The organism is Anaerolineae bacterium, assembly GCA_016931895.1.
Taxonomy (GTDB): Bacteria; Chloroflexota; Anaerolineae; order 4572-78; family J111; genus JAFGNV01.
Window position 1 is genome coordinate 1 of the sequence record JAFGDY010000188.1, and the last position, 55,287, is coordinate 55,287.

Consider the following 55,287-nt stretch of genomic DNA (forward strand, 5'->3'; position numbering starts at 1 on the left):
CGGGTGGGCCCCTAGCTCAACTGGCAGAGCAGCTGACTCTTAATCAGCGGGTTCAGGGTTCGAGTCCCTGGGGGCTCATTGGCCGAACCTGCTATAAAAAAATCCTGCTGAAACCCGGCAGGATTTTTTGTTGGGTGGGTGACGGTGTTCTCCAATAAATTATTTGACGATCTGGGCCATTTGCTACAGTCGTCAAACCCCTTGCTTTTGGGGAAATTTTTATTGTTAAAGCGCCAAACTGCCTGCCATCATCACCGAATGAAACAAATGGGCTTAATTATTATTTTGGGTATTGTTTTGTATATCAGCCTGGTCGCCTTTTTCTTTTTTATCCAGGAGCGTTTGATCTATTTCCCTACCCGCAGAATTACGGCCACTCCGGCTGACATTGGGTTGGCCTACGAAGCCGTGTGGTTAGAGACAACAGACGGGGTAAAACTCTCCGGCTGGTTCATCCCGGCTGAAGAGGCCAGAGGGGTAGTTTTATTCTTGCACGGGAATGCGGGCAATATTTCTCACCGTCTGGATTCGCTTGAAATTTTCCATCGCCTGGGTTTGAGCGTTCTGATCATTGATTACCGGGGTTACGGCCAAAGTGAGGGCCAACCTTCGGAACAGGGCACTTATCTGGATGCCGAGGCGGCCTGGCATTATCTGGTTAAAGAACGACAAATTCCCCCCGGCCAGATCATCCTCTTTGGCCGGTCATTGGGCGGGGCGGTGGCTGCGCGGCTGGCCCAACAAAATAATCCCGGCGCGCTGATTTTGGAATCAACCTTTACCTCGGTGCCGGATGTGGCGGCCAAGTATTATCCCTTTTTGCCGGTCCGGCTGCTGGCCCGTTTTAAATACAATACCCTGGCGCGTCTGCCCCAAATAAATTGCCCGGTGCTGGTGGTGCACAGCCCAGACGACGACATCATTCCCTACAGTCATGGAAAGCAGTTATTGGCCGCTGCGCCGGAGCCAAAGGAATTTTTGGCCCTCAAGGGTGGGCACAATGAAGGGATTTTCATTTCGGGCAAACAGTACGAGGCAGGCCTGGATGCTTTTATAAGCAAATACCTTGGGCAATAAAACTCCTTAAATCACAAATTTTGTTTCCAACGCTCAATGACCAATGAGTGATCAATTTGGTCTTTCGTCTTTGGTCGTTCGTCGTTATCGTTCATCTTTTTAACCATTTATCACCCGCAAAACTTCCGGCAGAAGCGTGTGGGTGGTAGCCAGGGCTTCATGGCCGTAAATGGTGGGATTCCCCTGCCAATCGCCAAAATGCCCCCCCGCTTCTTGCACAATGGGTAACAACGCCCCGCAATCCCAAACATTCATTACCGGGTCAAGCATCAGCTCGGCCCGGCCGGTAGCAACCAATAAGTAACCATAAGCATCACACCAACCGGCCCGATAACCGGCCAACTGCTGTAACCGCTGCCAGGCTCCAGCCCGGCCATGTTTGGCAAAGGCCGCCGCATCATAATGAACCACCAGGGCTTCTTTTAAATGTTTCACTTGAGAAACTTGAGCGCGCCGGCCATTCCACCAACAACCTTCTCCGGTGGCCGCCGCAATCATTTCGTTCAGGGCCGGGAAATGGGCCACGCCCACCTGGCTTTGGCCTTCAATTTCCAGAGCGATGAGAATAGCATAAAGCGGCACTCCCCGCACAAAAGAGCGCGTGCCGTCTATGGGATCAATAATCCAACGGTGAGAAGCGCCTGCTGCTTCCATCAATAGTTCTTCGCCGCCAAATTCCTCCCCAATGACAACGTGATGGGGGTAGCGTTCTTCAATACGCCTACGGATAAGTTGTTCGGCCTGGCGGTCGGCTACCGTTACCGGAGACTCGTCGGCTTTGAAGTCGGGCCGGAGACCGGTTTGAAAATAGCCCAGGGTAAGTTGTCCGGCCTGCCATGCCATTTCAACGGCAAAATCAAGATAATCGCGTAAGGTGTCAGCCATAAAAACCTGTCTTTAATAGGGATAAACCCCGTATTTGTCATTGGCCGCGGTTTGGTTCTCGGCCCATGCTTTGAGATAGGCTTCCGCCTGCGTTTTAGCCAGGGCTTCGGCCTCGGCCTTGCCGGCGGCTTTTACTGTCATTTCCCATTCCTGCCCGTTCCATTCAAAAAATGCCTGGGCTACATACTCTCCGGCCACTTCGTTATCATTAACATAAATTTCAACCAATTTCATTATTTAACCTCTTGTGACACATGTTTATCAATGGGTTGTCATTTTAACATTTCGAGGCGAAATTTTACCATATCTTGACCAGGGGAGCAACGTTTAGCGACCAACCCATGTATCCCCAGTCCCCAACCCATTCTTGCCTGGGCAGATGTCATCCATCGGCTTGTGTATGTTAGCAGAGAGGTGTAGAATCGGCTGAACCATAAATTTAAGCTCACTCAAAGAGGAGGCAACATCCAACAATGAAAACTGTACCCCAACTGACCGCAGCAGAAGCAGCCGCCCTGGTGCCCCATGGGGCCACGATAATGGTTGGTGGTTTTGGCATGACGGGCAATCCGGTGCATATTTTACATGCCCTGGCCGAACGTGAGGTTAAGAATTTTACCATTATTTCCAACAATGTCGGCGAGCCGGGACTGGGCGGCGGGCGTTTGTTGCGTCAGGGACAAATCAGCAAGGCCATTGGCTCTTTTTTCACTTCTAACCCGGAAGCCTTACAAGCGGTGCATGCTAAACAAATGGTGGTCGAGTTGATCCCCCAGGGCACACTGGCTGAAGCCATCCGCGCCGGCGGGGCCGGCATTGGCGGTTTTTATACACCCACGGCCGCCGGCACCATTTTAACCGAACAACACGAAAAGAAAATCATCAATGGAGTGGAACACGTTTTTGTTCCGGCTTTGCGGGCGGATGTAGCCCTGATTCGAGCCTATCGCGCGGATACCGCCGGCAATTTGGTATATCGGTTGACCGAACGCAACTTTAACGTGGCTATGGCCACTGCCGCCGACATGGTGATTGCCGAAGCGGAAGAGATTGTGCCGGTTGGGGCGCTGTCGCCCGACGAGATTGTTACTCCCGGCCTTTATGTGGATTATTTGGTCCAGGCTCACACCACTCTGGCAGATTTGGGCAGTTCTGCCGCGGTGAGCAGTAACAACAAAGATACCGACCCGGCCCGCTTGAATATGGCCCAACGCGCCTTTGCCGAGTTAAAGCGCGGCGATGTGGTCAACCTGGGCATCGGCATCCCTACCCTGGTAGCCGATTTTATTTCTCCCCAAGATGGAATTATTTTGCATACCGAGAACGGCATGCTGGGGGTTGGCCCCACGCCTGAAAGCGGCGGGGCAATGGAATATCCGGTTAATGCGGGCAAGCAGCCGGTTACGGCTTTGCCCGGCGCTTCTTATTTTGATAGCGCCGCCTCGTTTGCTATGATTCGGGGGGGGCACATAGATGTAGCCATTATGGGGGCGCTGCAAGTTGACCAGATGGCCAACCTGGCCAACTGGGCTGTGCCGGGCAAACCTCTCCTGGGCGTAGGGGGGGCGATGGACCTGGCTTCCGGGGCCAAACGATTGATTATTACCATGACCCATACCAGCCGCCAGAATGAACCCAAAATTGTGCCCCAGGTCACCTTGCCGTTAACGGCTGTGGGGGCGGTTGATCTCATCATCACCGAACTGGCCGTTTTTGAATTTATAGAAGGTCAGCTCACCCTGATAGAATTAATGCCCGGCGCCAGCCTGGAGCAAGTCCGTGCCCTGACCAGCGCAAGCTTTGTAGAACGGTTATAAATTGTTTAAGGTTTACAATGCTTTTCTATTGTATTTAGTTGTGGTATACTCCTAATGATAAAAAAATCACACCTCAAAGCAGTAACATCCTGACCTTTTTGTTCACCTACCCTGGCGGAGGTTTTGGGTAACCTTCGCCAGGGTTTATAAGCTAACTCATTACTCGAAAATCAAAGTTTAAGGTGAGACGCCAAAGTGGCTGGTGATCAAAAAAAATTTCAAGCAGCAATGGCCCAGGCCGAACAATTTAGCGCCCAAAAAAATTGGGCAGAAGCGAGCAAGGCCTATCGGTTTGCCCTGGCCGAATTTCCCAACAATGAGGCCGCCGTGCTGGGTTTTGGTCTGGCATCTCTTTCTGCCGGGCAAACCGACATAGCCAGGAAGGCTTTTCAACACGCCCTCAAAATTAACCCTACCAACCAGCAGGCCCTCAGTTACATTGCCGACCTGCAAGAGCGAACCGGACAGTTAGACGCCGCCGCCGAAACCTATCTGCGGGTGGGTAATATTGCTGCCTCTAAAAACAACCTTGACACGGCCATTGACTTTTGGCAACGCGCCACCAAGTTAGTGCCCGATCAAACAGACGCCCAGGCCAAACTGGCCGAGGGGCTGGCCCAACAGGGCCATCCGCGACGGGCGGCGCGCGAGTGGTTAAGGTTGGCAGCCATTTTTCAGCGCCGAAATGATCGTAACCAGGCCGTACAGCAAATTGAAAAGGCCGAACAACTGTTGCCCGACGACCCCGGTATTACCGCCGCCTACGAAGCCCTGCAAAACAACACTCCCATCCGGCCCGACGAAATCAGCGAAACCCCGCCCCCGCCTCCACCCGCCCCAATGATGGATCTGCCCGATGAAAATTTGTATGAGGATGAAGATTTTTTTGGAGAAGATCCCTTTGCCATAGAGGAGACTGAATCACGTCCAACTCGCACGGGCGGCCTGGTTAAAACAGCGCAACAAAACGCTTTGGCCGAGTTGGCAAATGTTGTTTTTGAAGATGCAAACAATCCCAATACCATGCTCATTATGCAGGCCATTGATTTACAAGGTCGCAAACAGTTGGCTGAAGCAGCCCAAAATTGCCAACAAGCGCTTAAAGGGGGATTGGCCCGGCCGGCCTTATACTTTAACCTGGGACTTTTATATAAAGAATTAGAACAATTAGAGGCAGCCGCTAAAATGCTGAAACAGGCGGCCCAGGACCGCCAGTACAATCTGAGTTCTCAGTTTGCCCTGGGCGAAGTTTATCATGCCGCCAACAAACTTGATTCAGCCCTCAAGTACTTTATTGAAGTGGTTAAAACAGTGGACTTGCAAACCCTCAGTGGCGACCAGGCCCAACACCTAAACCAGTATTACAAAACGCTGGCCGACAAATATCTGGCCGCAGGCGATGTCAACAAAATCAATGATTTTATTACCACCCTCAAAACCTTCTTTGCCCACCCTGAATGGGAAAAGAAGGCCTACCTGGCTCGCCAACGTATGCAAAATGTCACTGAAAATGGTGTCATGAGCCTGGCCGAATACCTGGAAAGCCCCGAAACTGAGGTGACAATTACGGCCATGGCCCTGACCACGGAACATCTAAAAAGAAATATGGTCATGACTGCCTCCGAAGAATGTTTGTTGGCCATTCAGAAAGCGCCTTTTTATTTGCCCCTGCATATCCGGCTGGCCGATATTTTGCTCAAACAAGAAAAAACCGACCAGGCGATTTCAAAGTACCTCTACGTGGCCAAGGTCTATGAAATGCGCAACTTACCCGATCAGGTTAGCAATATTTATCAAAAAATATTGCGTTTGGCTCCCATGGACGTAACGGTACGTTCCAAATTAATAGACCTTTATATCTCTCTCAACAATGTAGAACAGGCCCTTGACCAATATCTCATCCTGGCCGACTCTTATTATCAATTGGCCCAGGTGGATAGAGCGCTTGAAAAATATAGTGAAGCTTCACGCCTGGCGGCTTCTGCTCAAAATGCTGATACCTGGCGCATAGAAATTCTCAAACGTATGGGCGACATCTATAACCAGCGTTTTGACTGGGCCAGGGCCACAGCCGCTTATGAAGAGCTGGTAAAAATCAAACCCAACGATGAGCGCACGCAACGAGAATTAGTTGACCTTTATTATAAACAAAACAAAATTAACCAAGCTATTGCCGGCCTGGATAATCTCTTATCCATGTATCAACGCCAAAATCCACCCAAAGCCCTGGAATTACTTAGAGAATTGGTTTCAGTTCATCCCGACGACATGTCGCTACGCCAACGCCTGGCCGTGGCCTACGCCCAGAATGGGATGAATCGGGAGGCAATTGCTGAATACGACGCCCTGGGGGAAATGCAACTAGAACATGGCCTCCGCGACCAGGCCGTCCAAACCATTCAGGCTATCCTCAAATTAGGGCCAGACGATGCCGAGGGTTATCACCGGCTGCTCTCTCAAATTAGTGGAGGGACTATCTAATAGCTTGCCATCAATTGGCCAAGTAAAAGTGTCTAACCTTTTTTATAACCTGTCAAGAATTGATCTTAGCAGTATCATAGACATACTGCTGGTTGCCCTAGTCTTCTACTGGATTTTAATGTTGATCCAGGGCACCCAGGCTGAACAACTTTTAAGAGGTATTTTAATTTTATCGGTGCTGGCCATTATTGTAGCCAGCGCTTTTAATACGCTCACTGCTTTTAGTTGGCTCATTGACCGGGCTTTACCGGCCCTCCTGGTGGCTATCCCCGTAGTTTTTCAGCCGGAACTCCGCCGCGCCCTGGAACGGGTGGGACGCACCAGTAAAATATTCACCTCGTCCGGCCAGCATACCCGCATTGACCAGTCCATTGAGGCGGTCAGTCGAGCCGTCCTGTCAATGTCGCGCTTAAAACATGGCGCGCTGATTGTTTTTGAACATAACACCGGGCTGGAAGATCATATTGAAACCGGCGTGCGGCTCGATGCGCTGGTTAGCTCTGATCTATTGAGAACCATCTTTGAACCCGGCACTACCCTGCACGATGGGGCCGTGGTGATCCGCAACAACAAAATTATCGCAGCCAGCGTTATCCTGCCCCTGAGCCAGGCTACCAGTACCACCAAACAATTGTTAGGCACCCGCCACCTGGCTGCCCTGGGCATTAGCGAAACAACAGATGCGGTGGTGGTTGTTGTTTCTGAAGAAACCGGGGGCATCTCAATTGCCCACAATGGCCAACTGATTCGTGGTTTAGACCAGCAAGGGCTGGAACAAATGTTGCAGGCTTTATATATGTCGCCCGCGCAAGTTTCTATCTGGCGCCGTCCCCTGCGGGCTATCCTGCAACGCCTGGGATGGACCAAAATAGAGTCCACGGCCCAGACGCAGTCACACTCCGAATAACAAGGATGTCTTTTTTTGGTACGGAAATTTTTTAGAAATCTTACCAGCATTCTTATATCTTTAATTCTGGCAACACTGGTTTGGGTGACCGCCATCAATCAACAAAATCCCCCCCGTGAAGCCATTTTTAACCAAAACATTCCTATTGAAATCATCCCCCCCGCCGAAGGATTGATTGTTACGGACACGTTGCCGGAAACGGTTCGTTTGCGACTCCGCGCCCCGGAAAGCAGTTGGCAAACCTTGAGCACCTCCAAATTTAAAGCCACGCTCGACCTGTCAAAACTGGCGGCGGGCTTCAACGAAGTGCCCGTCCAGGTTGCTGTCTCAGACCCCGATGTAGAAATCATTGAAAAAAAACCGGAAGCGGCCAGCCTGACCCTACAGGTTGAACAGGCTATTTCTATGCCCATACAAATTGAGGTTATGGACACGCCGCCCCTGGGTTATGTGAGCAGAACGCCTACCGCCGAGCCGGAGACAGTGGTAATCAGAGGCCCTGAATCTTTGATCAGCCAGGTAGCCAAAGCCGTCGGCGAAATTTATATCCGTGGCTCCAAAGAAACCATTGTCCGCATCAGCAATGTCACAATCCGCGACCGCAGTGACCAGACCATCAATGGCCTGACCCTATCTCCCGACCGGGTTAAAGTAACCTTGCCCATAGAGCAACGATTTGGTTATAAAGACGTATCGGTGAGGGCCGTGGTGGTGGGTCAGGCTGCGCCGGGTTATCGAGTCAGTAATATCTCTGTTAACCCGCCCACCTTGACCATTGTGGGCAATCCCCAAGTGCTTGGCTCAATCCCGGGTTTTGTGGAAACAGCCCAAATTGATTTGAGCCAGGCCACCGAAAATATTGTCCGCACCGTGCCCCTGAATCTACCCAACGGCATCACCGTAGTGCTGGCCGATGAACAAAACAAAGGCCCCAGCGGCGTGCAGGTAACCGTAGAGATAGCGGCCATTGAAGACGGCATCATCCTGCAACGACCCATCACCCAGCAGGGCATTGACCCCAACTACTGGTGGAAAGCCTCGCCGGAGCGGGCCGACGTATTCTTATCTGGCCCTATTCCCCAATTACAAACGCTCAAGGCCAGCGACGTGGAAGTGATTGTTGATCTTTTTGGGCTGGCGCCGGGCACGCACAAAGTTCAGCCCACCGTATTTTTGCCGGAAGAGTTTCGGGTTGACGCCATTTTGCCTGACACCATTGAAGTGGCCATTGGTTCAAACCTAACCCCTACCCCTTCGCCCAGCCCGACGCCCACGGCCAATATCTCCCGTTTTGCGCCTACGGCCACTCCCCTGGCCGGCGCAACAGCCACTCCCCAGGCCCAATAAATGGAGACAAAGTGAACCAGAAACAAACCCGTTCCGCCCCAATACCCATCGTGGCCCTGGTGGGCCGGCCCAACGTGGGCAAATCAACCCTGTTCAACCGCCTGGTAGGCCAGCGTAAAGCCATTGTTGAAGACCTGGCCGGCACCACCCGGGACCGGCTCTACGGCGAGGCCGACTGGGGTGGGCGCGATTTTATGGTAGTTGATACCGGCGGTCTTGAACTTGGCCCCTCGTTGCCTCGCCAGGCCGGGGAAACCGGATTTCAGGCCGGCGTTTCCAGCCGCCTCTTTTTAGAAGAGATCCGCGCCCAGGTTGAAATTGCCATTGCTGAAGCCGACGTTATTGTTTTTGTGGTAGATAGCACCAGCATTACCGGCTCCGATGAAGATATTGCCAAACTACTGCGCCGCACCGAAAAGCCGGTGCTGCTGGCCGTTAACAAAGCCGATAATAAACAACGGCGGGAAGAGGCGGTAGAATTTTACACCCTGGGCCTGGGCGATCCTTTTCCTGTTTCGGCCCTGCACGGCACCGGCACCGGCGATCTACTGGACGCAATTGTTGAATCTTTACCCCCGGCAAAAGCGGCAGATGAAGCGGACGACGCGCTTAAAATTGCCATTTTGGGACGGCCCAATGTGGGCAAGTCGTCGCTGCTCAACAAGCTGTTGGGCGAAGAACGGGTGATTGTGTCTGACGTGCCGGGCACCACCCGCGATGCCGTTGATACCCGCATAGCGTACGCCGGCCAGGAGTTGATTTTGATTGACACTGCCGGCATCCGCCGCCGGGGCAAAATAAAACCGGGCGTGGAAAAACACAGCCTGCTCCGCACCGTTAAAACCGTCAACCGGGCCGACGTGTGCCTGCTGCTGCTTGACGCCGGTGAAATGGTGGCCGCGCAAGACGCCCACATTGCCAGTTACATTATTGAAGAAGCCAAAAGTGTGGTGGTGCTGGTGAACAAGTGGGATACCGTGGAAAAAAACACCTATACCCTCAAACAATACACCGAAAAGATTCGGGCCGAGTTGAAATTTTTAGAATACGTACCCATTCTTTTTATTTCGGCCAAAACCGGCCAGCGCGTCCACAAAGTGCTGCCGCTGGCCCTCCAGGTGTATGCCGAAAGTCTGCGCCGCATCCCCACCGGCGAAGTCAATCGCCTGCTACGCGAGGCGGTAGCCCAAAACCCACCCAAAGGCACCCACCGCCATCGTCTGAAATTTTTTTACGCCACCCAGGCCGGGGTCAATCCCGCTACCTTTGTTTTTTTTGTTAACGACACCCAACTGGTTCATTTTAGTTACCAACGTTACCTGGAAAACAAATTGCGTGAACATTACGGGTTTGTGGGTGTCCCCCTGCGCCTGATCTTTAGGAACAGAAGCGAGAAAAACTTGGGGCAGCCTAAAAAAAAGGCGCGGTAGACAAATGCTCTACCACGCCCAGGCAGTATTGGGTTAAGCTATAGGTTTCAACTCTTGTTATTCCCGTAGTCTGGCAGCGTTTCTGATGAAACTGTAGGGATACGCCGGGGTCATCTCGCTGGCTTCGGTGAGGCGCGCCATCTGATCGTCACTCAGCGCCCAGCCGGCTGCGCCCAGGTTGTCTTCCAGATGTTTAAGGTTCCGCGCTCCCGTAATAGGGGCGGTAACGCCAGGCCGGTGGATCAACCAGTTCAAGGCCACCTGCGCCGGCGATTTGCCGGTTTCTTCCGCCACGGCAAACAGCACGTCCAAAATGCTCCAGGTTCGTTCGTTGGCATAGGCCGACCAGGACTCGCTCCAACCTTCTTTCTCCGCAATTTCCACCCGCGTGCCAGATGGCGGCGCAGCCATACCCCGGCGATATTTGCCGCTCAACCAACCGCCGCGCAACGGACTCCAGGGGATGATGCCCAAACCCTCATTCAAACTCACCGGCACCAATTCCCACTCAATATTGCGGTCAAGCAAGTTATAAAGCGGTTGCAACGACACAAAAGACTCCCAATCCATTTGTTTGCTCAGGTCAATGGCTTTTTGCAACTGCCAGCCGTTGTAGTTGCTGGCTCCAAGGTAGCGCACTTTTCCACGCTGCACCAGCGTATGCAAAGTGCTCAAGGTTTCTTCCAACGGCGAGCCAGGGTCCCAGCAGTGAACTTGATATAAGTCAATGTAATCTGTACCCAGGCGACGCAGGCTACTTTCTATCCCGGCCATAATATGTTTACGGCTCAAGCCAAGGTCGTTTGGCCCATCGCCCATTGGAAAACGAACCTTGGTGGCGATCACAAAATCATCGCGGGTTTTCCCTTTGAGCCAGCGCCCCACAATCTCTTCAGATACGCCGCGCGTATACACGTCGGCAGTATCAATAAAGTTACCGCCTGCCTCCACAAAACGGTCCATCATCCGAAAACTGGTCTTTTTGTCGGCCTCTCGCCCAAACGTCATTGCGCCCAGGCATAACTGGCTTACTTTCATGCCAGTTCGGCCAAGATAACGGTATTCCATAATTATCCTCCTTACCGATAATAATTACCACCTGTTTCGATGCACCTTGGCCGGATCAAAGCGATCTGACGGGCTTTTTTCCTCGGCCGGGTAACCCAGCGCCACAATGGCCATGGGAATGACTCCTTCAGGCAAACCAAGAAGGGCTTGAGTTTTGGCCACGCGATCTTCACGCGGATAAAGGCCCAACCATACGGCGCCAAGATCCAGCGCGTGCGCCGTCAGTAACAAATTCTGTGTGGCGGCCGCACAATTTTGCTGCCAATAATCCCGGTGCGACTCCCGGCGCACGTCACCGCAAACAACAATGGCTAACGGAACCTCCCGTAACATCTCGGAAAACTGGTGGTACTTTGGAATAACGTTCAGGATTTCGCGGTCGTTAATCACCACAAATTGCCAGGATTGTTCGTTACGAGCCGAGGGCGCGGCCATCGCTCCCCGCAACACCTTTTCAATCAATTCTTCTGAAACGGGCTGAGGGGTGTAATGACGAATACTGCGGCGGGTCATAATGACTTCAATGGCGTCCACCTTAGCCCCCATACTTTTCCCAATGAATGACTTCCGCCAGGGATTTTTTTTCTTTGGTGGGCCATGCTACGGGCATGCCAATGGGCACCAGGGTTAACAACCTTTTTTCTTCCGGCACGCCCAAAAGCTCTTTGAATTTACTTTCCAAAGGCAGGGTATAACCTTCCAACCAACAGGAGCCGTATCCCAGGGCGGTGCTGGCAATGAGCATATTCTCCACCGCCGCCGAACCATCTTCCAGCCACCACCGAGAAGACGGGTCCAGCACCACGGCAATGATGGCCCCCGCTTTGTCCATCCACTGGGCGGCTACCTTGAGTTTTTTGATCATCTCCCGGTCGGTAATTATTATAAAATCCCACGGCTGCTTGTTACTCCCAGAGGCGGCCAGGCGGCCCGCGTCAATAATGGTCTCTAAAACTTCGTGGGGGATGGGATCGCCGGTATAATCGCGCACACTTCTACGTTTGCGGATTGCTTCTAAAGCGTCCATTTGTTCCTCCTATACAGTTGTTTGGTTAATGTTTGGTAGGGACAGGACAATGCCCTGTCCCTATAGGGTAGAATTCAATTTCTTTTGCCAGATATTACAGCACCAGATCGCACGCTTCAGCCGGCATCCAGTGAGCATCCTGGCCTTCCCACTTAACATTGCAGCCAATAGGGTTGGTGAGCGGAACGCTCACCGGCTGGCCGGCCAGATGCTCGGTTAAGGCTCGCTCCAAATCATTCACCGTCATTTTGCCGGTATCGCGGGGATTGTCCACGCCCCGCCCGGTATAAACCAGTTTGCGGTTTTTATCAAACACGTAAAAGTGCGGGGTGCGCAGCGCGCCATAGGCCAGGGCCACTTCCTGCGACTCGTCGTACAGGTACAGCCAGGGGAATTTGTATTCCGCCATTCGGGAGACCATGTGGTCAAAATCATCCTCGGGATAGGTGTGTTTGCTGTTGGCATTGATGCCCACAAATTTGACTCCCTGCGCCGCAAATTTCTCCGCCGTTTGCCGGGTCACCTCATCCGACCCCAATACGTAAGGACAATGGTTACAGGTGAAAAAGACGACCAGCACTTTGGCGTCGTCAAAATCTGATAACTGGTAAGTGTTACCATCCGTGGCCGGTAGTTTAAAATCTGGCGCTTTTTCGCCAATTTGTAAAGTAAAAGCCATGTTTTAATCTCCTTTCAATCACAATGAGAATTCATTTAAACAAATAGCGGCGCTGCGGCGGTGGCCTCTACCATTTTCTGCATCTCCTGATCTGTCGGCCTGGTTTGTTGAAAACGGCTGGCCGCGTCAAGCACTTTGGGCAGCAGGCCAATATCGCCAACAGTGTTCAAAAAAATGCCCGGCCTACTTAACACGTAATTGACAGCCCGGTCAATATCGGCCTGAGCCTCAAAAGGTTCATACCAACACGTGCGGGTTTTGGCCTTGTCACCCCAGGGGCCGCGGGCAATGGATTTGATAGCCTGCACGGCCACCTTTTTCTCCCGGCAAATTTTGTATAGCGCCTCAAAATCGGCCGCATATTGGGGATTTTGCATCATCAAATAGTTGTAAGGCAGCAGCACCGAGTCGAAATCAAATCGCTCCAGGCTGCGTTGGTGCAATTTGGCTATTTGGGTGCCGTGTCCGGTAACGCCAAAAAAACGCACCAGTCCCTGCTCGCGAGCCTCGATGAAGGCTTCCAGAGCGCCGCCCGGACCCAACGCCGTTTCCAGGGGTTCCGGCTCGGTGATGGCGTGAATTTGCCACAGGTCAACGTGGTCGGTCTGTAACCTGTCTAACGAGCGTTGCAATTCTTCTTTGGCTTTCTGGTAAGTGCGCTGTTCGGTTTTGGTGGCCAGGAAAAAATCTTTTCGATGACGCTTCATCCAGGGGCCAATCCGCAACTCGGCCTCTCCATAGCTGGCAGCGGTGTCAATATGGTTGACGCCGTATTCCAGCAGCACGTCCAACGTTTGGTCCGCTTCAGCCTGGGTACAGGACCACAAGGCGGCCGCGCCAAAAAGGGTGCAAGTACTGTGATGGCCTGTTCTGCCAAAGGGTAATTTTTCTATCATGGGTTTACTCCTGTTTCTCCCGGCTATGCCGGAATATAACTGCTCATCGGCTCGCGTTCCATTTGCTCCAGCGGCAGCACGTCAATCAGTTCATAATCACGGCTCCCCAGGCCAAGTTTCTCGCCGTATTCCACCACCAGATACGGGTCTTTATACGGCCCGTGTAGCCAGCGGAAGGGATGACCCTCGCGGGTGTGAACTTCCATGCTCGTTGGAATGTTCTCTTCAATGAGGCGGGTTTTGGCAATAACATCCAGCGTGGCCTGTTCCAGGGCAATAATGTCATCCGAGCCAAAAATACCGGCATCGGGTAAAATGGGCATGCTGGTAAAGCCAAAACAATCACACAGCGGCGTCATAAATGTAGCCAGATTAAGATGTACGGCTTTGCCGGGGGCAAAGGTGCCCAGCGAAATGCTAACGCTGATGGCGCACGCTTCCTGGAACGAATGGAAATTGATCGGGTCAATTTTCAAACTACCCGGTGGAGCCACCTGCAAACAACGTCCGCACTGATTGCACTGCTCAGGATGCAGGTGGATTTCAGCCTCATTCTCCTTGTCCTGAACCAGCGCGTCAAAGGGGCAGGCTTCCATGATGCGCTGGCGCGTTGCCGCATCGGGGCACTTATCGGCAAACCAGTAGCGGTCGTATTGCATGGCATCGTGCATGGCGCTGCGCGTTTCGCCAATCATGTTGCCCAGGGCCAGGTTTTTCATGGCCGCGCCAAAACCGCATGAGGGATGCCCCTTGACGTGCGCCAAATTGATGAGGAAAGTGGCATCCTCAATCATCCCGGCCACTTTCCATTCCTTAAGGTTTTTGTACTCGCGGGGATGGGTATAAAAATATTTATCCTCCGGCCCAGCCGCAGGATAGACCGGACAGCCGACGGATTCTTCAGAGTAACCCCGTTGGGCGGCGTTGGGCACATCCCAACTGACATCGGCGATAAACGGCTTGCCGCCGCCATCTTGCACGGCTTGCACCACCTTGCGCACAAAAACCGGGTGAACGGTGGAATAACTGAGATTGTTGCCAAGATGCATTTTGATGACCACCGTTTCATCTTTGACCCGGTCGCGCAGGTGCAATTGTTCCAAAATCAAATCAAGTTTAGCCGGAAGCGTTTCTTTTGCTTCCCAGCGCGCCTGGCGGGGGGAACCGAAATAGACTTTACTGGACATAGTTTCTCCTTAGAAAATTGTGAATTGTGAATTATTAATGGTGAATAGTTAATGAAGCATACTCCTCTACCAGCGGTGATGCACCAGGCCCCGAATTTTCTCATCGTAGCTGGCTTTAACTTTGGCCATCACTGCGTCGCTCAAGGGCGGCAGGTCGGCGGCTTGGGCGTTGGCAATGGCCTGCTTTTTATTTTTGGCGCCGGGGATGGCGCAGCTCACGGCATCGAACATCAAAATCCAGCGCAAGGCAAATTGAGCCATCGTTGCCCCATCCGGTAGCAGGGCCTGGAGTTCGTCCACCGCATCCAGGCCGGTATCGTAATCTACGCCGGAGAAGGTTTCGCCCACGTCAAAGGATTGGCCATAACGATTAAATTTGCGATGGTCATCCTGGGGAAAGGTGGTCTGGCGGGTCATTTTGCCGGTCAACAAACCGCTGGCCAGAGGAACGCGGGCCAAGATACCAACCCGGCGCTGCTTGGCCAGGTCAAAAAACAATTCAGCCGGACGCTGACGGAACATGTTAAAAATGATCTGGACGCTCTGCACGTTAGGATACTCGGTAGCCTTGATGGCTTCCTCCACTTTTTCTACGCTCACGCCATAGTATTTGATTTTTCCGGCCTGCGCCAGATCATCCAAAATATCAAAAACTTCGGGCATGTAATAAACTTGGGTGGGGGGGCAGTGCAGTTGGATTAGGTCCAACGTTTCAACCTGCAAATTTTTAAGGCTACGCTCAATGAAGGCGGTCAGATTTTCCCGGTTGTAGCCTTCGGCTAAGTGAGGATTGAGCCGCCGCCCGGCTTTGGTGGCCACGTAAACCTGCTCGGACCGTTCTTTGAGCACTTGAGCGATAAAGCGTTCACTACGGCCATCGCCATAAACATCGGCTGTGTCAATAAAGTTCACACCCTGGTCAATGGCCGCGTGCAGCGCCGCCAGCGCGTCATCCTGGTCAACATGACCCCAAGACCCGCCAATGCCCCAGGCTCCAAAACTAATTTCTGAAACTTTCCAGCCGGTTCTGCCAAAATTTCTGTATCGCATCAGTTCACCTCCACTTGTGATTTTTTGCCGGTTTCCAGACTCAGTTGGGAAACCAAGATGATGTTAATAACCAAGTTTTTTATCAACCACGTTACGCAGGGGCTTACCGGCCTGGTAACGTTGCAGATTGTCCACAAAAATAGCCCAGGCCCGCTCAGTGTAATAAGGCGTTGCCCCGGCGTAATGACCGGTGATGATGAGGTTATCCAGCGCCCACAACGGCGAATCAACGGGTAGGGGTTCGGTTTGAAAAACATCCAGGCCCGCTCCGGCAATCCACCCTTCTTTTAACGCCTGAAGCAGAACATCTTCCCGGATGATTCCTCCCCGGCCGATGTTGATCAAGTAGGCGTTCGATTTCATCGCTCGCAAAGCGGCCTCACCGAGCAGACCTTTGGTTTGGTAAGTTAGCGGTAGGGTGATCACCACAAAATCGGCCTGGGGTAATGCCTCGAGTAGTTGATCCAAGCCGAATACTCTGTCCACACCCGGCGAGCCGAGGGAAGGATTGCGCCGGATGGCCAATACCCGCATCCCCAGGGCGGCGGCAACGCTGGCAGTTTTACTGCCGATGGCGCCAAGGCCAATCAGGAGCATGGTTTTACCGGCCAATTCAAAAACACTTTTTTGTTGGTCATAAGACACCCATTCCCGTTGAACCTGCGCCCGTATGGCCAAAGGGAATCCCCGGGCAAAAGCAAAGAGAAAGGCAAAGATGTGCTCGCTGATAGGGATGGCGTGCACCCCGGAAGCATTGGTCAAAACAAAATCCAAATCGGCTACTTGGGGATAACGTAGCAGCCAGTCGGCGCCGGCCCCCCATTGTTGCAGCCAGCGCAGATTACGCGCTTTGGGAATCAAATCGTGGGGGAACCTGTCGGCGGCTATCTCAATATCGTCCAGGGCCGCCTCAATCCGACTGCGGTCGTCGGTAACCAAAATTTGTTTATCAGGGGCAATGGCCCAAACTTGCTCAAGGTGAATGTCAGAAATTCTGCCGGCCGGAAAACCTAATAAAATGGTGGTCATGGTTTGCCCAATTTATTAATAATTCTTTAAATAGGTTTGATGAGATTGCGTTTTTGGCGCCGGTTGATGAGGGCAATGCCCACGGCAATAAAGGCCATGCCCAGCACCATCCCTGGCGAAATGTGCTCACCTAAAATCAACACCCCACCCAGGCCGGCCACTATCGGGATGATATAATCGGCCATAGCGGCGGCTGTTGCCCCAAAACGTTTGACGTTGTAAAAAGCCAGAAACATGCCCAAGAAGTTGCCCATCACCGCCGTATAAATCAGCGAAAAATAACCTTGGCCATTGACCGAGTGCAAATCTAGGCCCACAAATAAAATCGCCAGCGGCGCGATGGCCAGCATAGACACAAACATGCGAATCGAAGCGACATCAAAAGAGTCAAAATTACGCATAAATCTACGGGCATAAACGGTCATAGAACTGCCAAAGGTTAAGGCCATCAAAATCAGGATATAGCCTAACGGATTGGTCTGGCCGTTCCCGGAGAGGCCATTTTCCCCCCGCACCGCAATCAGCAGCGCTCCCCCCAGCGCCAGGATAATGCCGAGACCCTTACGCGGGGAGAGTTTTTCGTCGGCCAAAAATAAATGGGCCAGGAGAACGGTCAGGGCCGGGCCGGCGGTAATCAAAATAGCGGTAACGCCGGAAGATAGGTATTGTAGAGAACTAATCACCCCCGTCATTGGCACGGCTGTACCCAACAGACCTAACAGGGTAGCATGTCGCCATAAATACGGGTCTGTGGGCCATTTGCGATGCCGATGACTCAAAATGTAAACTGTGCTATAGCCCAAGGTGGCCACAACCGTACGCAGGCCAATATAAGCGATAGGATGAAACTGCCCCACCCCAAATCTAGAGGCAATCAGGCTGGTGCCAAAAAGAAAACCAAGCAGTAGAATGTAGGGCAATGCTTGAATGGTCAATGGTAAATTCTCAATCGGCCGGGCCAAACTTATCCCGGCCACAGTAAAATCAGGGTTTCGAAGTGGGAATGAATTGTTGGAGTGGGAAATTGTTTGTGAATCTGCTTCAAAATTATAACATACTATCCAGGTGCTGAACAGGGACACCCTGCCCGGAACCGGGGGACAAATGTCCCGTAAAATTTATACCAACAATAATACAAAAGTCAGCGTAATAAGGCTGGCCAGAGTGGAAAAGAGAATAGTAGTGGTTACAAAGTCGGGGGCCAGATCGTATTCTATGGCAATAATGGAAATGGTCACTCCGGTGGGCATGCTGGCTTGTAAAATGCCCGCGCTGCGTTCGAGGCCGGTAAAACCAAATGGGATAATCAATAAGGCGGCCAGGATTGGGCCACCCACCAAACGCACGGCACTGGCGGCAATAACGTTTAACCCGATGCGAGGCTTGCCCACAGCGGCCAACTGCACGCCCAGCGTGACCAGCAAGGTAGGGATCATGGCGCTGCCCAATAAATGGGCAGAGCGAGACACAAACAGAGGCACCTCAGTATGGGTTATACTAAAAAAGAGAGCCGGTATCACGGCAATCAAGGCCGGCGTTCTCATCACAGATGTGGCTGCTCCTATACCCCCACCCCGAACCCAACCCGCCGCGATAATGCTAATGACGAAAGCCATTACCGCTACCGCCAGAAAATAGATTGTCCCCGGCACCAGGGCGGCTTGACCCAAGCGAAACTCTACTAGCGACAGGCCAAAATTGCCGACATTAGCAAACACAGCCACTAACACAAAGGCCGCACTAATTTTGCGCGACTCTCCCAGCAGTTTGGCCGTGGCAAAGCCCAATACGGCGCAAGCCACAAGCACCAGCGACATATAAACGACCATGCGAAAGACCAGGGCGATTTCAACCTCAGACTCGCTGATCATGTGAAACACAAAAGCCGGAATAAAAAGAAAGTACGCGGCCCGTGACAGGGTGCGCGCTTCTAGCCCCAGCCGCGGGCCGGCCAGGTAGCCAACCAACACCAACGCAAACACCGGCAGGGTCACATCAACAAAAACCGAAAGGAATTGTCCAAAGATAGGCATAGGGTGGTTTTAGTTCTGGTTGTCCAAACTGGCCAAACCCTGACGGAGGGCATAAAGCGCGGCCTGAATACGGTTATTGACATGCAGCTTTTCAAAAATAGTGGTCAGCCGGTTGCGGATGGTTTTTTCCGACAGGCCCAGTTGTTCGCCAATTTCGGTGTTTTCCAGACCCTGGGCCACCAGGCGCAAAATGTCTAACTCTCGTTCCGTCAATTGGGTAATGCCGTCGGCGCCCACCGGGTCGCCCTGCAAACGGCGAAATTCATCCATCATTTTTAAGGCAATGGATGAATCCAGCAGAGCTTCGCCGCCGGCCACAATCCGGATGGCCCGCAGTAACTCCTCGCTGTCGGCGTCTTTGAGCAGGTAGGCCCGCGCTCCGGCTTTGATGGCTTCAAAAACATATTGATCTTGGCGGTACATGGTTAAAATAATTACGCCGGCTTGGGGGTAGGCTCCGGTAATATAGCGCGTGGCTTGCACGCCATCTAAGACCGGCATATTGATGTCCATAATTACCACGTCCGGCTCTACCTGTAAGGCCAGTTGGCAGGCTTCCTGGCCATTGGCCGCCTGGCCCACTACTTGCATATCGGCCTCGGTGCTACAAATCTGGCTCAACCCCTGGCGAACCATGGTATGATCATCGGCAATGAGAACACGAATGGGTCGGGTCACCGTTTACTCCCTTCCAAGGGAATTTGGGCGCACAGTTTGGTGCCCTGCATGGGCACGCTTTCTATGCTAAATTGGCCGCCCAACATCTTCACCCGCTCACGCATCTGGCCCAGGCCCATTTTGGTGCTGTCGCCCGGAGACAGAGTTTCGGGATTAAAACCAATGCCGTCGTCGCGAATGGTCAAATGTCCCGCCTGGTTGGGGGTAATTGCCAGTTCAATCCAGGCGTGTTCGGCTTTGGCGTGTTTGGCGATATTGTTCAAGCCTTCCTGAACCAGCCGAAAGAAAATAGGCTCCAGGGCCGGCGGCAACGCTTGCTCGTTTCCCTGAATTTCAAGGGCCACGCTCAGCCTGGCCTGTTCGCCAAATTCCTGAATATATTTACGCACGGCCGGCCCAAAGCCCAACTTTTCCAATTCTAACGGGCGCAGGGAAAAAATCGTCCGCCGCACATCGTCAATATTGGCTTGAACCGTTTTTTTTAAAGCGCATAGTTCGCTGCTAACGTCTTCAGGCTCGCAAGCCGCCTTGACCTTTTTACAAAGGTAATCCAGCTTCAATCCCACAAAGTACAAGTTTTGGGCCAGACCATCGTGTAAATCACGCGCAATCCTGGCCCGCTCCTCTTCGATAACCGCCTCGCGGGCTTTGCGGCCGGTGATGTCGCGTACAATGGCTGTTACCTCGTTTTCATTGCACACCACAATCCGGGCCTCGTAATCCCGCAAGGTGCGGTCAACCGGCAGTTGATATTCAAAAATTTGGGTGCTGCCGGTTTGCAGGGCTTGGGTGATGTGGTTTATGGTCTGTTGAGCCACGTCTGCCGGTAACACCTCACTCACATTTTTGCCAATGAGTTCGTCGGGCGGCAGCCACAGCGCAAAGTCTTTGGGCAATTTGACGCTTTTGTACCAGCCATCTTTGCTGATTTGCATAATCATATCCGGGATGGCGTTGAAGATAGCCTGCTTTTTGGCCTCGGTTCTACGCAGCGTTTCCTCAACCTGCCGATGCTCAATTTGCGTGCGCAGGGCCATAATGCCATAAGCCAAATCGTCGGCCAGGTCGGTCAATAACTTCACCTCGTCCTCGTCAAAAGCATCCGGTTCTTTGGCATAAATGGTCAGCGCCCCAAACGGGCGACCATTAACGTTCAACGGCAGGCCAATCACCGAAACGTAACCTCGTTTGCTGGCTTCGGCTCGCCAGGGGGCAAAATCAGGATCGGTTAAAATATTGCGCACCACGCAGGGCCGGCCGGTACGGATAACCGTGCCGGTAGGGCCGCGTCCCCGCTCGGTATCGGCCCAGGTAATATTGACGCCCTCCAGATACCCTTTTGCACAGCCGGCCTGGGCCACCGGGCGCACATACTTGGCCTCATCACTTTGGGCAAAACCAACCCAAGCCAGGTGATACCCTCCCACCCGAACAATGGTCTGGCAAATATTGTGCAACAATTCCGGCTCCTCGGCAGCCCGCACCATGGCCTCATTACATTCGCCCAATGTTTTGAGCGCCCGGTTCACGCGGCACAATTCTTTTTCCACCCGCTCCTGGCGGGCCAAGAATCTCGAGGTCAACACCCCCAGCCAGAGGAAACCGGCCATAGCCACCAGGCCCACGTAAACCGAATGGCCGGATACACCGGCCGTCAGCAGGCCCACGTCAATAATCCAAACCGCCGCGCTCAGCGCCACCGAGAGTATAATGATCTTATATTCGGTTTTCATGTGTCTTTTTCCTTGCCCATTCCCTGCAAGGTCCTGCCTTAATTGTAGCACTCAACCACCGGTCTGACTAGGGACAAGAGACCAATTTAAACGGGACATTTGTCCCGAACAGGCAACCACAATGTCCCTCCATCTTTGCCGTGACCCGGCCGTTGTGTTATGATTTTAAAGTCGGGACAAGGAAACCCGGCCATCTGCGTATAAAATAGAGAAGAACTGATTATGTCCATTTCTTTCCAAGCTATTTCCGGTCTACAGGTCGGCCATGCCCAAGATTTTGAGGCAGCGACCGGCTGTACGGTTATATTATGCCCGGCAGGCGCGGTCGGCGGGGTTGATCAACGCGGCGGCGCGCCGGGCACCCGCGAAACCGATCTCCTGCGGCCAATGCACTTGGTTGAAAAAGTCCACGCGGTGCTGCTCACCGGGGGCAGCGCTTTTGGCCTGGCCGCAGCAGACGGCGTGATACGCTGGCTGGAAGAACATAACCTGGGTCTTGACGTGGGCGTGGCTAAAGTGCCTATTGTGCCGGCGGCTGTTCTATTTGACCTGGCCGTGGGCCGGGCCGATGTTCGCCCGGACGCAGCCATGGGCTATGCCGCCTGCCAGGCTGCGGTAAACAACCCGGCGCTATCCGCTATGGGCAGCATTGGCGCAGGCACGGGGGCGATGGTCGGCCACATTCTTGGCCCGCAGGGACGGATGAAGGGCGGCCTTGGCGCAGCGGTAATAGAGTTGGGCCAGAACCTGCTGGTGGGAGCGATTTTTGCGGTAAACTGTTTTGGCGACGTGGTTGACCCGGCTTCCGGGCAAATTTTAGCCGGGGCGCGGAAATTGCCAGAAGGGGATTTTGCGGATACCATGCAAGTTCTGCAACAGGGCGCGGCCAACGGTTTTGCCGGCCAGGGAAACACCGTTATCGGAGTAGTGACTACAAACGTGGCCCTGTCTAAAGAATCGGCCAACAAAGTGGCCCAAATGGCCCACGATGGTTTGGCCCGGGTCATCCGGCCCGCCCACACCATGTTTGATGGCGATACCATCTTTGCCCTGGCCACAGGCCAGGCCCCGCCCGCCGACGTGAACCTGATCGGAGCATTTGCGGCTGAGGCCACGGCCCGGGCCATTGTCAATGCCGTCAAAACAGCCAACGCTGTAGACAGGCCATAAAAAGGAAACCCGTCCCTGGAGTATAGATGGCAGCAATAACCGAATTTCAACTCAAAGATTATATTCTGGAAGCGGAACTTGGCCGGGGAGATTTGACCATTGCTTATCGCGCCCGCCGCCGGTTTGACGAGGCGGTGGTGGCCGTAAAAGTGGTTGCCCCGCAGTTTACTTTTGACGAACTGTTTGTGCGGCGGTTTAAAGACATAACCAGGCAAACCACCAAATTGGAACATCCCAATATTGTCCGCACCTACGAGGCCAACCAGGAAGGTGATGTGCTTTACCTGGTTCGCGAGTTGATTGAAGCCCGGCCACTGGTGCAGGTTTTGGCAGAAGAAGGCCCGTTTTCTCCGCAGCGGATGTTGACCATTGCCCGCCAAATTGCTTCGGCCCTGGATTATGCCCATCAAAAATCCATCATGCATGGCGATTTGTCGGCTAACCGGGTATATCTTGGCCTGAACGACCACGTGACCGTGGCTGACTTTGGCCAAACGCAAGCAATGGCCGGCACCAGCCTGGTAAAACAAGGATTTGCCGTTGGCTCGCCAGAAACTATGGCCCCGGAACGGGTACATGGTCAGGGGCCGAGCCGCCAATCGGACCTTTATGCGCTGGGTATTTTGTGTTACCAAATGCTGGCCAACGAGCCGCCTTTCACTGGCGCGCCCGCCGCCGTTTTGCACGCCCAGGCTTACGAACAACCTCAGCCTCTTCACATTGCCAATCCCGGCATCTCTGTACCCTTAAGCGAGGCCGTTGGCCGGATGCTGGCCAAGGGTTTGGAGTTACGCTACAACACCGGCGCCGAATTCACTCGCGCCCTGGCCGTAGCCAGCGAAGGCACGGCCCCCGTCCGTTCCCCCACTGCGGCAGCAACCAAAATGAAAGAGGCCGGGCTGAAAACAACTCCCCTCTGGAAACAGCCCTGGTTGTGGATTTTCAGCGCCATCTTCATCATCTTCATTTTCCTGGGCTTTGGGTTCTGGGCTGTTTCTCAATGGAGAACCGACCAGCCGGCGGTCGTCGTCCCCCTAACGCCGACGGTCATTGTTCTTTCAACCCCAACGGCCGCCATCTCAGCAACAAGCCAAACCGAAACCGGCAGCCAGGTCGCCCCTCCACCCATCACCCTTGAACCTGGCCCAACGGCCAGCCCTACGCCCAGTTTCACCCCCATGCCAACAGTCACGCCAACGCCGGTCTCTTTTCCCACTCCCGGCGCACCCATGATTGCGGCCCAGAGTCCCTTCAATAATTTGCGTTTGGCCCGCAATATCACGTCGGATAACAAACCTCAAGAAACGGGCACATCCTTTGCCGCCGGCCCCCAACCCGTTTATCTCTTCTTTGATTACAACGGTATTGAACCGGGCACAGCCTGGATGCATCGCTGGACCTGGGGAGATACGGAACTTGACGCTTACCAGGATATCTGGCCGGAGGATTACAGCCGCCAGGGCACAGCCTGGGTATTTTACAGCCCCACCGGCGGCTATCAACCCGGCCCGTATCAGGTAACGCTGGCCGTCAACGGACAAACCGTAGCCACGGCAACCTTTGTGATTAATGCCGCGCCGTAGGCTTGATGTTCGTTTCTAATAATTTATCTTTAACCCCCTCCAACTCCACCAATCCCCTAAAACCAAGTGTACTATTGTTTAAGTATATCTCCGTATGGTATAATTTAAGCATACTCCATAATAAAGTGGGAGACTGGTTATGATGGAGGAACGAATCCTCGTTGTTGATGATGAGGTTGATGTTCTTGACCTGTGCCGGCGAATTTTAGAAACCAAAGGGTATCAGGTAAAAACTGCTCACAATGGGTATGAGGCCATCGGATTAGCCCAGCAAGAAAAATTTGATCTGCTCTTGACCGACATCAAGATGCCGGGGATGACGGGGCTGCAAATAGCCCAGGCCTTAAAAAAGTCTGACCCCGAGGTCATCTGTGTGACGATGACGGGTTATAGCACTATGGATATGGTGCTTGAGGCTTTGAAGTTGGGGATTGATGAATTTATTTTGAAGCCGTTTACGCCCGACGAATTAAGTATGGCCGTAGCCAAAACCCTGGAAAAAGAGCAGTTACGCAAAGAAATTTTTCGCCTGCGCTCATTGATTCCTCTATTTGAGCTAAACAAAACTCTGCTGGGAACCGTGGAAGTTGACAAAGTTTTGAATCGTCTTCTGGCCATATCCCAAAAGGAAACCAAAGCCGACCTGGCCGGGCTTTATATCTTTGAAAAAGATAAGATGACCTCTCGTTTGCAGGGCGAGGGAGAGCATGAGGATGATGCTCAAAAACAACAGGCCCGCGATCAACTGGCCAGCCTGATTTCTGAAAACGGCCAACAATTGGCCTTGAGCCTCGATAACGCCGATAATCATTGTCGCTCTATTCTGGAACGACTGGAGGTCCATTCGCTTATTGCCACCCCGCTGCGGTCTAAAGAATCTAACCGCTGCGCGCTCATTTTAGCCCGCAATGAGGGCAATTTTGCCCCCAGCGATAGCGACTTTTTAACTGTCCTCTCCGGTCAGGCCAGCATTGCCCTGGAAAACGCGCGTCTGTTTACCGAAATCCAAAAAGCCTATAAAGAACTGCAACTGCTGGATCACATGAAAAGCGAGTTTATTAACATTGCCGCCCACGAATTGCGCACGCCCCTGGCCATTTTAATTGGGTATGCCACCGTTCTGGAAGAAGAAACAGAAAATCTCACCCACGAATACATCTCTATCATCGCGCGTAATGCTATGCGGCTGCGGGCGTTGATCGAAGACATGCTCAATTTGAAATATTTAGAAAGCGGCATCCCCTCTCTAAGCCAGGACAAGTTAAATCTCCCAGAAGTGATCACAGACGCTATTCAAGACATTGCTTTGTTGGCCCAGAAAAAGGGGTTAACCGTTCATGTTGACGTCCCCCCTGATTTACCCCCCCTCATCGCCGACCGGCAAAAGTTTGATTTAATTATCATGAATCTGCTCGACAACGCCCTCAAATTTACCCCCGCCGGGGGACAAGTAACGCTCAAGGCCGAGACTGCGGCAGAGGGGGTAAAAATATCGGTCAGCGACACCGGCATTGGCATCCCCGAAGATAAAATTGAGCGGGTATTTGACCGATTTTTCCAGGTGCAGGACTCGCTTACCCGAGCTTATGAGGGTATGGGCCTGGGGCTGGCCATTGTCAGAGGCATGGTAGATGTATGCGGGGGTAAAATTCAGGTTACCAGCAAAGAGGGCGAAGGCACCACCTTCACCTTCACCCTTCCCCTTGATAACAGCAAGGTAGAACCACGTCCCCTAAAATTGTAAGCCTAAAATTGTAAGCCTCAACTTATAACGAAACGACGCCGGTGAGGTATTTGTTTCGATTCTCCATAAAACCCTTATAAAGCCGGTAATGATCGGTTTCTTCGTAAGCAATTGACTTTACCGGAATTTCGTCAAAACTGTAAATCTTGGCGTCAGGGCAGGCCAGAAGAATCGGCGAATGAGTGGCCACAATAAATTGAGCATGTCCCGCCCGGCTCATTTCGATCAAAATATTAATTAAGCCCAACTGGCTTCTGGGCGAGAGCGCCGTTTCAGGCTCGTCCAAAAGATAAAGCCCCTTCAAACAATACCGCGCTCTGAAGAACGACATAAAAGATTGCCCATGAGATTGGGTAATCAACGACTTACCCCCAAAATATTGCAGCATCCCCGGGTCTGCGGCGGCCCACTCGTCCAGGCTTTGGGTAAAGTGACGGAATATATCCGAAGCAAAAAATGATCCCGGCACTTTGCCGTTTGCCCACTCAACCGTAATATACCTATACAGTTCATCCTCATAGGGATTGACCTCGTAGCGAGTTCTCTCAGCACTTCGCCAGATATGGATGCCGCACTTGTGCGCAATTGCCTCCAAAAAAGTGGATTTCCCTGTCCCATTTTCGCCCACAAACAAGGTGACCGGCGTGTAAAAAGTGATACTTTTAGTTTGATGAAAAACAGGTTGGTTAAAGGGGTAATGTTCTGTAGTGGGGTATTTTTCTGGAAGAAGCGTAACTTTTTTAATATGCATAGCTCTACCTTAAACTTTTGAATAATTCTGCCCACAAATTTAGCGATTCGCCCTATTGTAATATGTGCGCCAATATTTACCAAATAAGAGGTATCGCCGCTAAACTATTGAACGGCTCGTCGAGTGGCAAGAATTGACTTTATGTATACAGTGTGTAAAATTGTCGTGTGATCAGGCAAGAAATTATCACCAAACTCAAAAAAATGGATGCCTGGCTATAGTTGCGGTAGCCATCATCACCCGACCCACACCTAAGCCTGGATGTAGTATCACAGGGCCTCATCCCAAGAGGGTGTTTACCCTTTATCAATGAACACTAGCCAAATTCTTACCGAATCAATTCTGGCCAGGAAAAAACGGACCGTTGCCCGCAAACAAGCTATTACCCGCAAACGGGCCATCGCCCGCCTCATCAGCCAGATAGAGAACAAACAGCCTGAAGCGCAAGCTGTCTTGAGCCAGCTCTATCCCCACACCGGCCAGGCTCAACTCATCGGCGTCACCGGCGCGCCGGGCACGGGAAAATCCAGCCTGGTTTATGAACTGGCCAAAACCTATCGCCAACAAAACAAAACCGTAGCGATTTTGGCCGTTGACCCCACCAGTCCCTTTTCCGGCGGGGCAGTGCTGGGCGACCGGATTCGGATGCAGGATTTGACCCGTGACCCCGACGTCTACATTCGCAGTATGGCCAGCCGGGGCGGTTTTGGCGGCCTGGCCTGGGCCGTTGACGACACGCTCAAGGTATTGGATGCGGCCGGCTTTGAGATCATTCTGATCGAGACGGTTGGAGCTGGCCAAAACGAGGTAGACATTGTCAAAACCGCGCACACCATTGTAGTGGTAGAAGCGCCCGGCCTGGGTGATGATATTCAGGCTATCAAAGCCGGCATCCTGGAAATCGCCGACATTTTTGTGGTCAACAAGGCCGACCATCCGGGTGTTGAAAAAACCATCTCTGTTTTGCGACAGATGTTGGAATTGGCCCAGCCCCCTACCGGCAAAGTGCTGCATCACGGCACATTGATGGCAGTAGGCAGCCCACCGTTGGCAGCGGAAAAAATCACTTCCTGGCAGGTGCCGGTCATCAAAACAATAGCCTTAAAAAGCGAGGGCATTGCCGCGGTGGTTGAAGCCATTGCCCAACACCATCAACATCTCCACCGCACCGGCGAACTGGCCGAACGTAACCGCGCCCGCCTAGCCGACGAATTACAAACCGTACTCCAGGCTGAGTTGCTGCGCCGGGTTTTAGAGCAATTGCCGCCTGATTATCTGTCGGCGGTAGTTGCCGAACTGCTTGAGAAAAAATTGACTGCGTATGAGGCGGCCCAAAATATTTTAAAAAAAGTAGAGTCGCGGACAGGGTAAGGGTTAATAACAGAGTAGTGAATCTCTTGGAGCGCATAACGCCTAATGTATTGGATGGTTTATATTGGTCTCGTCATCTTCATCGTCAGTTTGGTGCTTAATGCCATTTTTTTATTTGGCTACCTCTGGCAAAATCAGCAAAGCCGGGCCAGGAAAATAGCCCAGAATGTGGCCGTAGCAATTTTTTCGCTCTTGGCCACGCTAATGCTGATAGAACTTTTTTTTAACCTGGCTTTTGCCCAATCCGACGCCTTTGGTCATACCCTGGCCGGCCAGAATTGGTTTGAGCGTTACTGGCGGATTAATTCGTTGGGTTACCGCGATAAAGAGTGGACGCCGGAACTGGTTGAGGGACGCATCAAAGTGATGGTGCTGGGCGACTCCCTGGTGGCCGGGCATGGGATCAACAACCCGGCGGACCGTTTTTCCGACGTATTGGGCCAGATGCTGGGCCAAGATTACGCCGTGATGAATGTGGGCCGCTTGGGGGCGGAAACCAAAGAAGAGTTTCAGATGGCCCTTGATTATCCCTACTCGCCCGACATTATCATCCTCTCCTTTTACGTAAATGACATTGTTGATACCTACACCTCAATGGAAAAGGGCGTCAGCCAACCAAACTTTATTCCCCGCAGCCCGCCCCTGGTTGATGAATCCTATGCGGCCAACTTTTTTTATTGGCGCATTTACCGGCTGGGTCCGCATGAATGGAGCAATGATTATTGGGGGTGGCTACGGGGGCTTTATAACGATCCCGGAGTCTGGCAAACGTACCGCAGCCTGCTCTTAGAGATCAGTCGTTTTGCCCAGGAGAGGGACATCCAATTGATTGTGGTTGTTTTTCCAAATTTGTTGGCCATTGAAGATAGCCAGCCCATTACTGCAAAAATTGTGGGGCTTTACGAAGGGGAGGAAATTCCGGTGGTGGATGTGTCAAACTTAGTGGCCGGAATGGAAGCCAAAGAGTTAATAGTCAACCCGGTTGATTGGCACCCCAATGAATTCACCCACCGGCTGGTGGCCGAAGCATTGTATCGGCAAATCAAGGCGCTATCGCCATAGGTGTCCTGTCGCTGTTCAGGGCGATCACAAGGATTCGCCACATATTAATGTATGTCACCAAAAATCCCAAAGAGCCAAAAAAAGGGTGATTGCGTGCAATCACCCTTTTCATATTTTTATCCCCATAAAGGCTATTCATCCGCGGCTGCTTCAGTTCCACTTGGACGCACGCCAAGTGTTACCGCCAGGGTTTGTTGCTGGCCATCACGGATAATGGTTAAAGTGACGGTTTTGCCCACTTCTCCCCGGCGGCTGAGAAAAGAAATGAGATCGTCAAAAACACGCACCTCTTCATCTTCAATACCGATAATCACATCGCCGCCTATTTTTATTACCTGACCATTCTCCAACTCAAAATCGCGGGTGCTGCCGCGCAAGTCGGCTTTGTCGGCCGGACTGCCAGACATAACTTCGGAGACCAATGCCCCCCCTGCCTTTGCCAAACCCATTGCTTCGGCAATTTCGGGAATAACGGTATTGCCCGAAAAACCAATCCAGGCGTGTTCGTATTTGCCATTCTCAATCAGGCCGGGCACCACCCGTTGGGCCAGGTTGGCCGGAATGGCAAACCCAACGCCCAAAAAACTGCGCTCGCCAAAACCAATCTGGTTGGGCACAATGGCGGCATTAACCCCAATCACCTCGCCCTGAGAGTTGAGCAAGGGACCGCCAGAGTTGCCCGGATTAATGGCCGCGTCGGTTTGAATGATCTCCGGGATACGGAAATGGCTCACCGTGGGCAAGCTGCGGCCCAGGGCGCTGATAATGCCGGTGGTCAGCGTTCCTTCCAGGCCAAAGGGATTGCCAATGGCCACGGCTCGCTGGCCCACCAACAGTTCGTCGGAATCACCCCACTCTACCGGGCGGAGGCTTTCGGCAGGCATGTCTACCTTGATTACGGCTAAATCACTATCGGGGTCTCTGCCCACCACCTTCGCTTCTACCGTGGTATCATCGAAAAACGTCACGTCAATTTTACCGGCTTCGGCCACTACGTGATTGTTGGTGATGATATAACCCTGGTTATTGTATACAAACCCCGAACCCTGCCCCTGGAGAGGGAAAAGATTATTGCTTTCAGCTTCGTCGGCTTCCGCCACTGTAACCACAATATTGACCACCGAGGGATTGACCCGCTCGTAGAGGTTGATGAGCAACAACTCTTCAGAATCAGCCTCGGCAATCATATCCGGCGGCAGGGGGGTTGGTTGGGGGGCCAGGGTAGGCGGCGTTTGCAGCAAAACTTGCGTGTCATTTAAGTTATCAGTAGATTCTGCGGCCGCCTCAGTTTCTGCGGCTTTGGGGTTAGCATCGGTTGCGGAAAATACCGATAGATCGGGTAACGAGGATAGACCGCAAGCCGAAATCATAAAAATGAGCAAACCGAGTAAAACATTACGTAACTGAGACAACGATATTACCTCCTCAAAGTAAACGTCTTAAACGTCTATAGTTATAACAAAAGATGATTAAATATAAATTAGAGTCTTCAGTCTCGCCGCGCCGTGAGGATAAAGATCCAGCGGGCCAGCTCAAGCAGCGCGGCAATGGCGGCCACCACGTATGTCCAGGCGGCGGCGCTGAGCACGCTGTTAACCCCGCCCAGTTCTTGTTTATCCACAATATTGTATTGATAGAGCAATTTTTTGGCTCTGGCGCTGGCATCCAGCTCTACCGGCAGAGTGACCAGGGCAAAAACAGCCACCAGGGCATATAGGCCCACGCCAAACCAGGCAATGGCTATACCCAGAGAAGTCATCTGGAACAGAATTTCCAGGAAAATGCCGCTGATGATGACCAAAGGCCCTAACCAGCTTCCAAACTGCACGGCGGGAACCATAAAACTGCGGATTTGCAAAGGAATATATCCCTTGGCATGTTGCAGGGCATGGCCGCTCTCGTGAGCCGCCACCCCCGCCGCAGCCACCGACGGCACCCGGGCCACTTCCGACGAAAGACGCAGCGTGCGGCTGCGGGGGTCGTAATGGTCGCTCAGAAAGCCCTGCGTTTCTTCCACGGTAACGTCGTACAAGCCGTTAGAATCAAGAATTTCGCGCGCCACCTGGGCCCCGGTCATGCCCCGCATGGTTCTGACTTTGGCATATTTATTGAACTTGCTTTTCACCAGGCCCTGGGCAATCAAACCCAAAACCAGCGCCGGGATGATGAAACACAAAAAAGTTGAGTTGTAATAAAAAGGCATCAGTCACCTCCTTACATTAATTGTTTATTGGTTGAACAAAACATACCACAAAGCTCGCTTAAATTCAACTCTTTCAGATTAAAAGAAGGCGGCACGTTGGTTAACGTGCCGCCTTTGTGCCGTATAGGCAGTTGTTTAAGCTTCACTAAACTCGCCTTCCACCACGTCTTCATCAGTGGGTTGGCTCTGGGGCGAGCCGCTGTGACCATTGCCGCCGGCCGCAGCTCCGGGTTGGGTTTGCTGGTAGGCCGCCTGGCCTACTTGCATCATGGCCTGCTGCAGGGACTGGCCGGCCGCGGTGATACGCTCTTTATCGTCGCTTTCCAGGGCCTTTTTCGCCGCCTCAATTTTGGATTCAACCTCGGCCCGGGTAGAAGCGTCAACCTGCTCACCCAAATCGCGCAGCGACTTTTCGGCCTGATATACCAGGTTGTCGGCCAGGTTACGGGTCTCGATCAACTCTTTGTGGCGGCGGTCTTCGTCGGCATGCTGCTCGGCCTCTTTGACCATCCGGTCAATATCGCTGCTGTTCAAGTTAGTGCTGGCGGTAATGGTGATTTTCTGCTCCTTGCCGGTTGCTTTATCTTTGGCGCTGACATTCAAAATGCCATTAGCGTCAATGTCAAAGCGGACCTCAATCTGGGGGATGCCACGCGGCGCAGGCGGGATGCCTTCCAGCCGGAAGCGGCCCAGGGTCATATTGTCCGCCGCCATTGGTCGCTCGCCTTGCAACACGTGAATGTCCACAGCGGTCTGGCTGTCGTCGGCCGTGCTAAAGATTTCGCTCTTTTGGGTAGGGATGGTGGTGTTGCGCTCAATCAGGCGCGTCATCACCCCGCCCAGGGTTTCCACGCCCAGGCTCAACGGCGTCACATCCAGCAACAGCACGTCTTTTACATCCCCGGCCAATACGCCACCTTGAATAGCCGCGCCAATGGCCACCACTTCATCCGGGTTAACGCCCTTGTGCGGCCCTTTGCCGCCGGTCAATTGGCGGGTCAATTCCTGCACCATGGGCATGCGGGTCGAACCACCCACCAGCACCACTTCGTCAATCTCGCTGGCCTTTAAGCCCGCATCTTTGAGCGCCTGGTGGAAGGGACCTTTGACCCGCTCCAGCAGGTGACTGGTGAGTTGCTCAAACTTACTGCGGCTCAACTTGATTTGCAGGTGCTTGGGACCGCTGGCATCGGCGGTAACAAAGGGCAGATTGATCTCGGTTTCCATCATCGTGGACAATTCAATTTTGGCCTTTTCGGCGCCTTCCCTCAGGCGTTGCAGCGCCTGTTTATCCTGGCTCAAATCAATGCCTTGTTCTTTTTTGAATTCCGCCACCAGCCAGTCCACAATGGCCTGGTCCCAGTCGTCGCCGCCCAGGTGCGTATCGCCATTGGTAGCCTTCACCTCAATAACGCCGTCGCCCACTTCCAATACACTCACGTCATAAGTACCGCCGCCCAGGTCCAGCACCAGGATGGTTTCATTCTCCTTCTTATCCAAACCGTAGGTCAGGGCTGCCGCCGTCGGCTCGTTGATGATACGCCGCACGTTGAGGCCGGCAATTTTGCCCGCGTCTTTGGTGGCCTGGCGCTGGCTGTCGTTAAAATAGGCCGGCACGGTGATAACAGCCTCGGTGACCGGCTCGCCCAGGTAGGCTTCGGCATCAGTTTTGAGCTTTTGCAAAATCATAGCTGAAATTTCCTGCGGGGTGTGTTTTTTGCCGGTAATGGGAATATTCACCCGCGCGTCGCCGCCGCGGCCTTTTTCAATCTGGTAAGACAACATCTTCCGTTCAATTTCGGTATCTTCATAACTGCGGCCAATCAAACGTTTGACCGAGTAGATGGTGTTGTCGGAATTGGTTACGGCCTGGCGTTTGGCCGTTTGACCCACCAGCCGTTCCTTGTTTTTATTGAACGCCAGCACACTGGGGGTGGTGCGACCGCCTTCGGCATTGGGAATGACCACCGGGTCTCCGCCTTCCATCACGGCCACCACGCTATTGGTTGTACCCAAGTCGATTCCGATAATTTTACTCATTGGTTATTACCTCCTTAATTTTGTCGGTTACGATTTGTTTGAGCCAAGAGGTAGAAATAAACAAATTTGCGTTCTTACGCAATAGGCTCTCCAGAATTATCTGACATTTAATCAAATCCGGGTTTATTGTAACCGATAAATGTTAGAATTACGCTAGAGGAACATTAGAGGAATGTAAACAAAAACCAAAAACCGTTATCTTGGGCCTGATCCAATTTTTAGGCCGGCAGGTAGAAACAGGACAATGTTCTGCCTCTCTGCCAAATTTTGAGACGCAGCCTTAACCCTTCACCAGTTCGGCCAATTTGTGCAGTTCTTGCTCTATGCCCATCACAATAATGCCGGCTCCGGGCAGTAGCTTGGTATCGGCATTGGGATGCGTGAGCAGGGTTTGTTCGGGATGGGTAACGGCCAGCACGGCCACTTTTAATTTAGCCTCGCGTAAGGTGAGGCCGGCCAGGGGCGATTTTTCACCGATAATGAATTCTTCCAGTTGCATCTGGTGGTCGCCAAATTCAAGGATGCCGTCTAAAAAGCTGAGCACGTTGGGGCGGGTCAACAATTGGGCAATCCGCCGGCCGGCAATAGCGTGGGGAGAAATAACCGTATTAACCCCGGCCTTTTCCAATTTGGGAATAGAAGGCTCTGAATTGCAACGAGAAATAATTTGTAAATTCGGGTTCAGGCTTTTGGCCGTTAAAACAATAAAAACATTCTCCGCGTCAGAATTGGCGGCGGCCACCAAAGACCTGGCCCGGTCAATGCCGGCTTCGTCCAAAATATGCTCATCGGCAGCATTGCCCAGGATGGCCAGGAAACCCATTTGCCGGCATCTTTCCACCGTTTCTTCATTAATGTCAATCACTATGATGGGGCAGCCGCGAACCTGCAACTCCCTGGCCAGGCTGCGACCCAAACGGCCAAAACCACAAATCACGCAATGATTACAAACTTTATCCAATTCTCTGCGCCTCCTGCGATAACGGATTTGTTCCATTAATCCCTGTGCCGTAAATAACTCAATGATGGTGGTCACGGCGTAAGAGGCAATGATAACGCCGATGACAATGAGACCGATGGTAAATACACGTCCCGCCGGTGACAAAATTCTCACCTCTCCGTAACCAATGGTGCTCATGGTAATAATGGTCATAAAAAGGGAATCAAGCAGCGGCCAGTCTTCAATGAGCATATAACCGGCAGTGCCAAAAACAAGTACGGTGATAACAATAAGGCCGGCAAACAGGAGAGGATGACGGAGTACATTGCTCATCAAATCCCGCGACGTGAGAGGAGGCGGGTTAAGGCGGGGTGATTTCTGATAGGGTTGACGCCGTAACAGAGATTTCACAGCTCTCTTTTACTCAATAACTTTCAAAGTGAGGGGGGGTATGTCTACCGGCGTTTCGCTCCAGCTAACTGCGGCCAGTAATTGTTGTTTGGCTGCGGCCAATTTTTCCGGCGCGTTGGCGTGAATGGTAAACAGGGGGCCGCCGGTAGACAATTTTGTCCCAATTTTGGCGTGACAGATAAGGCCCACGCTGTAGTCAATGGGATCGCCCTTTTTTTGCCGGCCTCCACCCAAGGCCACACCGGTTTTGCCTACTTCCGCCGCGTCAAGCCCGGCAATGTAGCCCCCCCGCGGGGCCTTGACCGTTTCAATCAGGGACGCGGTGGGCAGCGTGTCGGGATTTTCCAGTTGGCTTTTTTCGCCGCCTTGGGCCGTAATCCACTCGATAAACTTTTGCCACGCCCGCCCGTTGTCCAGCGCCTGGGCCAGGATTTTTTGACCCTCGGCCAGGTTGGCTGCTCGACCGGCCAATTCCATCATTTTGCCGCTAATGGTCAAACAATGCTGGCGCAAATCGGCCGGGCCGCTGCCGCGCAGCGTTTCTATGGCCTCGCGCAGTTCCAGGGCATTGCCCACGGCCGCGCCCAGGGGTTGGTCCATATCCGATAACACCGCCGCCACTTTGCGCCCCACGCCCTGGCCAATATTGACCATCAGCCGGGCCAATTCTTCGGCCTCGGTCTCTGTTTTCATAAACGCGCCCCGGCCCACTTTAACGTCCAGCACAATGGCGTCTGCGCCCGCGGCGATCTTTTTGCTCATAATGCTGGCCGCGATCAGGGGCAGGCTCTCCACGGTGGCGGTCACGTCGCGCAGGGCGTAAAATTTACCGTCGGCGGGGGCCAAGTCGGCGCTTTGGCCGGCCATCACAATCCCATGTTGGGCCAACCGGTCCACAAATTCGGCTCTGCTCAGGTTGGCCTTGAAGCCGGTGATGCTTTCTAATTTATCCAACGTGCCGCCGGAAAAGCCCAGCCCGCGCCCGCTCATTTTGCCCACCGGCAAGCCCTGGCAGGCCACCAGTGGGGCCACCACCAACGAGGTTTTATCGCCCACGCCGCCGGTAGAATGTTTGTCCACCACCAGGGGAGCGATGGCGTGCAAATCCAGGGTATCGCCGGAATGAGCCATGTGCAGGGTAAGGGCGGTGGCTTCGGCGGCGGTCATGCCGTTGAGCAATACCGCCATACACCAGGCGCTGGCCTGGTAGTCGGGAATATCGCCCCTGGTATAGCCGTCAATAAAGAACTTCAGTTCGTCGCCGGTCAGTTCCAATCCGTCTCGTTTTTTGGCAATAATGTCTACGGCGCGCATAGGTATTCTCTCCTGGCAGAATCATCTCAAGTTTATGGCCCCACGTACAAGTACATCAACGGCGATCCGGCGTGATAATGGAGCAACTGCTGCAATTCGGCCACCGGGCTGGGCCGGTAAACGCTGGCTCCTAATGCTTCCCAAAACGTAGGCGTATGTTTGTATTCAATCAGGCGCGGTTCGCCCTCAATGCCGCCCAATTCGGCGGCGCGGTCAATAGCGTCGGGCAGATAGCCCAACTCGTCCACCAGGCCCATTTCTTTGGCCTGCGCGCCGGTGCAAATACGGCCATCGGCCATCTGGCGGACTTCTTCGACGCTCATCTGGCGACCCTCGGCCACCACTTGCACAAACTCAACGTAAATCTCGTCCACAATTTCCTGCCACAAGGCTCTTTCCGCCTGGCTGAACTCGCGGAAAGGGTTGCCGGTGTCTTTGTATTCGCCGCTGGTAATGGTTACGGCAGTAATGCCGTACTCTTCGGCAAAACCGGCCACGTTAAGAAACTGGCTGATCACGCCAATAGAGCAGGTGAGAGAGTGGGGGCTGGCCCAGATTTCGTCAGCAGGCGCAGAAATATAATAGCCGCCGGAAGCAGCCATGCTGCCCATCGCGGCAATGATGGGTTTGTCCATTTGGCGGATTTGCAGGGCAATTTCATCAGAGGCAAAGGAACTGCCCCCGGGGCTGTCTACAAAAAGGATCACGGCTTTAACGGACTCATTTTCATTTGCCTTTTTGAGATAATCAATCACCTGCTGGCTGTAAGCCGCGCCGGTACTACCGCCAAAGGGATTAGGCGGGGGCGCTTCGCCCGGCGAGATAACGCCTTCAACCCGCACAATGGCCACGGCATCGCCAAAGGCCGGACCGCTGCTATCAAAAGTGTTGGCCGCCCACACGCCCAGGCCCACCACGCCGCCGCAAATCAATAAGCCGGCCAGGGCCAGGCCAATAATCCAATACCATGTTTTACGTTTCATGAAAGGTCTCCTGTAGATAACAAATTGCAAATTAGAGCATTTATGTTTAATTCTTTATTATTGATGGTGAAGTTGAGGCCTATGACAACCTTTTACTTTACTGAGTATCCTGAATTATACCATAACTTTGTGAACAAACCCTAAATTCACTATAATGGTTCATAATTTTAACAGAAAGTGACTTGCCCCATGGCTAACCCGCAACCGCGCACCCCGGAAGAAATTCAGCAAGATTTACACCGCCAATTGGGCCAGATGTTCCAGGCATCCGGCGACAAACCGACCTATTCCAAAATAGATTGGCGGCGGTACCGTAAAGTGCGTTGGTTTTTTGCCAGAGCATTTTTGCACGTTGTTTGGTGGGATATTGTACTCAATCGGCCCATCCTGCGCTGGTTCCGCCCCGAACCCTTGCCGCGCTGGCAAAAGATAGCCCGACGCTACCGGCGCTTGGCCGTAGAGATGGGCGGCGTGTTGATCAAATTGGGCCAGTTTCTCAGCATTCGGGTTGACGTGCTGCCGGCTGAAGTGACCGGCGAATTGGCCGGTCTGCGGGATGAAGTGCCGCCGGATCGGTTTGAAAATATTGCTGCCCAGCTAGAAGAAGATTTTGGCCGGCCTATGTCTGAAATCTTCACCTGGATGTCGCCCCAATCATTAGGCGCGGCCTCATTAGCCCAGGCTCACCTGGCGCGGCTTGCATCGGGTGAAGAGGTTGTGGTCAAAGTGCTACGACCCGGCATTGACGTGCTGGTTGAAACAGACCTGGCCGCAATTGCCCTGGCCTTGCGCTGGCTCAAACTCTACAAACGCATCAGTCAGCGGGTTGACCTGGATTGGCTGGCCCGAGAATTTACCACCATTACCCGAAACGAGCTGGACTTTGAAGCCGAAGGCCATCATGCCGAACGCATTGCCCAAGATTTTGCCAACGACACCCAGGTTTACATCCCCAAAATCTATTGGCAGTACAGCGCCGCCCGCACCCTCACCCTGGAAAATGTGGCCTACATCAAAATTGATAATTTGGCCGGGATCGAAGCCACCGGCATCCGTCGCCCGGATGTGGCCCGGAAGTTTTACAATATTTACCTACAGCAAATTTTTGTCACCAATTTTGTACATGCCGACCCCCACCCCGGCAACGTTTTTGTTAAACCCCTGCCTACGCCTGATGAAATTTCCGCCGGGATCACGACTTTTGCGCCCGCCGACCCCGTGCCTTACCGGGCCGGACGCCCCTTTCAAATTGCCTTTGTAGATTTTGGGATGGTGGCCGTCATCCCGGAGCGGCTGCGAGCGACCATGAAGGATTACGCCATTGGCATTGGCACCCGCGATGCGCATCGAGTAGTGCAAGCCTACGCCGATGCGGGGATATTATTGCCCGGCACGGATTTAAAACGGATTGAAGAAGCCACCACCGATATGCTGCAACGTTTGTGGGGTGTGCGCATGGGCCAGGTAAAAGATTTGGCCGCTACTGAAATGCAATATTTTTTAAATGAGTACCGGGATATTGTTTACGAAGCCCCGTTTCAATTTCCGGCGGACATGCTTTTTATCATGCGGGCCATTGGCATTCTCTCCGGCATGGCCACCAATTTGGACCCCAACTTTGACCCCTGGGCTGAAACCATTCCCTTTGCCGAGCGCCTGGCCGCCGAGCAATTACCCCAAGGCTGGCAGGAATGGTTGCAGGAATTTGTTTCCCTGGGCCAACTTGCCTTTCGCCTGCCCAACCAGGTTGACGAAGTGCTGATGCAGGCCCGGCGAGGCAATTTAATTGTGCAGGCTTCTCTGGCCGCCGACACCCGCAAAACCATCCGGCGTTTAGAACAGTCCATTAACCGCCTGGTTTGGGTAGTGGCAGCGGTAGGGCTACTGCTGGCGGGAAGTGGCTTTTATATTCAGGGCCAGGATAGAATACTTGGCGGTACATTTATGTTCCTGGCCGCCATAGCCTTTTTGTGGGGCATGGTTCGGCGACAAACGTAGTCAAATTCTATCCCAAAGCCTACTGCCGACCCACAGCAAAGATGGGGTCTACACGTCATTTAAAGACTTTCCAGGCAACGCGCACTTTTAAGGCCATCCTATTACTACAACAAGACCCTGGCAACAAGTCACGCTGAACGGAGCATAGCGAAGTGAAGAGTCTCTTACATCGTTGTTTAAAAAGCCAAGATTGAGCAAAATCCCGTTGTACTATTCAACGGGTCTTAAAATACATCTTTAAGATTGGCCCGGGCCAAAACGGTTGGTTCAGGCTCTTTTTCATCATTGGGCCAGCGCACCAAACGAATTTCACCCCCGGCCAACTCGATGCCGGTTATATCCCCATCGCGGAAGCTACAACAGCCCGTGTTAAAATAACAAGGTTTCTTTTGAACTGCCTCTGCTTCTGGTCTGGGTTTTTGTTTTTCCTGCGCCCTGATCCATTCCAATTCAGCCGCCAATAAACCGGCTTTTTTCTGATCTTTTTCTTTTTGCTGCGTCTCATCAGCCGGCGCAGCGGCAATTTTGGCCTCGAGTTCAGCCAGTTGGTGCATAATTTGGGCCTCATGGGACTGTGATTTAAAAACAGGCTGGTGCGTGTGGCCGGCAATGAGCACCAATTTATCCTGCTTCTCCGCCCAGGCATACATGGCAATATTATGCTGCGATCTAAGCTGCCAATCCTGGGCCGGGGTGTTCAGGGAAACCCCGGTGATACGCTGCACGGGACGCCACACGTTGCGCACAAAAAACTTTGAAACAAACGTAAAACGGTCGCTTTCCAACGTTCCCTGATGCCCATGCGCCAGAAACAGCATACCCAATTCCTGGCTGCCATCCATCACTTTTAATTGCAGGCTTTCGCGCACTTTTAACATGGGCGGGCCAAAGAGGGGCTGCAAATACCGGGCCACCGTTTTTTTATCTTCCCAGATGTCGTCATGATTGCCCCAAATGCGCACGTAACGGCCCTGCCGATGAAAACGAGCCTCAAGCTTAAGAGTGTATTCATAAGCGGCCAACACCGCCGCCGGCCTTTCCTCCCATAGCTCCTCAACGTCACCCATCACCACCAGGGTATAACCCATCCGGTAATAATAAGCCAAAGCCGCATTATAGGCACGCTCGGCAACCTGGAAATCATCGGCCCTATTGCGCGCGCCTTTATGATGGTCGGAAAAGATGATATACCGATCTGAAGCAAGTTGAAACGTCTGCCCGCCGCCTTCAGTAGCTTCTTTTTGAACACTCACCAAAGCCGCATCAAGCGCCTGGCTGACTCGTTTCCACTCTTCTATTGCGGTTGCCATAATATTCTCCCTGGGGAAATTTAAATAGTGGATTCTGCTCAAATTACGTCATAGTTTGCGTTCCTGAGTAATGCCCAATAACGCCTTCACCACTCCCACCGCCTCGTTAGCGTTCTCGGCGTAGGCATCAGCGCCGATGGCGCGGGCAAAATCGGGGCTGGCCGGGGCGCCGCCGATGATCACTTTAACCTGCTCGCGCAAACCGGCTTCCTGCAACGCCTGAATAACGGTTTGCTGGTTACGCATGGTGGTGGTTAACAACGCCGATAGCCCCACCACGTTGGCCCCGGTTTCTCGCACTTGCTCCACAAACTTGTCGGCGGGCACATCTACCCCCAAGTCGTACACCTTAAAACCCGACGCGCCAAGCATGGTGGCCACCAGGCTTTTGCCGATTTCGTGGATGTCTCCGGCCACGGTGCCAATAACCACAATGCCGGCCATTTGGCGCTGCTCCCGGCGGGCCAACAGCGCCGGTTCAAACACGGCCATTGCCTCTTGCATGGCTTTGGCCGCCATCATCAAATCTGGAATAAAGTAATCGCCACATTCAAACTGCTCGCCCACAACCTGCATGCCGGGGGTGAGCGCCGCTTCAATGGCCGCCAGCGGGGCCACTCCCGCGGCCAGGGCCTGCGCGGCCAAGTCTCGGGCCTGCTCGGGCTGGCCGGCAATAACGGCTTGCTGTAATTGTTGTAAAGTTTCGTTCATTTTAGGTTCCTCTTTTTTACATTTTGCAGTTAGGATCGGTCAGTTGCGCTCAGGCAAGCGGTCCAGCCCGGCAGCTTGAGCGGCCCGCAGGGTTATCGCCTCAAGTTCGCGGCTAATTTCGGGCGGGAGTTCTTTTGGCTCGTAGGCGGCCACAACTTCGTTAACCCGTTGGTGGGCGCGGGCGGCGGTATCCAGGCCACCTTTGGCCTCCCAATTGCGGCGGAAATCGCGGTCTACCACGGCGCTGGGAATGAACAATTCCTCGCGGAACCAGCGGCGGGTGTGCGTTGTGGTCAGAAAATCGCCGGCGTGTCCCACCTGGCGCATCAGATCCAGGGCCAGGGGTGTTTCTCGCGCGGTTATCCCGGCCACGGCGCGTTTGGCCATGCCCACAATTTCGGCGTCAATCACCAGTTTCTCCAGGCTAAAACAACTCTCAAAGTTGAGCATACCGGGGCCGGAGATCATATTAACTCCGGCCAAGGCGCCTAACATCGCGCCAATGCCTGATTCAAAGCCGCACTGGGTGTCTACAACTTTGGCGTCAGACATGCCCAAATAAGCGTGGGTGGGCAGGCCCAGGTGTTTGCCCACCTGGTTGTAAGCGCAGTCAATCATAATGGTCTCAATAGCGCCCATGGGCGTGGTGCCGGTGCGCATATCAAAGGCCGCGGGCGAGCCGCCCCACACAATCGGCGCGCCGGGATTGACCAGTTGGTGAATGGTAATACCGCTCAGATTCTCGGCCGCGTGCTGGACAATTGACCCCAGCAGAGTGGCCGGGCCGGTTGCGCCGGAAAGCGGCATGCTCACCAATTCCGCCGGGATGCGGTACTGAGCGCAGTCCATCAGATTCTCACAGGTAATGTCGGACCACAACAACGGCGGTGAGGGGCAAACGTCAAAAACGGCCCGGGGCTTTTCGGCCAGGGCTTCCTCACTTCCGGCCGCTGCCACCAACAAATCCTTCATCACGCTCCAGGTGTCTACGGCAAACGCCCCGGTGACAATTGGCTTTTGGCTATAAAGCAAAACCAGGTAAAGGCGGTACAAATCGCCAATCTCCTGGGGCACGTCGGTACAAATAAGAGAGGTAGCCACGGCATCCAGGGCGTCCAGGCCCTCGGTTAGCTTGACAAAACGCACGCAGTCGGCCGTGACCGGCTCGCGTTGGTGATTGGCCCCATGATCGAGAATCTCGATGGCGGCCGAACCGGGGTCAAATTGCACGTCGTCGTCGCCGTAATGCACCGCCGGTTGGCCGTTGGCGTGGTACAGATGAAATGATGAGGGAACCGTTTCAACTGCGAGACGGGCCATGTTGGCCGGGATGCTGGCTACACGCGTTTGAAAATCCACCTTTGCGCCATGGTCGGCCAAAAGGCGCAGGGCGCGCGCTGAGTGAACGCGCACGCCAGGATCGGCCAATAAATCGTAAGCCTCGCCGACAACACGCTCCACAGTTTCTTGAGACAAAAATTGTAAACGGGGTCGTATATTCATGCTTATCAAATTCCTTATGTATGTTTAAAAGTTTATCACAATCCCACACCCTCGGGCACAGCTTGGCCGGTAATGGCTCTTTCGGCCGCTTTGGCCAGGGTTTTGGGAAGTTGGGACCGAATCATTTCGGCGCGGTATTCCAGGGTAGCCCGGTGGTGGCTGGCCCGCAGGTTGGCCTCCGTCAAGGCCACGTCAGCCGCAATAGCATAAGTGTTAAAGGTGGCCGGTTTGTCGCGTAGAAAAGCCATTGTTTTTTCAGCCAGAAAAGGGGTTGGCCCGGCCGGGCCAATGGTGACGCGGGCAGAGGTAATAACATTGGCCTCAACTTTTAAACGAACGGCCATGCCGATGATGGGCAGCGCCACGCCCTGGGGACGCATGACCCGCCGGAAGGCGGAGCCTTCGTTGGGGCCGGTGGGTTTAAAACGCAGCCGGGTAATGAAGGCCCGGCTGGGGTCAACAGCGCTCTGGCCCGGCCCCAAGAATATCTGCGCTAGAGAGACCCACGCCAAACCGTCTACCGAAGCAACCTGGGCTTCACCGGCCAGGGCCAGCAGGCTGATGGTTCCGTCGGCGGCAGGCAGGGCATGGGCCACGTTGCCGGTCAGCGTAGCCACATTGCGCACTTGTGGCCCCCCAATGACGCCGCAGCTTTCTGCCAGACAAGTGCCATAGCGGGCGATGCGCTCATCGCTCACAATCTGGGTGTGGGTGACTCCGGCCCCAATCACCAAGTATCCGGCTTCTTCAACAATCCGATCCAGCCCGGCAATCCGGGTCACGTCAATCAGCGCCTCAACCGGCGGACGATGCCCCTGTTGCATCTCTAGAATCAAATCAGTCCCGCCCCCCACCACGCGAGCCTGGCCGTTATATTGGGCCAATAAGTTAAGCGTTTTTTCGATGGAAGCAGGGGTATGATAGTTTTTCCAATAAGGCATTGTTCAATCTCAAATTGCAAATTACAAATTACGGGCTGTAGACGGTTGTGGTTATCTGTTATTTGCTATTCGCTAAATTCTGCTTCTCACTTTACCCAATCCACGCAGCACCCGTTCGGGGGTCAGGGGGAATTCGTTGAACCAGATGCCAATGGCGTCGAACACGGCGGCAGCAATTACGGCGGCATAAGGCAGATAGGGTATCTCGGCCATACCGCGCGCGCCATAGGGGCCATTGGGATGCGCCTCTTCAATAATAATCGAGTCGACCCGCTTGGGAATATCATACACCCCTGGAATGAGGTAAGTGCTCAAATGGGGGGTCTGGATCTCGCCTCTTTCAACCCGGAAATCCTCTAACACGGCATAACCATGGGCCTGCACAATGGCTCCTTCAATCTGGCCGGCGATTTGGTCCGGGTTAATGGCTTTGCCCACGTCGTCGGCGCAGACCACGCGGTTGACCGTAATAAAGCCGGTTTCGGTATCAACGGTCACTTCGGCCATTTGGGCCGCATAGCCATAGGCAAAGTTGGGGACACTGTAGCCGGTTTTGGGGTCAAGGGGCGTGGTTTTGGGCGCCAGCCAGGTGGCTTCGGCCACCGCCGGGCGTTCTTCAGAACGCCATTTGCGCAGGGCAAACTCGGCCGCTTCTTTAACGGCATTGCCGGCCATAAAGGTGAGCCGGGAAGCGCTGGCGCTGCCGGAGCTTTGGGTGAAGGCGGTATCGGATACCTCCAACTTGATTTTTTCCGGCTCGATGTCCAGGGTTTCAGCGGCAATCTGGACCATTACGGTATGATGGCCCTGCCCTACATCGGCCCCGGCCAGGCGCACAATGGCTACTTCAATGTCGGTGTCACCCTGTAATTCTACTTCGGCCCAGCTATTTTCTTGATAGCCAAAACTAAAGCCAATATTTTTAAATCCGGCGGCAAAGCCCTGCCCCTTGGCTAAACGAGGCAAAGATTCCGGGTAGTCGGGATTATTTTCGCCGCGCGGTCCGCGATAGTGCCAGTTCGATTTCCAGGCCGTCTCGCGGATGACTCTGTCCAGGCTCACGCCGCCGGGAATGGTGGTGCCTACGGCCAGCAGTTTGTCGCCATCCAGAACATTCTTCAGCCGCAACTCCACCGGGTCTCGCCCTGCTTTTTCGGCCAGTTTGTTCATTTGCATCTCGGCGGCAAAATGAGCCTGCGGGCCGCCAAAACCCCGAAACGCTCCGCCTACCGGGTTGTTGGTGTACACCGCGTAGGCGTCTACTTTAACGTGGGGGATTTCGTAGGGGCCGGTGGAGGTGACCACGGCATTGCCCAACACCTTGTTACTGGTGTACATATAGGCACCGGCGTCGCTGATAATCTCTATCTCCGCCGCCAGCAGTTTGCCGTCCGCTTTGGCACCCCATTTGGCCTTGATAGTCATGGGGTGGCGTTTGCAGTGGCCAATAATGGACTCTTCCCGGCTCCAGATAGTTTTGATGGGCCGTTTGTTGCCGTTTTTCTCGTGCATCCGCAGCACGGCCAGGGCCAAGATAATCTGCACGCTCATGTCCTCGCGCCCGCCAAAAGCGCCGCCGATGGCGTCGTAAACCACCCGAATTCGCTCCGGCGGCAGATCCAAAGCGTGAGCAATTTGCTGCTGGTCTTCCCAGGTCCACTGCCCGGCGCAGTACACCGTGATCACGCCGTCATCGTCAATATAGGCCGAGCCTGCTTCCGGCTGCAAATAGGCATGCTCCTGAAACGGCGTGTGATAAACATCTTCAACCACCACGTTGCATTGAGACCACACCGATTTGGGATTGCCCTTACGAATGGATTTATAATCGGCAATGTTGTTGAGCACGTTGGGGTGAAGTTGGGGAGCGCGCCCGGACATAGCCTCCTGGGGATTGTCAACAATGGGTAAATCTTCATACCCCACTTTGATCAAATCTCTGGCCTGCGCCGCAATTTTTTCGCTTTCGGCAATGACCAGAGCCACCTGGTCGCCCACAAAACGAACAATGTCGCCGCCCTTTTTGTTGGAGCCAGGGCCGCATAAAACCGGCTGATCCGGGATTTGCAGGCCATATTGATTGACCGGAACATCTTTAGCCGTGAGCACCCCCATTACGCCGGGCAGGGCTTCGGCCTGGCTGGAGTCAATGCTGACCACCCGGGCGTGGGGCCGCCGGGCAAACAGGACTTTCAGCCACAGTTCGTCTTCATAGTTGCGGTCCCCCGGGTACAGGGTTTGACCGGTCACTTTGCCCAGGGCGTCAACCCGTTTGACAGATTTGCCGATGTATTTGTCAGTCATAAGTCATCTACCTGTTAAGATTAATGCCCACCGGCCTTTTCCAATGCTTTCAAAATTTTGTAATAACCCGTACAGCGACACAAATTGCCGGTGATGGCCTGCTTCAACTCGTCGCGGGTGGGACGGTCTCGTTCGTCCAAAAGCGAAACGCCACTCATAATAAAACCGGGGGTACAATAGCCGCATTGCACCGCGCCTTCATCAATAAAGGCTTGCTGCACCGGATGAAGTTTGTCACCGTCGGTCAGGCCCTCAATGGTGATAATTTTGCTGCCGTGAGCGCGAGGCGCGGGCACCAGGCAACTCATCACCGCGATACCGTCCAGGAAAACGGTGCAAGCGCCGCACTCGCCCTCGGCGCAGCCTTCCTTAGTGCCAATCAAGCCCACATCTTCGCGGAGCATACGCAGTAAGGTTTTGTCGGCGGCACCATGGATAGTGTGCATCTCCCCGTTGATGGTGGTCACAATCGGCTCATCGCCTGTTTCAGTGTGCGTTACCGTTTTATCGCCATGCAGGGTTGGAAAATAGCCATAGGTTTTGCCCCATAACATTACGGGTTTGGGCGGCATTGCATCCTGCTCGGTGCCCTCGCACAATTCCTCAAGGGCGCGGCGGGTCAGCACCTCGGTCATATAACGCCGGTACTCCGCCGAGCCGCGGATATCGCTAATGGGGGTAATGGTTTGAGCCGCCAACGCCCCGGCGCGAGTGATCACTTCGCGGGTCAGCACTTTGCCGGTCAAAAAACGTTCGGCATCCCCGGCGCGAATAATGGTTGGGGCTACACTGCCCAGCGTTACCCGCGCCTGGGTGATTGTGTCGGCCAGCATCGTAAGCACTACAGCCACGTTCACCACCGAGATAGCCTGAGCCTGGCGCAAACCCAACTTGAGAAAGGTGCCAATCTGGTAATTTTCCATAGCCGGAAAAACAATATCCACCATCATTTCATCCGGCTCAAGGGCCGTTTGGCGCACTCCCTGGAAAAATTCGACAAAGGTTAGGGTACGGCTGCCGCGCACGCTCTGGAGAGTTACTTTTGCGCCCAGCGCCCAGAGCGGGGTAATGGTATCATTGGCCGGAGAGGCTGTTACCAGATTTCCGGCAATGGTGCCGCGATTACGAATTTGCGGCGCTCCCACCTGCCAGCATGCTTTCACTAACGGAAAAGCCCGGCTAAAACAAACCTCTGAACCGACCACCTGGTTATGAGTGACCAGCGGTCCCAGGTGGATGAGTTTTTGCTCATCTTGGGTGATAACATCCAGGCTGGGAATACGGGAAATATCAATAACCACTTTGGACGACCGCAGGCCGCGCTCCAGCTCAATGAGCAAATCGGTGCCGCCGGCGACGAGACGCGCCTCGGCCTGATGTTTGGCTAAAAGCTTTAAGGCTTCCTCAAGCGTATGAGGGGTATGGTAAACTTGCCACATTGTTTGGTCCCTAATGAATAAATCTTGCAAAAAAGCCCCCTGGGTGGATTGCAGGGGGCGGTTTGGCGCCAATAACAGCTAAATCCGAAAGCCCCAACATCGGAACTAAATCATAATTTTAAGGGGATACCTTGCCAGCATTATAATGCTGACCGACAGGGGTGTCAATAATGATTCCAACTCAGGGTTTGCGCCGATTTTTAGGCCGTAGGATCGAGACAATATTCTGTCCTAACTGCCAAATTTTTAAGACGCATCCCCCAAACTGAAAATTCTATCGCGGAGTCAACTTATCGCCAACCAGGCTGACTGCCAGCGTTTTTGGGCCGGCCGTAACAAAATCAACCGATAACAGGGTATCATCGCCGCTGGGCGTAACAGCCAACACCACCCCTGGCCCAAAAATCGTGTGTTCCACCTCCATCCCCTCCACAAAAGAGACCTTGGCAACATTGGCAAGCGCAGCCGTTTGGCCTGGCTCCGGCACTTGATACAAGCGGTCCTGCCACAACTCGGCGTAGAGGTTTAAATCGCGTTCGCTCTTGATCCGGCGAGAAAGATTGGCTGCTTCTGCGCGGACCCGGCCGATCTGGCGAGATACTTCCGCTTTAGCGGCCCGTTGTTTGGCCCGGCTCAAGGCCAGGTCAATGGTTCCAAAAACGGCCTGGGGGTCGTGGCCAACATTGACCACAATCAGTTCAATACCGCGCGTTCGGCACACCTCGGCCCGGGCTTGAAGGCGAATTTTCTCTTGCTCTTCCTCTTCCAGGCTGAGGCGCTGGCGACGCTTGCCCGACAATCCTTCCAGGCGCACCGCCACCCCAATTTCTGGATAAAGCAGGTCCAATTTAAGCCGGCGGTTTGTGGCCGGGTTGACCAACCAGTCGGGAGAAACGTTGACCTTTGTCTCTACCTGGGCAAAAACACGGGCAAAAATCTCTCGCCAGGCATTGGCCACAACCCAGGCCGGCAAGTTTATATGTTTTGAATTCACGTACAACTCCACAACTTAAGATTCCCCGTAACTGCTCAAGCATGTCATTTCGAGCGCAGCGAGAAATCTCCTTGAAACCGTTCCTTGAAAAAGGAGATTTCTCGGCCTACGGCCTCGAAATGACATGGGGCTGAGTAGGAACAATTCCCCAACCCTACCGATGGAATCATAGCCCAAATATGAGCAAGGGGCAAAAGTGACCGGAGAGGGCCGGATAGGTCAAATTGCGTAGGCCATGCGGCTCATGGCCCTTACCATAAAGAATCGCCTGTTGGCCGATGTCAAAAAAGAACATTCGTTGTATACTGTAAGCGATAAATCGCGAGTAACTCCTCGCGCATCTCCTTCCTTCTTTCTGCCCAGAGGTTGGGCGTTCCCACCAACCTCTGGGCAAAATCTTTTTAAATCCCCTTGACAACAACCTGTGATACTGTGTCTTCGTTGACTCGTCCCCTGCCTCGTGTTATCATTACTCACAATGTTAAGATATACTTAAAACAGGCCAAAGAGCTTACGTAACACGAAATAAGGGAGCGGAAGAATGTACAATCAAAAGTATCATCAGTTTGACTCGTTTTATAATCACAAATTTGGTTTTCACATTACCGGCCCGCGGCAAGATGCGTTTGAGGCTGTGCTTCGGGTAAGGCCCAAAGTGGTAAAAACACTCGATTTCAGCGTTGAGGTGATGAAAGAGTTTCGAAAAGAAATCCCAGATATTTTTCTGATTGGCCGTTTGTTTGTTGACCCCCAAGACTACGGCCAACTCAGCGGCGGCCATCCGCAGCATGCCACACAAAAAGGCGTCGAGATGGCCGAAAGAATTTTGCGGGAAGAAGTCAATAGAACCATCAACCACTTTAACGGCCGGCCGATTTTTCACGCCTGGGAATCGTTGAACGAGGTCTTCCCGGAAAACGCTCCCGATGACACCCATAAACTCTTTGACGAATATCAAGTGGCTTTTGGCGAAAAGATGCGGCGCGAGGGTTTTGAACCAATCGCTTTTAATTTTGGTCAGGGTAACGGGCGGGGAGAACAGTGGCTCAGGCTTTATCCCGGCACGCTGGAAGTTTACAAATATTTGGGTTTCCATGAGTATGACTGGCCGACGATGGATCGGCTGCACCGGGTTGGGCTGGAAGGGCCTGATGAACCGGAGAATCTGGTGCCCGGCGTGGGTGAAGGGCGCGGCAACGATGGCATGTGGCGCTGCCTGCGCTACCGGCGGATCATGAACGAGGGTATCCGCCAGAGATACGGCAATCAACACGTCTGCATCATTACCGAATGTGGCATGACCCAGGGGGTATGGTGGGGCGAGGATATCGGCCCCTGGGCCAAAGATTTGACCGTGCCCCCCGACATTCCCGGCGGCGTTGCGCCCACGCCCATTCCCGTTGACGATTATTGGCAAAGCCTGTTGTGGTACAACAGCGAGTTAATGAAAGACGATTACGTAATGGGCGCTTGTTTGTTTGTGACCGGCGCGTCCGGCTTAAAACGATGGGATACTTTTGAACACCTGGGGCCAATTATGGAGCGTATTGAGGCGTTCCAGGAAGAGATAAGCCTTGACCGACCGCTAACCGGCACCTCTTTCCCGCCGGCCCGGCCCATCGAGATTGACCCCCGGCCGGCCACCGTAACTTCCATCCCGCCTGTTCCTGATTTTGAGATCCCCGACATTGAACCCGAAGTGATAGCCACAACCGGCATTGAGCCGGCCGCCGAACTTGATCGAGACGCCGATGCGGAAATTGACAACCTGGCCGGGCCTGTGGCCGATTTTGAAATTCCCCACGGCGAGGAAGTAAGCCCGGCTCCCCCGCCAGAGACAACGTTTGAAACAACGTTTGAAACCGAGCCAGAGCCTGAAATTGAGATCGCCCTTCCGCCGGTTGAGGAAAAATGGCAGGTTAAAATTGAACGAGGCCCCGGCCTGGCCCTATTAGTGGGCAATATTGGCCTGGCCAACGAACAGATTACCATTACCCGGCCCGGCGGCGCGGTAGAGCGCGTGATCAGCGGCAGCAAGCCGGAATACGGCCAGGGCGGTTTTGAGATTTACGCCATGGAACCCGGTGTTTACAAGATGGAATTTTTGGACCAAAGTTTTGAGATTACGATGAGCGGGCAGTATACCAAAGCCAACTTTTCTAAAAGAGTATAATAAAGTAACGCTCCTCAATAATACTAAATCGTAAAGCGTGAAGCGAAAAATTTATGTTTCACGCTTTATGTTTTTCTACTCTCCACCACCAAGCTTTGTCTGTTTCTTTGTAAACATGCATCCCCACTTTTTCCAAAACCCGGTGCGAAGGAGGATTTGGCTCCACGGTTTCGGCCTTAACCACTGCGCAGCAAGGATATTGAAATGCCCAGGCAATTAAGGCCTGTACCGCCTCGGTAATGTAGCCTTTGTTGCGGAAAGCGGATACAATGCCATAGCCAATCTCGACCTCTCCTTGCTTGTTGGGATACCCCTTGAATCCGGCCAAACCTGCGCCGCAGGCTTGAGCGGTAATCACAATCAGCCAGTAGGTATACCAATGATGATCTCGCTCGTCAGCATGAGTCATTTTTGATATTTTGATGTCAATAGCGCGACAAACCGTATCATTGACATTGTCTGAAGCAATGGCATAACCCAAATCTTGCTCGAGTTGCCGGAAATGAATGGGAAGAAGGCGTAACTGAGGCAGAGTTAAGGGGATAAGTTTAAGGCGTTGGGTTTGGATTTCAGTCATTAACGTTGCCCCCCTTTGAGGAGATACCTCATCTCGGCCACCAGCATGCCGATAATGATCAATGCGCCGCCAATAATGATACGCAGGGTGATGGTTTCCCCAATCCACCAGCCGGCCAGGGCGGCAGAAACCGGTTCCAGGGCAACAATCAAGGCCACGCGGGTGGGCGAGACCAGGCGGGTGATCCAGGTTTCCACACTGGTGCCCAGCCCAATAACAATCACGCCGGTGCTGAGGACGCCCAACCACAGCGCCGCCGAAGCGAGGGGCAACGTTAACGGCTCCGCAGAAAACAGCCAGCCAATGCCGCTGCACAAAGCCGCCATGCCTACGTGCAGCGTGGCATAAATCATCACGTTCAGCCGGGGCGAGTAATGAGCCAAGGCGATCACGTAAAGCGCCCAGCCAATGCCGCTCAAGGCTACCCAAAAATCTCCGGGGGCCGGGGCCGGGTTCCCTAATGGCCCTTCAAACGAAAGCAGGTACAATCCGCCAAAGGCCAGCACCACCCCGGCGATGGCGGTCCAACTGGGCACCCGGCGCAGCAGCAGCGCCGAAAAAATGGGAACGTACACCAAGTTGGTGCCGGTTAAAAAACCAGCTTTGCTGGCCGTGGTGAACTGGATGCCGTAAGCCTGGGTGGCGTAAGACAAAAAAAGGATGACGCCGGTTATCACCACGGGCCAGAGATAAGCCCGGTTCACCTGGCGCCACTCGCGCCCCACAAATAAGGCCAGGGTCGCCGTGCCCAAGACCATCCGTAAGGTGTTGTAGGCAAAAGGCCCCACCACCTGCAAAGCCCCTTTGCTAAAAACAAACGTAATGCCCCAAAAAAAGACAACCACGATGAAAATGATTTCGGCCAGCAGGGTTTGGCGAGCGCGCCAGAAATTAGCCGGGGCGGCGAGTGTTTTGGAATAGTTCATCTTTATCTCCCGACTGTCTGCAAAGCTGTTGGTTCCAAAAATAACGCAAAGCCGCCAAAAAACAAAAAACGCAACAAACGTTTCCGTCATCGCGTATTGGCGACTTTGCGTGATCAGAAATGATGAATTTGGCGTATTATAGGCGGTCTACAATTTTGGGCAAGCGCAAGGAGCCACGGGGGGCGCCTTCCAAAATTTTGGCGAGAGGGACAGGACAATGTCCTGCTCTACCTTTTGGGCTAAAAATCGGGACAGGCCCAGCTACGGGGTCCAAATTCCCCCTCTAACTGACGCTTCACTCCAACCACCAATCGGTTACATTCCAGGTAAACGGCGCAAAGGGGCCGGACCGGACCCCATGCAAACGACTGCCTACCAGAACCTGTTTCCTCGGCGCCAGCAAAAAGTCAACCGGGCGATCCCGGGCTAAAATCTGTTGAATGTCGGCGTAAATACCGGCCCGATCTTGCGGCCGGCAACCAGGCACAGCCCGGCCAGCGTCTATCAATCCGTCCAGTTCGGGATTATGGTAAGAGGTAAAATTAAGGCCGATACCTTCGGTGTTTTCCGTAGAATACCAGTAGAGTCGCTGGTCGGGATCGGGTAGGATGGGCCAACTGAACAAAGCCAGGTCAAAATCGTGGGTGAACAGATCATCCACGATGCTATCAAAAGGGACGCTTTCGGCGCGGGCAAACAGGCCCAAATCTCGATAATAGCTGCTAACCAGCCAACCCAGGTTTTGATGCAACGGGTTTTTGCCGTTCAACCGGATTGACAACTCCAGCCGTTGGCCGCGCCGGTCGAGCCAGCCGTCGCCATCGTTGTCGCGCAAACCGGCTTCGGTTAATAGAGCGCGGGCCGCCGCCAGGTCGTAGGGAGGCGGGGGCAGCGCCTCATTAGCCGCCCAGTGACCGGGCAACAGGGAAGCGGCCAGCAGTTGGCCGTTGTCGCCCAGCGATTCCCTTAAAATTGCCTCTCTATCCAGGGCCAGCAACAGGGCCTGGCGGATTTCGGGCGCAAGGGGGTCGCCGTTGTGCGGGGCAAAGTTAAGGGCAATATAGACCACCTGCGGGGCAGGGTAATGGTGAATGGTGAATTGGGAAGGATCAATGTCTAACGGCGGATTGGCGAGGACAGGCTGAATTGGGCCGAGCAGATCAAATTGGCCTTCGGATAGGGCGACGGGAATCTCATCTGCCTGTAAGAAACGAATGGCCAATTTATCCAAACCGGGACGGGAACCATGATAATGTGGATTCGCCGCCAGGGTGAGCGTGCGCCTGTTCTCCGACCGGTCAGCTACAATAAAAGGCCCGCTGCCGGTGGGAATGGTGGCGGTAATTTCCGCGGGCGGCAAAAGGGGCAGTTGGGCCAGGGCGGTCACGGCGGCGCAGTCAAGGTCAATAAAGGTCAGGGCCAAGGTTTCATCATCAGGGGCGTTCAGGTGGCTGAAGGCCAGCAGCGCGGGATGTTGGGTGGCTTCCAGGCCGGCGACCAGATCGGCGGCGGTGAGCGAATGGCCGTTGCTCCACTTGAGCCCGGCCGGCAGGTGAAACACAACTCGCTGCCCCTGGTTGGTGTATTCCCAACTTTGGGCCAGGCCGGGCTGTAATTCAGCCGTTTGCGGGTCAACCTGAAGCAAGGTCTCAAACAATAGGGGAGATAATTCGCGGAGAGCCGGATTGTTTTCAAGAAGGGGGTTGAGGCTCTGCGGCCGGCCCACCAGGCCCAACGTGACTACGCCGTCTGGAGGCGATGGTGAGGCAACGGAAGGGGATGGCGAGACAGAAGGCCGGGGCAAGATTGCGGCGGGGATGGAGGGATCGAGTTGAGCAGAAGGCAATGACTCAGCGGGTGGGGCCGCAACAGGCGCAGGGGAGGCAGACCGGCAGGCAGTCAGAATAAGCATGGCCAGCAGGGGGATAACCCCAAAAGCCCCAAGGGTTTTAGAAAATCTTAGGGCCTTGTTGGTAAAAGCCTGAATTTGGCAAGCGGTGAATTTATCGAAAACGCTTAAGATGTTCATTCCAGCCGGTTGTTACTCGCGGTTCGGGTTCGGTTGCATCCAAGCGGAGGCCAAAGATGTGGCTCATCTGGCGCAAGGCTTGTTGGGCGGCAGTTACGTTTTGACTGTTAGCCGCCAGGATTTTGTCGGCTAAATTTTCTAAGGCGGACAGGGCGGCAGACGTGTTCAGGTCATTGGCCATCGCCTCATCAAAAGTTGTTTGGGCGGCGATTGGGTTTAGGGTCTCGCCCTGGCCGCCAGAAACGGCTACGGCCGCCCGCAACTTTTGGGCCAGGGCCGCTGCCTGTTTTAGCTCGGTCTCGTTGTGACTCCAAATCTCCCGGTAGTGATGATTACCCATATAGAGTCGCAGCGCATCAGACGACCAAGTTCGCAGCAGATCGCGTACCATCACCAGGTTGCCCAGCGACTTGCTCATCTTCTCGCCATCGTGATGCACCATCGCCGTGTGCAGCCAGAAACGAGTGAAGGGCGTTTTTGCCGGATCAGCGATGAGCGGTTCGGCTTGAGCAATTTCGCTTTCGTGGTGCGGAAAAATCAGGTCGCCGCCGCCGCCGTGAATATCAATGGTGTCGCCCAGAAAACGGGTGGACATAGTAGAACACTCAATATGCCAGCCGGGACGGCCCAGCCCCCAGGGACTCTCCCAGGCCGGTTCGTCCGGAGCCTGGGCTTGCCATAACACAAAGTCCATGGGATCGCGTTTGTGGGGATCATCCGGCTTGTTGCCGCGCTCGTTGGCAATGGGCAGCATTTCGTCACAGTCAAGGCGACTCAGTTGGCCGTACTGCGGCCAGGAATTTATGTAAAAATAAACATTGCCGCCGGACTCGTAAGCCACACCCGCGGCCAATAGTTTTTGCACGGTGGCAATAATATCGCCAATCACGTCGGTGGCGCGAGGGAAATAATCCGGCGGGCGCACGTTCAGGTTTTTCATATCCTCAATAAAGTGAGCGGTCCAACGATTGCCCAGGCTGTCCCACGCTTCGCCCACTTCCTGGCTTTTACGCAGAATGTCGTCGTCAATGTCGGTGACATTTTGGGCGTAGCGCACGGGGTAGCCCTGCTGTTCCAGGTAACGGATCAGGATGTCAAAAGCGGCGTAGGTAAAGGCGTGCCCCAGGTGCGTGGTGTCGTAGGGCGTGATGCCGCACACGTAAATGGTGACCGCCTGGCGAAGGGGGGTAAACGTTTCAATGTTTTGGGTGAGGGCGTTGTAGAGTTTCATGGCTGCTCCGGTTTGGACTTAACGTTTTCGTTTAGGGCGATAGACATGCGTACTCCGCCCAAAAAACACTTCAGCCGCCTCCATCACCGTTTCCGACAGGGTGGGGTGGGCGTGGATGCTGAATTTGACATCCGAGGCCAGCGCGGCCATTTCAATGGCCAGCACGCCTTCGGCAATCAACTCGCCCGCGCCCGGCCCGGCAATGCCGACGCCCAGCACCCGTTCGGTTTCGCTGTCGATGATGAGCTTGGTCAG

Annotated in this window: 46 protein-coding genes and 1 tRNA gene; 14 read left to right on the forward strand and 33 right to left on the reverse strand. The window is 53.7% G+C overall.

Going from position 1 to position 55,287, the window contains the following annotated elements; translation table 11 throughout:
* Nucleotides 1–5: 5 nt before the first annotated feature.
* A tRNA-Lys gene (locus JW953_13800) sits at nt 6–78 on the forward strand.
* Nucleotides 79–267: 189 nt separating this feature from the next.
* Nucleotides 268–1,077, forward strand: a complete 810-nt coding sequence (locus JW953_13805; GenBank protein MBN1993769.1) for an alpha/beta hydrolase — start codon at nt 268–270, stop codon at nt 1,075–1,077.
* A gap of 99 nt (nt 1,078–1,176) precedes the next feature.
* Here JW953_13805 and JW953_13810 read toward each other — a convergent pair whose 3' ends face one another.
* The gene (locus tag JW953_13810) at nt 1,177–1,962 is read right to left on the reverse strand and encodes an inositol monophosphatase family protein (protein ID MBN1993770.1); all 786 of its coding nucleotides are present in this window, start codon (nt 1,960–1,962) and stop codon (nt 1,177–1,179) included.
* A 12-nt stretch (nt 1,963–1,974) separates the two neighbouring features.
* The gene (locus JW953_13815) at nt 1,975–2,196 is read right to left on the reverse strand and encodes a hypothetical protein (GenBank protein ID MBN1993771.1); all 222 of its coding nucleotides are present in this window, start codon (nt 2,194–2,196) and stop codon (nt 1,975–1,977) included.
* Nucleotides 2,197–2,435: 239 nt separating this feature from the next.
* On the opposite strand from JW953_13815, the gene JW953_13820 reads away from it, so the two are divergent.
* The 5 genes from JW953_13820 (at nt 2,436) to der (ending at nt 9,944) form a co-directional block, all read left to right on the forward strand.
* The gene (locus JW953_13820) at nt 2,436–3,779 is read left to right on the forward strand and encodes a 3-oxoacid CoA-transferase subunit B (protein MBN1993772.1); all 1,344 of its coding nucleotides are present in this window, start codon (nt 2,436–2,438) and stop codon (nt 3,777–3,779) included.
* Nucleotides 3,780–3,974: 195 nt separating this feature from the next.
* Nucleotides 3,975–6,260 carry a tetratricopeptide repeat protein gene (locus JW953_13825; GenBank protein MBN1993773.1) on the forward strand — a complete coding sequence of 762 codons (2,286 nt, stop codon included), beginning with the start codon at nt 3,975–3,977 and terminating at the stop codon, nt 6,258–6,260.
* Nucleotides 6,261–6,288: 28 nt separating this feature from the next.
* Nucleotides 6,289–7,167 (forward strand): diadenylate cyclase CdaA, encoded by an 879-nt coding sequence (gene cdaA, locus JW953_13830; GenBank protein MBN1993774.1) that lies wholly within the window; start codon nt 6,289–6,291, stop codon nt 7,165–7,167.
* A gap of 84 nt (nt 7,168–7,251) precedes the next feature.
* Nucleotides 7,252–8,514 carry a hypothetical protein gene (locus JW953_13835; protein MBN1993775.1) on the forward strand — a complete coding sequence of 421 codons (1,263 nt, stop codon included), beginning with the start codon at nt 7,252–7,254 and terminating at the stop codon, nt 8,512–8,514.
* Nucleotides 8,515–8,525: 11 nt separating this feature from the next.
* Complete coding sequence (der, locus tag JW953_13840) at nt 8,526–9,944, forward strand: ribosome biogenesis GTPase Der (GenBank protein ID MBN1993776.1); 1,419 nt, start codon at nt 8,526–8,528, stop codon at nt 9,942–9,944.
* 57 nt (nt 9,945–10,001) lie between these two features.
* On the opposite strand, the gene JW953_13845 is transcribed toward der, so the two are convergent.
* The 12 genes from JW953_13845 to JW953_13900 all read right to left on the reverse strand — a co-directional run bounded on the left by JW953_13845 (nt 10,002) and on the right by JW953_13900 (nt 21,324).
* Nucleotides 10,002–11,012, reverse strand: coding sequence for an aldo/keto reductase (locus JW953_13845; GenBank protein MBN1993777.1), 1,011 nt, complete (start codon nt 11,010–11,012; stop codon nt 10,002–10,004).
* Between the two features lie 24 nt (nt 11,013–11,036).
* The gene (locus JW953_13850; protein ID MBN1993778.1) at nt 11,037–11,558 is read right to left on the reverse strand and encodes a nitroreductase family protein; all 522 of its coding nucleotides are present in this window, start codon (nt 11,556–11,558) and stop codon (nt 11,037–11,039) included.
* Nucleotides 11,548–12,039 carry a nitroreductase family protein gene (locus JW953_13855; GenBank protein MBN1993779.1) on the reverse strand — a complete coding sequence of 164 codons (492 nt, stop codon included), beginning with the start codon at nt 12,037–12,039 and terminating at the stop codon, nt 11,548–11,550. Before JW953_13855 ends, JW953_13850 begins: the two co-directional genes overlap by 11 nt.
* Nucleotides 12,040–12,133: 94 nt before the next feature.
* Nucleotides 12,134–12,718, reverse strand: a complete 585-nt coding sequence (locus JW953_13860; protein MBN1993780.1) for a thioredoxin family protein — start codon at nt 12,716–12,718, stop codon at nt 12,134–12,136.
* A 35-nt stretch (nt 12,719–12,753) separates the two neighbouring features.
* On the reverse strand, nt 12,754–13,614 hold the full coding sequence (locus tag JW953_13865; GenBank protein ID MBN1993781.1) for an aldo/keto reductase: 861 nt from the start codon (nt 13,612–13,614) through the stop codon (nt 12,754–12,756).
* A gap of 23 nt (nt 13,615–13,637) precedes the next feature.
* Nucleotides 13,638–14,801 (reverse strand): DUF362 domain-containing protein, encoded by a 1,164-nt coding sequence (locus JW953_13870; protein ID MBN1993782.1) that lies wholly within the window; start codon nt 14,799–14,801, stop codon nt 13,638–13,640.
* 66 nt (nt 14,802–14,867) lie between these two features.
* Nucleotides 14,868–15,851, reverse strand: coding sequence for an aldo/keto reductase (locus JW953_13875; protein ID MBN1993783.1), 984 nt, complete (start codon nt 15,849–15,851; stop codon nt 14,868–14,870).
* 63 nt (nt 15,852–15,914) lie between these two features.
* Nucleotides 15,915–16,880, reverse strand: coding sequence for a D-2-hydroxyacid dehydrogenase (locus JW953_13880; GenBank protein ID MBN1993784.1), 966 nt, complete (start codon nt 16,878–16,880; stop codon nt 15,915–15,917).
* Between the two features lie 26 nt (nt 16,881–16,906).
* The gene (locus JW953_13885) at nt 16,907–17,815 is read right to left on the reverse strand and encodes a DMT family transporter (protein ID MBN1993785.1); all 909 of its coding nucleotides are present in this window, start codon (nt 17,813–17,815) and stop codon (nt 16,907–16,909) included.
* Between the two features lie 183 nt (nt 17,816–17,998).
* Nucleotides 17,999–18,913 carry an AEC family transporter gene (locus JW953_13890; protein MBN1993786.1) on the reverse strand — a complete coding sequence of 305 codons (915 nt, stop codon included), beginning with the start codon at nt 18,911–18,913 and terminating at the stop codon, nt 17,999–18,001.
* 9 nt (nt 18,914–18,922) lie between these two features.
* A complete protein-coding gene (locus JW953_13895; GenBank protein ID MBN1993787.1) occupies nt 18,923–19,591 on the reverse strand; it encodes a response regulator transcription factor in 669 nt (222 codons plus the stop codon).
* Nucleotides 19,588–21,324: a GAF domain-containing protein gene (locus tag JW953_13900; GenBank protein ID MBN1993788.1), complete on the reverse strand. Its 1,737-nt coding sequence runs from the start codon at nt 21,322–21,324 to the stop codon at nt 19,588–19,590. Before JW953_13900 ends, JW953_13895 begins: the two co-directional genes overlap by 4 nt.
* Before the next feature lie 222 nt (nt 21,325–21,546).
* Between JW953_13900 and JW953_13905 the strand changes: the two genes are divergently transcribed.
* The 3 genes from JW953_13905 to JW953_13915 all read left to right on the forward strand — a co-directional run bounded on the left by JW953_13905 (nt 21,547) and on the right by JW953_13915 (nt 25,821).
* Nucleotides 21,547–22,494 (forward strand): P1 family peptidase, encoded by a 948-nt coding sequence (locus JW953_13905; GenBank protein MBN1993789.1) that lies wholly within the window; start codon nt 21,547–21,549, stop codon nt 22,492–22,494.
* A gap of 26 nt (nt 22,495–22,520) precedes the next feature.
* Nucleotides 22,521–24,077, forward strand: a complete 1,557-nt coding sequence (locus JW953_13910) for a serine/threonine protein kinase (GenBank protein MBN1993790.1) — start codon at nt 22,521–22,523, stop codon at nt 24,075–24,077.
* Between the two features lie 139 nt (nt 24,078–24,216).
* Complete coding sequence (locus JW953_13915; GenBank protein ID MBN1993791.1) at nt 24,217–25,821, forward strand: hybrid sensor histidine kinase/response regulator; 1,605 nt, start codon at nt 24,217–24,219, stop codon at nt 25,819–25,821.
* Between the two features lie 22 nt (nt 25,822–25,843).
* Here JW953_13915 and JW953_13920 read toward each other — a convergent pair whose 3' ends face one another.
* Entirely contained in the window at nt 25,844–26,572 is a 729-nt protein-coding gene (locus JW953_13920) for an AAA family ATPase (GenBank protein ID MBN1993792.1), read from the reverse strand.
* A gap of 309 nt (nt 26,573–26,881) precedes the next feature.
* Here JW953_13920 and meaB point away from each other — a divergent pair, with 309 nt between their 5' ends.
* Both meaB and JW953_13930 read left to right on the forward strand, forming a co-directional pair.
* Entirely contained in the window at nt 26,882–27,943 is a 1,062-nt protein-coding gene (meaB, locus tag JW953_13925) for a methylmalonyl Co-A mutase-associated GTPase MeaB (protein ID MBN1993793.1), read from the forward strand.
* Nucleotides 27,944–27,988: 45 nt separating this feature from the next.
* Entirely contained in the window at nt 27,989–29,005 is a 1,017-nt protein-coding gene (locus JW953_13930) for a hypothetical protein (protein ID MBN1993794.1), read from the forward strand.
* A 131-nt stretch (nt 29,006–29,136) separates the two neighbouring features.
* Here the strand turns inward: JW953_13930 and JW953_13935 are convergent, their stop codons facing one another.
* The 6 genes from JW953_13935 to sppA all read right to left on the reverse strand — a co-directional run bounded on the left by JW953_13935 (nt 29,137) and on the right by sppA (nt 36,896).
* Nucleotides 29,137–30,417 (reverse strand): trypsin-like peptidase domain-containing protein, encoded by a 1,281-nt coding sequence (locus JW953_13935; protein ID MBN1993795.1) that lies wholly within the window; start codon nt 30,415–30,417, stop codon nt 29,137–29,139.
* Nucleotides 30,418–30,494: 77 nt separating this feature from the next.
* On the reverse strand, nt 30,495–31,208 hold the full coding sequence (locus tag JW953_13940; protein MBN1993796.1) for a zinc metallopeptidase: 714 nt from the start codon (nt 31,206–31,208) through the stop codon (nt 30,495–30,497).
* A gap of 135 nt (nt 31,209–31,343) precedes the next feature.
* Entirely contained in the window at nt 31,344–33,248 is a 1,905-nt protein-coding gene (gene dnaK / locus JW953_13945; protein MBN1993797.1) for a molecular chaperone DnaK, read from the reverse strand.
* 280 nt (nt 33,249–33,528) lie between these two features.
* A complete protein-coding gene (locus tag JW953_13950) occupies nt 33,529–34,599 on the reverse strand; it encodes a potassium channel protein (protein MBN1993798.1) in 1,071 nt (356 codons plus the stop codon).
* Nucleotides 34,600–34,608: 9 nt separating this feature from the next.
* Entirely contained in the window at nt 34,609–35,913 is a 1,305-nt protein-coding gene (locus JW953_13955; protein MBN1993799.1) for a thymidine phosphorylase, read from the reverse strand.
* Nucleotides 35,914–35,945: 32 nt separating this feature from the next.
* Nucleotides 35,946–36,896 (reverse strand): signal peptide peptidase SppA, encoded by a 951-nt coding sequence (sppA, locus tag JW953_13960; protein ID MBN1993800.1) that lies wholly within the window; start codon nt 36,894–36,896, stop codon nt 35,946–35,948.
* Nucleotides 36,897–37,085: 189 nt separating this feature from the next.
* Between sppA and JW953_13965 the strand changes: the two genes are divergently transcribed.
* Nucleotides 37,086–38,894 (forward strand): AarF/ABC1/UbiB kinase family protein, encoded by a 1,809-nt coding sequence (locus tag JW953_13965; GenBank protein ID MBN1993801.1) that lies wholly within the window; start codon nt 37,086–37,088, stop codon nt 38,892–38,894.
* A gap of 224 nt (nt 38,895–39,118) precedes the next feature.
* On the opposite strand, the gene JW953_13970 is transcribed toward JW953_13965, so the two are convergent.
* From JW953_13970 to JW953_14000, 7 genes are all read right to left on the reverse strand, one after another.
* Nucleotides 39,119–40,204, reverse strand: coding sequence for a metallophosphoesterase family protein (locus JW953_13970; protein MBN1993802.1), 1,086 nt, complete (start codon nt 40,202–40,204; stop codon nt 39,119–39,121).
* A gap of 48 nt (nt 40,205–40,252) precedes the next feature.
* On the reverse strand, nt 40,253–40,915 hold the full coding sequence (locus JW953_13975) for a corrinoid protein (GenBank protein ID MBN1993803.1): 663 nt from the start codon (nt 40,913–40,915) through the stop codon (nt 40,253–40,255).
* Between the two features lie 39 nt (nt 40,916–40,954).
* Nucleotides 40,955–42,418, reverse strand: coding sequence for a trimethylamine methyltransferase family protein (locus JW953_13980; protein MBN1993804.1), 1,464 nt, complete (start codon nt 42,416–42,418; stop codon nt 40,955–40,957).
* A 35-nt stretch (nt 42,419–42,453) separates the two neighbouring features.
* Nucleotides 42,454–43,359 (reverse strand): FAD binding domain-containing protein, encoded by a 906-nt coding sequence (locus tag JW953_13985; protein ID MBN1993805.1) that lies wholly within the window; start codon nt 43,357–43,359, stop codon nt 42,454–42,456.
* 72 nt (nt 43,360–43,431) lie between these two features.
* Nucleotides 43,432–45,663, reverse strand: coding sequence for a xanthine dehydrogenase family protein molybdopterin-binding subunit (locus JW953_13990; GenBank protein MBN1993806.1), 2,232 nt, complete (start codon nt 45,661–45,663; stop codon nt 43,432–43,434).
* Between the two features lie 20 nt (nt 45,664–45,683).
* Entirely contained in the window at nt 45,684–47,102 is a 1,419-nt protein-coding gene (locus tag JW953_13995) for an FAD binding domain-containing protein (GenBank protein MBN1993807.1), read from the reverse strand.
* A 274-nt stretch (nt 47,103–47,376) separates the two neighbouring features.
* The gene (locus tag JW953_14000) at nt 47,377–48,096 is read right to left on the reverse strand and encodes a hypothetical protein (GenBank protein ID MBN1993808.1); all 720 of its coding nucleotides are present in this window, start codon (nt 48,094–48,096) and stop codon (nt 47,377–47,379) included.
* Between the two features lie 541 nt (nt 48,097–48,637).
* Between JW953_14000 and JW953_14005 the strand changes: the two genes are divergently transcribed.
* Nucleotides 48,638–50,269, forward strand: a complete 1,632-nt coding sequence (locus tag JW953_14005; protein ID MBN1993809.1) for a hypothetical protein — start codon at nt 48,638–48,640, stop codon at nt 50,267–50,269.
* A 58-nt stretch (nt 50,270–50,327) separates the two neighbouring features.
* Here the strand turns inward: JW953_14005 and JW953_14010 are convergent, their stop codons facing one another.
* From JW953_14010 to JW953_14030, 5 genes are all read right to left on the reverse strand, one after another.
* Nucleotides 50,328–50,846 carry a GNAT family N-acetyltransferase gene (locus tag JW953_14010; GenBank protein ID MBN1993810.1) on the reverse strand — a complete coding sequence of 173 codons (519 nt, stop codon included), beginning with the start codon at nt 50,844–50,846 and terminating at the stop codon, nt 50,328–50,330.
* Nucleotides 50,846–51,772, reverse strand: coding sequence for an EamA family transporter (locus tag JW953_14015; protein MBN1993811.1), 927 nt, complete (start codon nt 51,770–51,772; stop codon nt 50,846–50,848). Before JW953_14015 ends, JW953_14010 begins: the two co-directional genes overlap by 1 nt.
* Nucleotides 51,773–52,067: 295 nt before the next feature.
* The gene (locus JW953_14020; GenBank protein MBN1993812.1) at nt 52,068–53,801 is read right to left on the reverse strand and encodes a peptide ABC transporter substrate-binding protein; all 1,734 of its coding nucleotides are present in this window, start codon (nt 53,799–53,801) and stop codon (nt 52,068–52,070) included.
* Nucleotides 53,776–55,032 (reverse strand): cysteine--tRNA ligase, encoded by a 1,257-nt coding sequence (locus tag JW953_14025; GenBank protein ID MBN1993813.1) that lies wholly within the window; start codon nt 55,030–55,032, stop codon nt 53,776–53,778. Before JW953_14025 ends, JW953_14020 begins: the two co-directional genes overlap by 26 nt.
* A gap of 18 nt (nt 55,033–55,050) precedes the next feature.
* Nucleotides 55,051–55,287 (reverse strand): dihydrolipoyl dehydrogenase (locus JW953_14030; protein ID MBN1993814.1); only part of this gene is annotated, 237 nt, incomplete at its 5' end.

Bases quoted from the DNA above. Each gene is read 5' to 3' on its own strand.
- JW953_13805 (MBN1993769.1), top strand. From the start codon at position 268: ATGGGCTTAATTATTATTTTGGGTATTGTTTTGTATATCAGCCTGGTC.
- JW953_13810 (MBN1993770.1), bottom strand. From the start codon at position 1,962: ATGGCTGACACCTTACGCGATTATCTTGATTTTGCCGTTGAAATGGCA.
- JW953_13815 (MBN1993771.1), bottom strand. From the start codon at position 2,196: ATGAAATTGGTTGAAATTTATGTTAATGATAACGAAGTGGCCGGAGAG.
- JW953_13820 (MBN1993772.1), top strand. From the start codon at position 2,436: ATGAAAACTGTACCCCAACTGACCGCAGCAGAAGCAGCCGCCCTGGTG.
- JW953_13845 (MBN1993777.1), bottom strand. From the start codon at position 11,012: ATGGAATACCGTTATCTTGGCCGAACTGGCATGAAAGTAAGCCAGTTA.
- JW953_13850 (MBN1993778.1), bottom strand. From the start codon at position 11,558: ATGGGGGCTAAGGTGGACGCCATTGAAGTCATTATGACCCGCCGCAGT.
- JW953_13855 (MBN1993779.1), bottom strand. From the start codon at position 12,039: ATGGACGCTTTAGAAGCAATCCGCAAACGTAGAAGTGTGCGCGATTAT.
- JW953_13860 (MBN1993780.1), bottom strand. From the start codon at position 12,718: ATGGCTTTTACTTTACAAATTGGCGAAAAAGCGCCAGATTTTAAACTA.
- JW953_13865 (MBN1993781.1), bottom strand. From the start codon at position 13,614: ATGATAGAAAAATTACCCTTTGGCAGAACAGGCCATCACAGTACTTGC.
- JW953_13870 (MBN1993782.1), bottom strand. From the start codon at position 14,801: ATGTCCAGTAAAGTCTATTTCGGTTCCCCCCGCCAGGCGCGCTGGGAA.
- JW953_13875 (MBN1993783.1), bottom strand. From the start codon at position 15,851: ATGCGATACAGAAATTTTGGCAGAACCGGCTGGAAAGTTTCAGAAATT.
- JW953_13880 (MBN1993784.1), bottom strand. From the start codon at position 16,880: ATGACCACCATTTTATTAGGTTTTCCGGCCGGCAGAATTTCTGACATT.
- JW953_13890 (MBN1993786.1), bottom strand. From the start codon at position 18,913: ATGCCTATCTTTGGACAATTCCTTTCGGTTTTTGTTGATGTGACCCTG.
- JW953_13900 (MBN1993788.1), bottom strand. From the start codon at position 21,324: ATGAAAACCGAATATAAGATCATTATACTCTCGGTGGCGCTGAGCGCG.
- JW953_13905 (MBN1993789.1), top strand. From the start codon at position 21,547: ATGTCCATTTCTTTCCAAGCTATTTCCGGTCTACAGGTCGGCCATGCC.
- JW953_13910 (MBN1993790.1), top strand. From the start codon at position 22,521: ATGGCAGCAATAACCGAATTTCAACTCAAAGATTATATTCTGGAAGCG.
- JW953_13915 (MBN1993791.1), top strand. From the start codon at position 24,217: ATGATGGAGGAACGAATCCTCGTTGTTGATGATGAGGTTGATGTTCTT.
- JW953_13920 (MBN1993792.1), bottom strand. From the start codon at position 26,572: ATGCATATTAAAAAAGTTACGCTTCTTCCAGAAAAATACCCCACTACA.
- meaB (MBN1993793.1), top strand. From the start codon at position 26,882: ATGAACACTAGCCAAATTCTTACCGAATCAATTCTGGCCAGGAAAAAA.
- JW953_13930 (MBN1993794.1), top strand. From the start codon at position 27,989: ATGTATTGGATGGTTTATATTGGTCTCGTCATCTTCATCGTCAGTTTG.
- JW953_13940 (MBN1993796.1), bottom strand. From the start codon at position 31,208: ATGCCTTTTTATTACAACTCAACTTTTTTGTGTTTCATCATCCCGGCG.
- dnaK (MBN1993797.1), bottom strand. From the start codon at position 33,248: ATGAGTAAAATTATCGGAATCGACTTGGGTACAACCAATAGCGTGGTG.
- JW953_13955 (MBN1993799.1), bottom strand. From the start codon at position 35,913: ATGCGCGCCGTAGACATTATTGCCAAAAAACGAGACGGATTGGAACTG.
- sppA (MBN1993800.1), bottom strand. From the start codon at position 36,896: ATGAAACGTAAAACATGGTATTGGATTATTGGCCTGGCCCTGGCCGGC.
- JW953_13965 (MBN1993801.1), top strand. From the start codon at position 37,086: ATGGCTAACCCGCAACCGCGCACCCCGGAAGAAATTCAGCAAGATTTA.
- JW953_13970 (MBN1993802.1), bottom strand. From the start codon at position 40,204: ATGGCAACCGCAATAGAAGAGTGGAAACGAGTCAGCCAGGCGCTTGAT.
- JW953_13975 (MBN1993803.1), bottom strand. From the start codon at position 40,915: ATGAACGAAACTTTACAACAATTACAGCAAGCCGTTATTGCCGGCCAG.
- JW953_13980 (MBN1993804.1), bottom strand. From the start codon at position 42,418: ATGAATATACGACCCCGTTTACAATTTTTGTCTCAAGAAACTGTGGAG.
- JW953_13985 (MBN1993805.1), bottom strand. From the start codon at position 43,359: ATGCCTTATTGGAAAAACTATCATACCCCTGCTTCCATCGAAAAAACG.
- JW953_13990 (MBN1993806.1), bottom strand. From the start codon at position 45,663: ATGACTGACAAATACATCGGCAAATCTGTCAAACGGGTTGACGCCCTG.
- JW953_13995 (MBN1993807.1), bottom strand. From the start codon at position 47,102: ATGTGGCAAGTTTACCATACCCCTCATACGCTTGAGGAAGCCTTAAAG.
- JW953_14005 (MBN1993809.1), top strand. From the start codon at position 48,638: ATGTACAATCAAAAGTATCATCAGTTTGACTCGTTTTATAATCACAAA.
- JW953_14010 (MBN1993810.1), bottom strand. From the start codon at position 50,846: ATGACTGAAATCCAAACCCAACGCCTTAAACTTATCCCCTTAACTCTG.
- JW953_14015 (MBN1993811.1), bottom strand. From the start codon at position 51,772: ATGAACTATTCCAAAACACTCGCCGCCCCGGCTAATTTCTGGCGCGCT.
- JW953_14020 (MBN1993812.1), bottom strand. From the start codon at position 53,801: ATGAACATCTTAAGCGTTTTCGATAAATTCACCGCTTGCCAAATTCAG.
- JW953_14025 (MBN1993813.1), bottom strand. From the start codon at position 55,032: ATGAAACTCTACAACGCCCTCACCCAAAACATTGAAACGTTTACCCCC.